A 57,369-nucleotide genomic window follows, 5' to 3' on the forward strand; every position below is an offset into this window, starting at 1 on the left:
CGCCGTTCTTCGCCGCCGCCGCGGCGCTGAGCACCATCGACGAGACCATCCGGACCGCCCGGGCCTCCGGAGCCGGGTCGCGGGGCGAAGAGGCCAGCGCGGCCCAGGCCCTGGCCGCGCTGCTCCTTCTGCGGGAGCTGCGCGATCAGCTCGCACAATGGGAACCGGGCTTCATCGAGGCTGCCCGCGCCGCAGGGGCGAGCTGGGCCGACCTGGCCCACCCCATGGGAGTCGCCAGCCGCCAAGCCGCCGAGCGCCGCTACCTGCGCGTACGTCCGGGAGCACCCGGAGCCACGGGCGAACAACGCGTCCGGGCCACCCGCAGTCGCCGCGCCGCGGACCGCACCGTCATCGCCTGGGCCCGTACCAACGCCGCGGACCTGCGCCAGCTCGCCGGGCAGATCACCGCCCTCACCGACTTGCCCACCGAGGCCGGTGCCTTGCTGGCTCGTCTCGCCGAAGCCCTCGGGGACAGCGACGCCGCCGGCCTCGTGGGCCCACTCGCCGTCGTTCAGCCTTTTCTCCGGGCCGGCCACCCCGACCTCGCCGCCCGCGTCGACACCATGACGAAGAGCGCAGACCAGCTCCGTCAGGTCGTGTAGAGCGGTGCCCACACGCTCGTCGGCTCTCCGCGGGCCGTGACCTCGGTGCTCGGCGTGGTTCGAGCCGGCCGCCGGACCTCAGCGACCGGCCGCGGACGCGTGCCGCCTCGGATCCCACGCCCTCGCCGGGCCCAGCCGTCGCTTGCGACTGAGAACAGGCCGAGAATGTAGGCAGACGCACTGCACGAGGAGCCGCGATGCGTTCTGAACGACGGGTGGGCAGCGAAGAGCCAGGGGCGGTCAAGGGCGTTGGCCGTTCGCAACCCGCCGGGACTGCCGCGCTCCGGGGGAGACGCGGATGTCCTCTGCGATGAGCACGGCCTGCGGCTCGCCCGCGCCGCCGACTTGAGCCGTCCGCGACCCACGCACCTCATTGGGACATCCCGGCATGATCCCGGCACGTCCTGCCACGGGGCCGCGGACTGCGGGCTCGGCACGTCGTTCCGGCGCTGCCGCACCACGCCCACTGCCCCTTGCGGGGCGGAGGGTGGCGGTACCCACCTTGCCGAGGAGGGACGATGCAGAACAACCGACGAAGTTTGACGCTGGACGGGCCCGTGGTCGTGGGGACCGACGGCACACCGGACGCCCGCCGGGCCGTGCGCTGGGCGGCAACCGAGGCCGACTCCAGGGAACAGCCCCTGACCGTCGTGCACGCCACCAGGACCGAATCCAGGCGTCCCCATCTGTCCGTGAAGGGCATCTGGCAGGCGAAGGACCACGCGGGCGACGTGCTGGCCGAGGCGGAGGCGCTGGCGGGAGCGACCGCTCCCGGTGTCACGGTCTCGACGGCCTCGTGCCCGTCCGACACCGCCGCCTGTCTGCTCGGGCAGGCCGGCCAACAGGGCACCGTGGTCGTCGGGACGCGCGGGCACGGAGGGTTCCTGGGGCTGCTCGTGGGCTCCGACGCCCTGCGCGTCGCTGCCCGGGCCACGGTTCCCGCCGTCGTGGTTCCCCCGCGTGAACGCGACCGGCCGGCCGGGGTCGTCATGGTTGCCGCGCGGGATGACCGGGACCGGGAGGCCGTACGTCTCGCTGCGGATCTGGCGCTGCGGCGCGGGGCCGCGTTGCGGGTCGTGAGCGTGTGGATCTTCCTGGAGAACGTCGGCAGCATGGCGACGATGTTCGATGACCCGTCCGGACTCGCGGCCGCCGAGAGCGCCGAAGTCTCACGGCTCGTCGCGCGGTTGCGTGAGGAGCGACCAGGTCTGGACGTCGCCCACGACGTCGTGCGTGCCGCATCCGCGGCCGCCGTGCTGGTCGCGGCCACCGCGGAAGCGGATGCCGTGGTCATCGGCTCCCGCCGCCGGTCGCTCCCTGTCGGTGCGCCCCTGGGCCACGTGACCCACGCCGTGCTGCACCACGCACACTGCCCGGTGCTTCTGACCCCGCCGGCCCAGCCATGACGTCCTCCGCAGGCGTTACGCGTGGTGGCGGGCGGATACGTCCTGCCGTCACCTGAAGGTGTCCGCGGCCCGCGGCTCACCGTCCTGTGCCGCACCCTGTCGCCCCGGGCAAGGGATCAGCCGTGCTCCTCGCCCCGCCATGCGCCGCACCCGGTTCGGCGATCAGCCCGGTCACGCGCGCGTCGGACCGAGCGGACCAGCCCGGCGGGGCGCGCATCGCCGTCGGTCATGTTGTCCCGTTCGCAAGCCACGGCTTCTCCCGCCATCCCCGCCGGCTTCATCGGCTGCTTCCCGGCGACTGCGGGCGGATCAGGTCCCACGCGCCGCCACAGCGGTGTCGGAAGCGGTCGCCGTAGCCACGTCCCGGGGGTAGGTCCGCAGGGCCAGCAGGCCCAGCAGGCCCGCGGCGACGACGGGGGCCAGGCAGACCAGGAACGTCCATTTCAGTCCGTCGGCGTCGAAGACGTCGGCGGACAGATAGCCGAAGACCAGTGGTGCCGCCAGCTCCCCGCATGTGCGCAGGACGGTCCGCGCGGCTTCCGACGTCCCCCACAGGCCGGAGGGAACGACATCGAGGCGCGCGGCGTCCATCGGCGGGTTGGTGGCGGCCACGGCGGCCACGCCGACGACGAGCAGGGGTAGCGCGACCAGCGGCGACGAGGTGAGAATCGCGGGCACGAGCGCGAGTGGCGAGACGAGCAGGGACACCACGGGAACGATGATGCGCCCGTTCGGGTTGCCGCCCCGCAGAAGCCGGTCCGCTACACGGCCGCCGATGTACAGCCCCACGAGGCCTCCCGCTCCGGACCCGATGATCAGGGCGCTGGCCTGTACACGGCTGACGCCGTACTGCTCGCCGGCGAAGAGGACCGCGAACGTGCGGACACCGGCGAAGAAGAAGTAGCCCAGGGACGAGGCCACGATCATGATCACGATGGTGCGGACGCGCAGCACGTACCAAAGGGCCTTGCGCACCGGCAGGTGACGCGGATCGTCCCGCAGAACCGCCTCGCGGCGAGGAGAGACCCGGTGCTGGACGACGACGCGGCGTACCGCGTCATGGGCGCGGTGTGTGCGAGCGGAGACCGTCTCCTCGCCAGATGCGGAGGAAGCCGCGGCCACTTCTCCGCGGGGTGGCCGGCTCGTCCCTGACTGTCCGCCCCGTGTCGGCTCCCGAGTACGCCACACGTACCACGACAGCAGGATCGCCGGGAGGGCGGGCCAGGCGACCGCGAACCGCCAGGACGCGAACGAGGTCACAGCGGTCGTCACCACCAGGCCGATCCCGGTGCCCAGGAACTCGCCCATGAGGACGTAGGCGTACAACTGGGCCCGCCGGCCGGCGGGGAAGTAGTCACCGACCAGAGAGGCGACCGTCGGACCGGCGGTCGCGGTGACCGCACCGAGTGCTGCCCGCGCCACGAGGAACCAGGTGAACGACGGCGCCACGGCGGACATGACGGTCGCGACCGCCCACAGCATCACGCTGCCGCCGAGCAGCCGGACCCGGACCACCCGGTCGGTCAGGACTCCGACGGGGAAGGTGAAGGCGGCGCCCGTCAGCGAGGTGATGGACGCGATCAGGCCCAGGGCCGCATGGCCGATCCCGAAGGCGTCCTCCAGGCTTTGCGCGTTCACCGACAAGGTGCCCTTGTCGGCCCCGTCCAGGCTGACCACGGAGGCGAGCACCAGGACGGGCTGCAGGTAGGCCACTCCTCCCACCCGGCCGGCGGCCCGCTCGTAGATCCGGCGGGCGGCGCCGGCCATGGTGCGGCCGGGCCATCTGCGGGGCATGGCACCACCGTTCGTCAGCGGAAAGGCTCATGGGGTCCGTACATGTGGCGGGGTGTCACTGCCCGCTGATCAGTCCGCCGTGGTGTCGGCGAGGATCAGGTCGGTCACCGCCCTCAGGCCGCCTTCGGCGAGTGCTTTGCGCTGGCGGTCGGCGGGCGTTCCCTGCCGCAGCAGACGGTGGACGAGTGCGGAGAGCTCCCGTGTCTCCCCTGTGGCGTCCAGCACCGGCGTGATGTGCTCCATCAGCCGGGCGACCGCGTCACCGGCGCTGACGCGTGCACCGGTGGCGGTGATCAATTGGCCGGTGAGGCCGTACCGGGCAGCCTGCCATGTGGCCGCCTGGAGCACTTCCATGGGGCTGTGGAGGACGGGCGTTCCCGCTTCGATCGCCCGGATGGCGGTCATCACCAGCGCGCGCACGATGCCGGCGAACATGACGGCCTCGTCCGCCCGCAGCTGGACGTCGCAGCACCGCACCTCGACGGTCGGATAGCGGTCGGAGAGCCGGGCCTGCCAGTACAGCTGTCCTGTGTCACGGATGATCCCGCTCCGCGTGAGCGTCTCGATCCGCCGTGCTTCGTCCGCGGCGTCCTCGAAGGCGGGGGGCGGCCCGCTGACGGGCCAGCGGTCGAAGAGAACCGTGCGCCAACTGGCGAATCCCGTGTCCTGCCCGTCCCAGAACGGCGAGTTCGCGGACATCGCGACGAGGACGGGAAGCCAGGGCCGCAGCCGGTTCAGGACTGCCACGCCCACTTCACGACTGGGCACCGAGGTGTGCACGTGCATTCCGTTGATCAGTTGCTCGGCCACCAACTGAGGAGCCTGTGACCGCAGGGCCCGAAAGCGCGCCAGCTCGGTCACGGGGGCGGAGGAACCCTTGCGGGGCGGCGTGCCGCAGGCGGCGAGCCGGCATCCATGGGCCTCGGCAGCGGCGTTGGCCGCGAGCCGGAGCCGCAGCAGATGACCGCCGAGCTCTTCCAGCCGTTCGCACACGGGCGTGGCCACCTCGATCTGCACCTGAAGGAGCTCGGGCTGTACCTCGTCCTCCCCGACACTCACGGCCATTCCCGCGGCAGCTCTCACCTGCTCTCCCGCGGCGACCGGCAACCCGGTCACCGGGTCGAGCAGCACGTATTCTTCTTCCACTCCGAAGGTGACCCATTCCATCGGGTCAGTCTCACTGGTCGGCCCACGGCATCGACGCAGGACACGACGACCCCGTGCGCGTGCCCCCTGCCCGGTCGTGCGGGTCTTCCGGCGGCCTCGCCGGGGCCCCCGTCCAGCGGTCGCCCCGTCAGGTGGGCGACGACCGTCTCGGACCCTCGCCTCCGCGTCGGCGAGGGGCGGGCGATACGGCGTCATGTCGCGGACGGCCGGGACAGCGGGCCGGACGGGCGAAGTTCTCCGCCTTTCCGTTTCCGTCCGGGGCCATCGGGCAGCGACGACATATGGACCACTCGAAGGCACCCGTTCTGGAAGCACTCGAGGCGTACCACGCCGAGCGACAGACGCCGTTCACCCCGCCCGGCCACAAACAGGGCAGGGGCGCCGACCCCAGAGTCCGCGCCGTTCTCGGGGACGCCGTCTTCTACTCCGACGTACTCGCCATCAGCGGGCTCGACGACCGCACCTCCTCGCACGGCGTCCTCGCCGAGGCCCAGGCGCTGATGGCGGACGCCGTCGATGCCGAGCACACGTTCTTCTCCACGTGCGGGAGCTCTCTCTCCGTCAAGGCCGCCATGCTGTCGGTCGCGGGCCCGCACGAGACACTGCTCGTCGGCCGGGACGCGCACAAGTCCGTGATCTCGGGGCTCATCCTCTCCGGCGTGCGCCCCATCTGGGTCGATCCGCAGTGGGACGGCGACCGGCATCTCACGCACCCGCCCTCCAGCGAGTCCTTTCACGCGGCCTTCCGGGAGCACCCCGAGGCCAAGGGAGCGCTGGTCACCAGCCCGACTCCCTATGGGACCTGTTCCGATCTCTCCGCCATCTCCGCCGTCTGCCACGGGTACGGCAAGCCGCTGATCGCCGACGAGGCGTGGGGCGCGCACCTGCCTTTCCACCCCGACCTGCCCTCGTGGGGCATGGACGCCGGTGTGGACGTATGCGTCACCTCGGTGCACAAGATGGGCTCGGGGCTGGAACAGAGTTCCGTGTTCCACCTGCAGGGCGACCTGGTGGACCGGCACGTGCTCAGCTCGCGTGAGGACCTGCTCGGAACGACGAGTCCGTCCAGTCTCATCTACGCGGCGCTGGACGGCTGGCGGCGGCAGATGGTCGAACACGGGCGCGCCCTCTACGACGATGCCCTGTCCCTGGTCGCGGGCGTGCGGTCCCGTATCGACGAGATCGACGGCATGCGTGTGCACGGCCGCACCGACTTCTGCGGACCGGGACGGGCCGCGGACATGGATCCTCTGCAGGTCATCGTGGACATCACCGGCCTGGCCGTCTCCGGGTACAGCGCGGCGGACTGGATTCGCGAGCACCACCGCGTCAACCTGCACCTCAGCGACCATCGCCGGATCAGCGCGCAGTTCACCCACGCCGACGACGAGGAGTCGGCGGAGCGGCTGCTCACCGCCTTCGAGGACCTCGCCCGGCATGCCGAGGACCTGCGGCCGGCGCCCGAGATGCATGTCCCCGGGCCCGCGGAGCTACGGCTGGAGCAGGTCGTGCTGCCCCGTGACGCCTTCTTCGGTCCCACGGAGCAGGTGTCCTGGCAGAAGGCGGCAGGCCGCATCAGTGCCGAGATGCTCACCCCGTACCCGCCGGGGATCCCCGCCGCGCTGCCCGGCGAGCGGCTGACCCAGGAGGTACTGGCGTACCTGCGCGGCGGGGTCGACGCCGGCATGGTGGTCCCCGACGCGGTGGACGGCGAAGTGCGGAGCGTGCGCGTCGCCGTGGAGAAGTGAGCTGTCGCCATGACCAGCCCGTCGCAACCTGCCGGAAGGCCGGACCGCCCGGTGCCGTCGGCCCTGTCCGCCCTCCACGACCGGATCACGCGGGAAGTCTCCGACCGCGCCGCACGTCTCTGGGACGTCGCGCTCGCCCTGCACCGTGATCCCGAGCTCGCTTTCGAGGAGTACTTCGCGGCGGACCTGCTCTCGGGCGAGCTGGAGCGCGCCGGTTTCGCGGTGACCCGCGGGGTCGCGGACATGGGCACCGCGTTCGTCGCCGAAGCCGGGGACGGGAACCGGCCCCGGGTGGCGCTGCTCCTCGAGTACGACGCACTGCCCGGTCTGGGGCACGCCTGCGGCCACAACCTGATCGCTGCCGCCGGACTCGGCGCCGCACTCGCACTGCACAGCGCACTCCGGTCAGAACCGGGGCCGGGCCCGCCGGGCACAGTGATGGCGGTGGGGACGCCGGCCGAGGAAGGAGGCGGAGGGAAGGCAGTACAGGTGGCAGCCGGTGTCTTCGACGACGTCGATGCCGCCCTGATGTTTCACCCCGGCGTCAACGACTGGGTCCGGGCGCCACTGACGGCCCAGATCCAGCTTCGAACGGTCTTCCACGGACGCGCCGCCCACCCCACCGGGAACCCCACCGACGGCGTCGACGCGCTTGCCGCCCTCGTCCAGATGTTCGGGGCGCTCAACGTGCTGCAGCGGCGCCTGCCTCCAGGGAGCCATGTCCAGGGCATCGTCACGGACGGCGGTCGGGCGACGAACATCGTCCCGGCGCGCGCGGAAGGCCTCTTCGGCCTCCGCGCGGCGACCACGGATGCGCTGGAGGCGTTGGTCGCGCAGGTCACGCGGTGCGCGCAAGGCACCGCCGACGCCACGGGCACCACGGCGGAGACGTCGCGAGCCACCACGGGATACCACCATTTCCGCGACAACGACGTGCTCTCCGACCGGTTCGCGCGGCATCTCCGCGCGGCCGGAATCACCCTGGGCCCGCCGACGCCCGGAGTGTTCCTGGGCTCGTCCGACATCGGCAACGTGAGCACGGCAGTCCCGTCCATCCATCCTTTCGTGGCCATCCTCGGACCCGGACATTCGGATCACACACCGGAGTTCGCCGAGGCCGCGGCGGGGGAGAGCGCGCGTCGCGTGATGCTCGCCTCGGCACTTGCCCTGGCCCGCACCGCTGCGGACCTGCTCGTCGAACCGGGGTTCAGCGAGATGGCGTGGAAGCGGCAGCGGGAGAAGCCCGCGGCGGGCACCTGACCGGCCCGGCGGAACGGGGCGTGGCGCGGCAGGCGGATGGCCGGACGTTACGAGAAGGCCGTTGCGGGTACCGATGTGCGGTCGGTGCAACGGGCGCCGCGGGTCCTGACCGGGAGGTACGTATGGAGTCTTCGGTTGACCGGATCGCACAGCCGTGGGGCAGCCGTACTCCGTACGCCCGGGGTGACGCGTGGCCCTGCCGGACGGACGCCCGTCTGACGGCGGGTGTGGAGCCCGACGAGGTGGAGCGGTGGGTGCAGGCTGCTTCGATTCTTCATTCCGACGGCGACGCCATGGACATCGCCGTCAAGGACGGCCGGATGGTGGGTGTGCGCGGCCGGGCGGTGGACCGTGTCAACCGTGGCCGGCTGGGGCCGAAGGACGTGTTCGGCTGGCAGGCCAACGCCTCCGCGGACCGGCTGACCAGGCCGCTGGTCCGTCGCGACGGAAAGCTCGTGGAAACGGACTGGCACACCGCCATGTCGCTCGTGGCCGGTCGTTCGCGTGACCTGCTCCAGGAGCGGGGCCCCGGTTCGATCGGCTTCTACACGTCAGGCCAGTTGTACCTGGAGGAGTACTACACGCTGGCGGTCGCAGCCCGGGCCGGCATCGGCACCAACCATCTGGACGGCAACACCCGCCTGTGTACGTCGACGGCGGCCGAGGCGCTCAAGGAGTCCTTCGGCTGCGACGGTCAGCCCGGTACGTACGACGACATCGACCACGCCGACGTCATCGCGCTGTTCGGTCACAACCTGGCCGAGACGCAGCCCGTTCAGTGGATGCGTATCCTCGACCGGCTCGAGGGAGGCGATCCGCCGCGTCTGGTGTGTGTGGATCCGCGGCCCACGCGGGTCGCCCGCGCGGCCACCGTGCACCTGGCTCCGCGCGTGGGAACCAATGTGGCGCTGCTCAACGCGCTCCTGCACGAGATCATCCGCACCGGCCGCGTCGATCACGACTATCTCGCGGCCCACACCGTCGGCTTCGAGGAGCTGGCGAAGATGGTCGAGGACCGTACTCCCGAGTGGGCGTCGGGTATCTGCGACGTTCCCGCGGCGCGGATCGTGGAGGCAGCGGAGGTACTCGGCACGGCCGACAGCCTGTTGTCCACCGTCCTGCAGGGTGTCTACCAGTCCCACCAGGCCACGGCCGCCGCGGTGCAGATCAACAATCTGCATCTGCTGCGCGGCATGCTGGGGCGGCCGGGCGCCGGCGTGCTGCAGATGAACGGGCAGCCCACCGCGCAGAACACCCGGGAGTGCGGTGCCGACGGAGACCTGCCCGGGTTCCGGAACTGGCAGAACGACCAGCAGGTGGCGGACCTCGCGAAGGTGTGGAACGTCGAACCCTCGACGATCCCGCATTACGCCCCGCCCACCCATGCCATGCAGATCTTCCGGTACGCGGAGCAGGGCTCGATCCGGATGCTCTGGATCAGCGGCACCAATCCGGCCGTGTCCCTGCCCGAGCTGTCCCGGATCCGTTCGATCCTGTCCCAGGAACGGCTGTTCGTCGTCGTCCAGGACCTGTTCCTCACGGAGACGGCTCAACTGGCGGACGTGGTTCTGCCGGCGGCTACATGGGGCGAGAAGACCGGCACCTTCACCAACGCGGACCGCACCGTGCATCTGTCCGACAAGGCCGTGGAGCCGCCGGGCGAGGCGAGGCCGGACCTCGACATCTTCCTCGACTACGCGCAGCGCATGGACTTCCGGGACAAGGACGGCGCACCGCTGATTTCCTGGCACGATCCGGAGTCCGCGTTCGAGGCGTGGAAGCGCTGCAGCGCCGGGCGGCCCTGCGACTACACCGGCCTCACCTACGGGCTGCTCCGCGGCGGCAGCGGCATCCAGTGGCCTTGCAACGAGCAGGCGCCGGAGGGAACCAACCGCCTGTACACCGACGGCATCACCTGGGCGCACGCCGACGTGTGCGAGTCCTACGGCAAGGACCTCGTCACCGGGGCGTCCGTCACAGCGGTCGAGTACCGCTCCCTCAACCCGGACGGCAAGGCGGTGATCAAGGCCGCCGAGTACCTCCCGCCGCACGAGTGGCCGAGTGACGACTATCCCTTCCAGTTGACGACCGGACGCACCCTCTACCACTTCCACACCCGCACCAAGACGGGCCGCGTGCCCCAACTGAACGCCGCGGCCCCCGACGTGTGGGTCGAGATCTCCGCCTCCGACGCGGAAGCCCGGGAGCTCGGCGAGGGCGACCTCGTCGAGGTCACCAGTCCGCGTGGCGCCCTGCGAGGGCGGTTGAGGATCACCGACATCCGGGCCGGCCTGCTGTTCGTCCCCTTCCACTACGGCTACTGGGACACGGACTCCGGCTCGGGACCGGACGACTCGACCCCGCCGCGCGCGGCGAACGAGACCACCGTCACCGACTGGGACCCGGTGTCCAAACAGCCGCTGTTCAAGACGGCCGCGGCCGCCGTCACCCTGCTGGAGAGGAGCTCCGGCCGTCCGGCGCCGGCGCCCACGACCACAGCGTCCGCGCCCTCCCGTGCGGCCGGCGTCCGCCCCACCCGAGGCGGCGCCACAGCCCGCGTCACCGAGACAACCGGCACGTACCGGCACGAGACCGCCGGAGGCGCACAGTGAACGGCATCAACCTCACCCTGCGCGCGCTGCACCACGGAGAGCGGCACCTGGCCAAGGAACTGGCCGTCGTCGCCGAACGCCACATCACCGAGCACGAGATCCACCACCTCGCCATGGACCTGGTTACTTGGTCGAACGAGGCCTGCGTCCGCCTCGCGGAGACAGCCGGCCACTACGGCCTGGCTCTCGACGGTCCCGCGCACGCGTCCACATCCGGCCTGATGCCGGCGATTCGTGAGAAGACCGCCGAAGCCATGGATGCCCGGCCGGAGCCAGGTCTCCTCCTGCTGAAGGATCTGCGCGGTATCCACCTCGCCGCAGTGGGTAACTCCCTGTACTGGGAGATGCTCGCCCAGGCGGGGCAGGCAACGAAGGACACGCGCCTGCTGGACCTGGCATCGTCCTGCCACCCCCGGACCCTGCGGCAGATGCGCTGGTCCAACACCATGATCAAGAATCTCTCACCCCAAGTCCTCACCAGTCTCTGACCTGCCCGGCCGCACACCTCGGTGTCGCCGGCCGGGCCGGTCTTCCGGCGAAGCGATCGTTGCCGCGGCGATGTCCGGCCGGCGCTCATCGAACGCCTCGTCGTGATCGCGGGGGCAGCGGGAATACCTTGCCCCGCAGGTGTGGGGCCGCGGATCACGGATACCCGGAGGAAGGACGCACGGGTGTGAAGGAGGAGGCGGTGGAGTGAGTCCAGACGTCGAGCTACGGATCGGGCGACGCAAGGTCAACGTCAAGCGGGCCGACAAGGTGTTGTTCCCGAGGGACGGCATCACGAAGGCCGATCTCGCCGAGCACTACCGGCGTGTGGCGCCGCGGATGCTGCCCGAGCTGCGCGGCAGGCCCCTGATGCTCGAGCGGATGCCGGACGGCATCGACGGAGACCGCTTCTATCAGAAGGAGGTCTCCGGCTACTTTCCCGAGTGGATCCATCGTGCCACGGTCGCCAAGGAAGACGGCGAGGTCACGCATGTGGTCTGCGACGACACCGCGACCTTGGTCTATCTCGCGGGCCAGGCGTGCATCACCCCGCACCGCTGGCTGAGCCGCGCCGACGAACCGCGCCGGCCCGACCGCATGGTCTTCGACCTGGACCCGCCCGCCGACGACTTCGCGCCCGTACGCCGAGCGGCGCACCGCCTGCACGAACTGCTCGAGGAGCTGGACCTCCCCTCGGGCCTGATGACCACAGGCTCACGGGGGCTGCACGTCGTCGTACCGCTGAACCGGCGCGATGACGCCGACGACGTGCTGGCGCTCGCCCGCGCCATGGCCGGGACGCTTGCCTCGCGGTACGAGCAGGAGCTGACGACCGAGCCCCGCAAGGACGCCCGCAAGGGACGCCTGTACCTGGACGTCGCACGCAACGGCTACGCCCAGACCGTGGTCGCGCCGTTCGCCGTCCGGTCCAGGCCGGGCGCGCCCGTGGCGGTCCCGCTGGACTGGGACGAACTGGACGACCCCGAAGTGACCGCACGCCGCTGGACGGTGACCGACCTCGGTGACCGCTTGGAGAAGGACCCGTGGGAGGGGCTCGGGCGCCGCGGCCGCGGCGTGACCGCGGCGAACCGGCGCCTGCGAGGGCCGGCACGGAGCGCGGGTGCCGCGCGCCGGGACTGACCTCCCTCATGGAGAGAGCCCGTACACGAGCGGCAGCCTCTGCAGCCGGGCAGAGGCCCGGCCCGTCCCGAACGGCTACACCGGGGGCATGGGCGTCATGACGAAGCCGCTTCGTGGTGCCGTGGGCATGCGATGCAGCGGAATGCCCAGGTTCTGGGCGGGCACGTCGTAGCGCAGTCCGGCCAGCAGAGGGACCAGGGTTTCGAGGACCGTCAGCGTGACGTCCTCCCCGGGGCAGCGGTGGTTGGTGGCGGGGTCGCCTCCGCCCTGGGGCACCAGTTCGTCGCGGTCGGGCTCGTGACCCACGAAACGGCCCGGGTCGAACGTGTACGGCTCCGGCCAGAGGCCCGGGTCGTGGTTCTGCCCGTACAGGTCGAGCAGGACCATGCTGCCGACCGGAATGTCCTGCCCATCCCAGCGTAGATCGGCTGCGGCGAGCCCGCCGACGAAGGGCGCGAAGGGATAGAACCGTCGGACCTCGTGGGCGAAGGCGCGGGCGTAGGCCGCGTCGCCGGCGGCGAGGCGCTCGCGGTGTCCCGGCCAGCGGTGCAGGGCATGCGCGGCGAAGGTCAGGAACCAGGTGACAGCGACCGTCGGGCGGAGCACGTTCAGGACCTCGACCGCCGCGGTATCCGGGTCCAACGGTTGGCCCTCGGCGTCACGGTGGGCGGCCACGGCCGCAAGCACCGAACCCGCGGGAGCCGGTTGCGTCCCGTCGCGGGCCGCCTCGACAAGCCGGCCCAGACGTTCTTCCTGACGGCTGCGGGCACGGCGGGCCCGTAGGTGACGGGGCCCCGGCGTGGCGAAGCCGTCGACCATGGCGACCAGATCGCGGGCCATCTCCTCAGTGCCGGCATCGTCGAGGGGCACGCCGGACCAGCCGCAGACTGAGCGCGTGAGCAGCAGGCTCGACTCGTCGAAGAGCACGACCTGGTCGCGGCCCGCCCACCGCTGCCGGGCGAGGTCCCACTCGGCCCTGAGCTGCTCCGCCAGGGAGCCGAGTCCGCCGCGGTCTTTGAGCAGGGACATGAACAGGGATTTGCGTACCCGGTGTTGGCGGCCGTCGAGCGTGTGCACGGCCCCGCGTCCGAAGAGAGTGTCGAGGACGGGGCCCGGCAGTGCGCCATGGCGCTCGATGTGGCTCTCGTCGTAGAAGAAGCGCACCGCTTCGGGGCCGTGGAGGGCCACAGCGTTCTTTCCCAAGAGACGGCAGTGCACCGGCTTGCCGCCGCTGCGGCGACGACGGTCGGGCAACCACGCGTATCCCTGGGCCATCAAGGCCAAGGTGCTGTCGAGCACGTAGAGCCTCCCTCTGCTGTGAACGTGCCGGGTACGGGGCGGTGAGAGGTACACGGGCATACGGGTACGTACGCACGGGGGTTGCGAACGGAGCCGGCCGGGGCAGCGGTCAGGCGCCGCGTTGGCGGACGTCTTCTTGCGCGTCCTCGTTGGGGGACAGCGCGTCAGAAGCCTCGCCGTCCTGGCCACCCCGCTCCCCGTCGTCGTCCACGAGGTTCGTCTCGGTCTGTTCCGCCTCGTGCAGAACCTCGCCGGCGGCCGTGGCGGGATGCTCCTCGTCCCGTGCGGGTTCGTGCTTGGGGTGGTGCGTGCTCATGGGTCTCCTTGATCACATGGCTCCCACTGACCGGGCCCCGCGGGCCCGGGGGCGCTGCGGTTGTCGGTCAGCGGCCGAGGGCCTTGGCCAGCTGCTGTTTGTTCATGGACGACCGGCCGTCGATGTTGCGCTTCTTGGCCTCCGCGTACAGCTGATCCTTTGTCTGCCCCTCAGAGCCACTGTGCGAGCGCTCGCCGCCGCGCTGGGAGGCGGACTTCTTGTCCCGCGTGGACGTCCTTCCGGCCGTTTTCGACTCGCCGGAACGGGCGCGTTCCTTGTTCACGGTGCGCGCCGCGATCTCCTTCGCACGTCCTTCGGAGGCGCCGCGCTTCTCCGCGCCTTCCTTGATGTGCTCGTACTGACGCTCTCGCTTCTTGCTGGAACCCTGCGGCATGACGTACCCCTTCCCAACCGGATACGGTCCGCCGGGCGGGCTGCCCGACGGTTTTCCGCGTACCCTCCGGCGGGCCTCTCATCCATGACCCGGACGGATCCCATCTGACCTGAAGTCCTGGCAGGTGTGCGAGCAGGCGGCGACCGAACGGATGATGAGGAACCCCGCGCATCGAGCACGACTACCGCGAACAGAGGACCAGCCCTGGAGCCGATGAGGTCCGCCCGCCTCGTCGCCACGCTGCCGACGCTCCCAGAGCTTGACGTACAGCTCGGTGAAGGAGCAGCCCGGCTGGACGCCGGACGCCCCGCGGCGCAAGGCGTCCGGCAGTTGCCGACCTGCGTAGCCGCGATCGTCGACTGCGCCCACGTGAGGTGGAACACCTGTTGGCCCACCCGGCTGGAGGTGCCACGGAACAGGATCCGGGACGGCGGGCCCAGGGCCCGGGGCGGGGGCATCCGGTGTGATGCGGTCCGGCCCCGGGCGAGAAGACCTCCTGGCTTGACGAGGCCTGTCGGAACCGCGTCAGCGGGCCGGGCGCGAGGAGGCCTGTCCGGACGGCGTCACCCGGCCGGGCGCGAGGAGGCCTGTCCGGACCGCGTCGCCCGGCCGGGCCGCCCGGTCCTGCCTCTCAGTGACCGGCCGCGTCGGGACTGCGCCGTACACCGACCACGGCGAGCAGGGCGCCCAGCAGGCACAGCAGGCCCGAGACGAGCACGGCGGTGTGCACGCCGTTCATGAACGCCTGGTGGCTGCCCTCGACGACCGCGGACCTGAGCTGCGCCGGCATCCCGTCGGAGACCGGCGCGACGCCCATCGCCACGGCGTCCTTCGCCTCGCTCAGCCCATGGGCCGCATCGGCGGGAACCCCGGACGAGGTCAGCTCGCCGGTCAGGGTGGAGCCGACGCGGCTGCTGATCAGGGAGACCAGGACGGACGTGCCCAGCGCGCCGCCGATCTGCAGCGCCGTCGCCTGGAGGCCGCCGGCGACTCCGCCGTCCTTGACCGGCGCGTTCCCGACGATCGCGTCGGAGGACGACGCCATCACCATGCCGACGCCCAGTCCGAGTGCGATGAACGGGGGCCACATGGCGGTGTAGGACGAGTCGGCACCCCACCCGAGCATCGCGAAGCAGGCCGCCGCCTGGAGGGCCATACCCAGCGGCATCGTGAGCCGGGGGCCGAACTTCTGGGTCAGCGCGGCGCCCAGGGGCGATGCCACGACCGAAGCGAGGCTCAGCGGCAGCGTGCGGACACCGGCCTGGACAGGAGTGAAGCCCCGCACGTTCTGCAGGTACAGCATCACGAAGAAGATCATGCCGAGCAGGACGAAGAAGTTCAGCGCGGTGATGACGGTGCCGATGGTCAGCGCCGGGTTACGGAACAGACGCATGGGCAACAGGGGGTGCGCGACCCGTGTCTCGTAGCGGCCGAACAGCAGCAGGATCAGCACGCCGCCGATGATGGTCCCCAGCGTGCCGGCCGAAGTCCAGCCCCAGGTCTCGCCCTTGACGACGCCGAAGACGACCGCGAGAAGGCCGAGCGCCAGCAGGACGACGCCCGGGATGTCGAACTTCTCGCCTGCGGCGCTGGTGTTCCTGCTCTGCGGCAGCACGACGATGCTGAAGACGAGCGCGATGACGCCGATGGGCGCGTTGATGTAGAAGACCGACTCCCAGTTGACGTGCTCGACGAGCAGGCCGCCCACGATCGGACCGAGCGCGGTGGAGACGGAGGACACCATGGCCCAGATGCCGACCGCCATGCCGAACTTCTTCGGCGGGAAGACGGCGCGCAGCATGCCCAGGGTGTTGGGCATCAGCAGTGCGCCGAAGAAGCCCTGGAGCGCGCGGAACGCGATGACGCCTTCGATGGATCCCGAGAGGCCGATGGCCACGGAGGCGACCGTGAATCCCGCGACTCCTACGAGATAGAAGGTGCGGCGGCCGAAACGGTCGCCGAGCTTGCCGCCGAGGATCAGCGCGGCGGCGAGGGCGAGCAGGTAGCTGTTGGTGACCCACTGGAGGTCGGCCGTGGAGGCGTTGAGGTCCCGGCCGATCTCCGGGTTGGCGATCGAGACGACCGAGCCGTCGAGGCCGACCATGAAGAGGCCGAAGGCGACGGCGACGAGTGTCAGCCACGGGTTCGCGCGGCGGCCGCGCGGCTTCTCCTCAGGGACCGCACGCGCGGGCGGAGCCGGGGAGTTCAGGACGTCGGAGGGCATGAAGGTGTCTGTCCTTCGTGAGATGTCGGGTGTGTGTCGGGTGTCATGCGCGGACGGGGCCGGCCGTCCGCGCATGGCGAAGCGGCATCCGGGGCCTGGGAAAGGCCGGACGCGGTGGGGGAGCGGTTTCATCCCGTCGGCACGCGGAAGCGGCCCGTGCGACTCGTACGACTACGGGCGCGACAGCCCGGGGAGTCCGGGGCGGCCGGCTGTGCGAGTCAGTGACTGAGGGGATGCAGGCGGTCGTTGAGCGCGTGCAGCGCACCCAACGCCGATCCGAGAGCGTCCAGTTCGCCTTCGGTCATGGTCTGGAGCGCCCCGGCGACCAGGCCGCTCATCAGGTTCTGGACCTCGGTGAGCTGCTGCCGCGAGGTCGAGGTGAGGTGCAGGTGCGCGATGCGCTTGTCGGCAGGGTCCGGCCGGCGCTCCAGCAGGCCCTGCTCGGTCAGCTGGGTCACCAGCGCGCTCACGTTGTTCGGCTTCATCAGCAGCGCTTCGGCCGCCCTGCGCACCGTCACGCCGTCGTTGGCCTCGACGTGACGGAGCAGGGCGATCTGCGCCTCGGACGGCTTGGGGTGCTCGACGTGGGGACCGATCTGCCGCTCCACGGCCCGGGCCAGCGCAGGCAGGCACGACACGAGCTCGGCGGCTACGTGGTCGACGTCCTGTACGAACCTGCTGGGGCGGGGCATGACCACGACTCTAGGTATCCAGAGATAGCTATGTCAAAATATCTAACTCTCGGTCACGGTCGACTGTCACCGCAGGCGAGGCCGATGCCCGGTGCGAGGCTGATGCCCGATGCGTGACCGCGGGCCGGTGTGTGACCGCGGGCCGGTGCGGGACTGCGGGCCGGTGCGGGACCGCGGGCCGGTGGCCGCCGGGCGATGTCAGGCCGGCATTCCTGAGCCGTCGACGGTGATCGAGCGCAGCAGCCGGTCGGCGTAGAGGCGCAGCCGGCCCGTCATGTCGTACGTCTCCGGTGCGAGTGCCCACTGGAGTTGCAGCCCGTCCATGACGGCGACGAGTTCGGTGGCGGCGGCCTCGCAGTCGGTGCCGGGTGCCACTGTGCCGTCGGCCATGTCGCGCTGGAGGACTGCGGTGATCTTGTCGATGACCGTGCGGTAGCGGCGCTCGAAGTAGCCGTGGGCGGGGTGGGCCGGTTCCCCCGCCTCGCCGGCGAGCACATTGAACATCTTGGTGCGGCCGGGCCGCCCGGCGTTGTACTCGGCCAGGTCCAGGATCGCCGCGAAGGCCTCTGTCGCGTTGCCGGGATTCCGGGAGAAGAAGCGTGCGACGTCCTGTTCGTCGCTGTGTTCCAGGACAGAGACGAGCAGGTCCTCCTTGGACCGGAAATGGTGCAGCAGTCCGCCTTGGGTGATGCCGACGTCCTTGGCGATGCGGGCCATCGAGGAGGCGTGGAAGCCCCAGCGGGCGAAGTGGGTGACGGCGGCGTCCAGGATCCTCGCGCGCCGTTCGTCGCCGACCGCGTAGCTCCCTCTCGTTCCGTTCGTACGGGGGTTCCGGCCCTGGTTCCGATCCATGCGGATCACTGTAATCGGCGCAGGTCGGGGGCTCGGTGAGGTGTGACCCAGGCCACTCGGTGAAAACCTATGACCTACTCGCTTTTCGCGCTTAGGCTGCTCGGGCCAGGTCGGCAAGGAAGCCGTCCCCATATCTTCAGGAGAGCCGCCATGGCAGTCCTTTCCGACGCCGCTCCGGGCCCCGGGAGCCCCGAGCTCTCACCGCCGGCGTCCATGCCGCACGCCTCCGGCAAGCTGGTCCTCGGTCTCGCGTTCGCGCAGTTCGGCGTGATGGCTGCCCTGCTCACGCCGGTGATGGTGACCCTCGCCCTGCGGGTGGCGCAGATCGTGCCCGAGGCCGACCGGGGCGCCGCTCTCGGACAGGTCCTCGCGCTCGGCGCGGTCCTTGCGATGATCGCGAACCCCGTCATCGGGGGTCTGTCCGACCGCACCACGTCCAGGTTCGGCCGGCGCCGGCCCTGGCTGCTCGGCGGCGCCCTCGCCGCCTTGGCAGGCCTGCTGGGTGTCGCGCTCGGCGGCAGCGTGCCGACGCTGATGATCGGCTGGGCCGTCGCGCAGGTCGGCGGCAACGCGGCACTGACCGCCGTCACCGCGAGCATCCCGGACTTCGTCCCCGAGCGTCAGCGCGCCCGCGTCTCCGGAACGGTCGGCATGATGACGTCGCTGTCGATGATCGCGGGCAGCGGTCTGGCGAACGCCTTCAGCACCCACCTCGCCCTCGCCTTCCTCATCCCCGGCCTGCTCGGCGTCGCCGGCGTGGTCACACTCTGCGCGGTGATGAAGGACCGCCCGGCCCGCCCGGGCGCCTTCGCCCCGTATAGCGTCAAGGAGTTCCTGCGCAGCTTCTGGGTGAGCCCTCGCAAGCATCCCGACTTCGCGTGGAACTTCGCCGGCCGCTTCCTCGTGTTCGTCGGCATCTCCTGTGTGACCTCGTACCAGACGTACTTCCTCATGGACCGGCTCGGCTACGCCGAGTCGGAGGTCGCGAACAAGGTCTTCGTCGGCACCCTGGCCATGGTGGTCACGGTCGTCGCCGGATCGGTCATCGGAGGCCAGCTCTCCGACCGCTCCGGGCGGCGCAAGCCCTACGTGCTGGGAGCCGCACTGATCCTCGCGGTCGGGCTGGCCCTCATCTCCGCGGCCCACTCCTTCCCCGTGTTCCTGGCCGCGCTGGCGGTCTTCGGCTTCGGCCAGGGCCTGTATCTCTCCGTCGACGTCGCACTCGCCGCATCGGTACTGCCCGACCCCGAGCAGGCCGCCCGCGACCTGGGCGTGCTCAACATCGGGAACGCGCTCCCCCAGTCCCTCGTCCCGATCATCGCCCCGGCGCTCCTCGCCCTCGGCTCCGGTGGCAACTACGGAGCCCTCTTCCTCTTCGGCGGCATCGCCTGCGTCCTCGGCGCCTTCGCCGTCCAGTTCATCCGCACCGTCAAGTAAGGCCCCCTCATGAAGTTCACCGTCCGCAACGAAGGCCACCCGTACCAGAACCCCGCACTCCCCGTGGAGCAGCGGGTCGAGGACCTGATCGCCCGCATGACGCTCCCCGAGAAGGCGGGCCAGCTCTTCCACACCATGCTCGTCATGAACCCGGACGGAAGCACGGTCGAGAAGGGCGACCCGGGAATCATCGCGCTGGACACCACGGCCACGCTCCAGGCCAAGTACCTGACGCACTTCAACCTCATGGGCACGTACGAGCCCGGCGCCATGGCGCGCTGGCACAACAGCCTGCAGGCCATGGCTGCGCAGACGCGCCTGGGCATCCCGGTCACGCTCTCCACCGACCCCCGTCACGCGTTCACCGAGAACGTCGGCGCGTCGTTCAACTCGGGCGCGTTCTCCGCCTGGCCCGAGCCTCTGGGCCTGGCGGCCGTACGCGATCCGAAGCTCGTGTACGAGTTCGCGGACACGGTTCGCCGCGAGTACCTGGCGGTCGGCTTCCGCGTGGCCCTGCACCCCCAGGTCGACCTGGCCACGGAGCCGCGCTGGTCCCGGCAGAACGGCACCTTCGGTTCGGACGCGGCGCTCACCTCCGAACTCGTACGCGCCTATGTGCGCGGCCTTCAGGGAGACCGGCTCGGCAAGCACTCCGTATCCGCCATGGTCAAGCACTTCCCCGGCGGAGGCCCGCAGAAGGACGGCGAGGACCCGCACTTCCCCTGGGGCAAGGAACAGGTCTACCCCGGTGGCATGCGCGATCTGCACCTGGAGCCGTTCAAGGCGGCCATCTCCGCCGGGTGCGCGCAGATGATGCCCTACTACGGCCAGCCCATCGGCACCGACTGGGAAGAGGTCGGATTCGGTGTCAACAAGGGCGTCGTACAAGGCCTGCTGCGGGACCGGCTCGGCTTCGACGGCATCGTCTGCACGGACTGGGGCCTGATCAGCGACGCCGAGATCTTCGGCGAGACGCACCAGGCGCGGGCCTGGGGCCTGGAATCGATGACCGAGCTCCAGCGCGCGGCGCGCGTCCTGGACGCGGGCTGCGACCAGTTCGGCGGCGAGGACCGTACGGACCTGATCATCGAGCTGGTCGAGTCGGGCCTCGTTCCCGAGACCCGGCTCGACCAGTCGCTGCGCCGCCTCCTGCGCGAGAAGTTCGTCCTCGGCCTCTTCGACGCCCCGTACGTCGACGCGGAGCTGGCCGACGAGACGGTCGGTCGTGCCGACTTCGTCGAGGCCGGCGCCCGCGCGCAGCGCCGCTCACTGACGGTCCTGACCAACTCCGGCGGGAGACTGCCGGTGGCGGGCCGCCCCAAGCTGTACGTGGAGAACGTGACGGCGGACGTGGCCGTGGAATACGGCGAAGTGGTGGCCGATCCCGGCCAGGCGGATCTCGCTGTGCTGCGCCTCAGCACCCCGTACGAGCCGCGGACCAACAGGTTCGAGTCGTTCTTCCACTCGGGCACGCTGGAGTTCACGCCCGAGGAACTCAAGCCGGTCCTCGATCTGCTGGACAAGGTACCGACCGTCGTCTGCGTCAACCTGGAGCGGGCCGCGGTCATCCCGGAGATCGCGGAGCGGGCGGCCGCCCTGGTCGCCGACTACGGCGCCGACGACGCCGCGTTGCTGGACGTGGTGTTCGGCCGGTCGAGGCCTGAGGGGCGGCTGCCCTTCGAGCTTCCCCGCTCGATGGAGGCCGTCAGGGCTTCCCGTCCCGACGTCCCCGACGACACGGAGAACCCGCTGTTCCCGCACGGGGCGGGGCTGACTCTGTAGCCGTCGGGCGGCAGGCGGGACCGAGCGGTGCCGGACCGACACCGGCAGCGCTCGATCCCGCGCTCACCGACCCGGCCCACGCGGCGCCGGCCCTTCCGCGCGGGGCGACCCACGGCTCAGGTCACCGGCCGCTGTCGCCTCGGAGATCGAGCCGCCGGGGGAGAGGCCAACGCGTGGAAAACCCGGCCGGACGCGGTCCCTGCCGGGGACGGACTCAACGCCGCACTTCGCCGGCCGGCAGGGGCCCGGCCGGCTGCCACTCCCGCCTGAGCAAGCCGAACACCCACGAGTCGGACACCTCGCCGTTCACCACGCAGTCTTCCCGCAACGTTCCCTCCCGCACGAACCCGGTCTTCTCCAGCACCCGGGCGGAAGCCACGTTGCGGGTATCCGTCTCGGACTGAACCCGGTTCAGATCCAGTGTGTCGAAGGCCCACCGCAGCAAGGCGTGCGCGGCTTCCGTCGCATAGCCGTGGCCCCACATCGGCTCGTCGAGGACATAGCCCAACGACGCGCTGCGGAAGTCCGCGTTCCATCCGGTCAGGCCGCACCAGCCGACGAAGGCCCCGTCGGAAGCACGGTCGATGGCGACCCGTGCCCCGGTGCCTTCGTCCGCCATCTTCCGGCACATCGTGATGAAGCGCTGGGCACGGGCACGTTCGGTCCATGGCGGGGAGTCCCAGTAGCGCATCACGTAGGTGTTGCTGTGCAGCGCGAACAGGGCGTCCGCGTCGGCGTCGGTGCAGGGCCGCAGTCGCAGGCGAGAGGTGTGCAGCACGGGCGTGGCCAAAGTCATGCCCACCATCTTGTGGCCTCACGGGGCGGACGGAAACCGAATATCCGACCCCGGTCCGGACGCCGTGGCCGAGGCACCGCCGAACAGCAGATCCTGTGTGCACCCGCGCACGCGCCTGCGGAACCCCACCACCCGTGAGCACGAACCGGGCCTCGGGAGCGAGTGTCAGACACCCTTCAGCACACGAGCGAGCGCGGCCCGGCCCGCCGGTCCCCAATGCGGTTTGCCGCCGGGCAGGCCCCGGTCCCCGTTCTGCCCCATGAGCATCAGGAACAGGCTCTTCATGGCAGCCAGACCGCGGGCGCGCCGGATCGCCGCCTCGTCCGCGCGTGCGTACACGTCGAAGAACCGTGCGGCCGTGCCCGCCGGCAGCAGCACCCATGCGGCGGCGAGGTCCCACGCCGGATCGCCGGCGACCATGGAACCGAAATCGACGATGCCCGAGAGCGTTCCGTCCGCGACCACGACATTGGCGGGATGCAGGTCGCCGTGCACCCAGACCGGCGGGCCCTCCCACGCCCGGGCCGCGACGGCGTCGTCCCAGACGGCCCGGATCTCGGCAGCGATGTCGTGGGGGCCGACAGCCTGGAAGAAGTGCTCGAAGCCGTCCGCGCAGTTCCCGGGACGGGCACCGACGTCCGTGGAGACCGGTGCATCCGCGGGAGCCTCCACGTGGAGCGCCCGGAGGAATCCCGCCAGCGTGTCGGCCGCGTGATCGCCGCGGCTGATCGAGCCGTGGTCCAGCGGCTCGCCGGGAACCCACGTCATCACGGTCCAGTGCTTCGGGAAACGCTCCGACGGTTCGCCGAACCGCACCGGGAGCGGCACCGGGACCGGCAGGCGCGGGGCCAGCACCGGTAGCCACCGCCGCTCCTTCAGCTGGAGCTCGGGAGTGGGGTCCATACGCTGCATGCGCACGGCCAACTCGTCCCCGAGCCGCCACATCTGGTTGCCCCAGCCACCCTCCACCTCCCGGACGGCCAGCCCCGCGAGGTCCGGGTGCTGCTCCCGCAGCAGGTCGCGGACCAGTTCTGCGGTGATCTCGATCTCGGTCATGCGACGTCACACTACTGAGGCGGCAGGCGGAGCACGTGACCCGCTCTGCGAAATGAGGCGGTGCGCGCGAGCCGCACTGCGCCGGTGCCAGGGAAGAAGGGTGGGCGGGCGCGGCCACGTCGGCCCGGGCGTCGGGTTGTTGACACCACTCCGGTCGCACTGTCAGGAGGCGCCCGTGTCCGGCGATACACGCAGCCAGGATCCCGCGGAGCTGAGAAACAAGAGTTGACGTCCGTGCTGCCGGGGCTCGTGAGATTCGACCGGAGCCCCACCCGGGCGCCCTCCGGCTCGCCCGGTCCCTCACGGAAGGCCGGCCGGGGCGTTCTGGTGGAGTTCAGGTACTGATCCCGGGTTCCTGGTTCCGGGCGAGTTCGCGCAGGCGTGGACCGAATTCGGGGTGCTTCAGGGCGGTCGCGAACTGGGCTTCGAGGTATGCGGAAGGGTTCCCTGTGTCGAACCAGCGGCCCTGGATAACCTGCCCGTACGCCGCGCGAGTTGCCGCGTAGGCGTTGATGGCGTCGGTGAGGTACACCTCCGCGGCCGGGTCCCCCGCGGCGTGCCAGCGGCGGGTCTGCTCGCGCAGTTCGTCGATGATGCCGGCGGTGACGACGTATCCGCCGATGGCGGCGTAATCGGAGGGTGCGTCCGCCGGCTTGGGCTTCTCCACCAGCCCGGTGATCCGCAGGGTTCCTTCCCCCAGGTCCTCCTTGACGACGGGGACGCCGTAGCGGTGCGCGTCGGCGCGGTCCATGGGCATGAGTGCCAGTACGGGGCAGCTCATCGCCTCGTAGGCGCGGATCAGCTGCTGGGCACGGGGAACCTCGGAAACGAACACATCGTCCGGCCACAACACGAGCATGGCTTCGTCGCCGTAGTGGTGGGCGGCGTTGAGGACGGGTGTTCCGTTGCCGTACGGGCCGTGCTGGTCGAGATAGGTGATGTGACCGCGGCGGGACAGAGCGCCGACCTCCTCCACAGCATCGGCGAATTGGGTCTTCCCGTCGGCGCGGAGCTGCTCGACCAGTGCCGGCGCCGGCCGGAAATGGTCCTGGATTATCCCCTTCCCCTGAGATACGACGATCGTGATGTCAGTGATTCCGGAGGCGACGAGTTCACACACCGTGTGCTCGATGACCGGCTTTTCTCCGATCGGCAGCATCTCTTTGGGGATGGCCTTGGTCAGGGGCAGCAGCCGGGAGCCGATACCCGCGGCAGGGATGACGGCCCGATGGATCCTTTGGGGCATGGTGGCCTTCTCTGTGGGGCGATCGCCACGCCGGCAGCACGGCAAAAGACGCTGCCGACTGCGGCAGCTCAGATGCCGGATCCGGCGAGGGAAAGCGGTGGGCCCTGGCCCGCCGGGCGACTTCTTTCTTGGTGATCGAGCAGGGAGACTCGATCGCATCCTGCGCTCGATCGCGTCCTGTGTCGGAGCGACGCTGCTCCTGCCCGCGAGCGTGGGCACCTACTGCGGCCCGGCCCGCTCCAGGAAATACCCCTTCAGTTTAGTTGCACCCCTGCGCCACGTCTCGGGGTCACGGGAGCGCCACGGCAGCCCCTTTTGTGCGTCAGCTGAGAAAGGAATGTGGCGTACGCTGGAGGCAGCGGCTTGTGTACCACGGCGTAGTGCGATCATGAGCAACGCAATCGAGAACTACGCCATCATCAGTGACCTTGAGACTGCCGCCATGCTCGGAAACGACGGCTCGGTCGACTGGTTCTGCGTTCCACGGTTCGATTCACCGGCGTGTTTCGCCGCCCTGCTCGGCAATGGGAGTAACGGTTTCTGGCGGATCGCGCCCCTAGGCGCACAGGCATGTTCCCGCAGGGGATACCGCGACGACACACTGATCCTCGACTCCTGGTGGGAGACCGAAACCGGAGCCGTGCGTGTCACGGATTTCATGCCGCCACGCAGCAACTCGCCCTGGCTGGTGCGCACGGTCGAGGGAATTGCGGGCTGTGTCACCATGCGCAGCGAACTGAGACCACGCTTCCATCAGGGGCGCGTGGTCCCCTGGGTGAGACCGGCAGGCGCTTGCACCGTGGCCGTCGCCGGCCCGGATGCCCTGTGGCAGAGTGCCGACGCCCCCGTGGATTTCCTCGACTCAGACGGCTCCACCGTTGCGGAGTTCGCCGTATCGGCAGGTCAGCGTCTGACGCTGATGGTGGCATGGGCTCCGTCGCACCTGAACGACCCGCCCGTCGAACTGTGTGTGCCGGCGGAGACAGCCTTGAAGGAGACGGGGGACTTCTGGCGTGAATGGACATCCAAGTGCCGCTACGAGGGACCCTGGCGCGAGGCGGTGGTGCGGTCCTTGATCACCGTGAAGGCGCTCACCTACGCACCCACGGGCGGCATCATCGCGGCGCCCACCACCTCACTCCCCGGATGCATCGGGGGAGAGCGGAACTGGGACTACCGCCTCTGCTGGTTGCGTGACTCATCGCTTGCCCTGTCCTGCCTGCTGCGCAGCGGCTACCGGGAAGAGGCGACGGCGTGGCTGGACTGGCTGCTGCGCACCATCGCAGGTGAACCGGCGGACCTGCAGGCGGTGTACGGGCTCGAAGGGCAACGAAGGCTGCCGGAGACCGAAGCCCTCTGGCTGCCCGGATACGAAGGGGCGCGCCCGGTACGTTTCGGGAACGCTGCCGCGGGCCAGCTCCAGCTCGATGTGTACGGCGAGGTCATCGATGCCCTCTACCGGTCCCTCCGCGCGGGCATACCCGTGCAGGGCCACATGTGGAGCCTCGTGAACGCGATGATGCGCTACCTCCAGAAGCACTGGCGTGATCCGGACCGAGGCCTGTGGGAGGTGCGGGGCCCTCAACGGCAGTTCGTCCATTCCAAGATCATGTCCTGGGTCGCCGCAGACCGTGCCCTGCGCATGGGGGCTCTCCTCGGCAGAAACGGGTCGTCGGGGGAGTGGCGGGCGATGCGCGCCGCCGTGCGCGAGGAAGTGTGCCGCGAGGGCTGGGACGCGGAGCGGTGCTCGTTCGTCCAGTCCTACGGGTCCGGCTCGCTCGACGCGTCAGCTCTGCTGATCCCGCGGCTCGGCTTTCTTCCGCCGGACGACGAACGGGTACGGGGCACCGTCGCGGCGATGCGAGGCCTCGATCACCAGGGCTTCCTGCGGCGTTACGCATCGAACGGCAGTGGCGTACACGGCATCGACGGCATGCGTGGGTCCGAGGGCACGTTCGTGGCGTGCTCCCTCTGGTATGCCGAGGCCCTCGCCGGGGTCGGCCAGTTGGACGAGGCGCGCGACACGTTCGAGCGGGTCCTCGCTGTCCGTAACGATGTGGGTCTCCTGTCGGAGCAGTGGGACCCCCAGGCGGGCCGCCAGCTGGGGAACGCTCCGAAGTCGTTCAGCCACATCGCTCTTGTGGAGACGGCGTTCGCCCTCCAGCGCGCCGGAGTCACACCGGCCTGACCGCCGTCAGGAGCACCATTCCGGAATCCCCGTAATCCGGAAGGCTGGAGTCCGAGTCGATCCGGGTGACGGCGAGCTGCCGGGTCAGGGGGGCGAAGGCCTCGGTGACGAGGCGACGGTTCACCGGGCAGCCCGGCCATTGCGATGCCGGACCGATGCGGTACGTGGGCATGTTCTCCATGAAGGCGGCGACCACCCGCCCGCCGGGGCGCACGCAGCGTACGAATCGCCCGCAGAACTGTTTGAATTCGTCGTAGTCCTCGGTGACTCCCTCAGCAACGAAGTTCATCGATGCGAAGTCGTAGGTGCCGGGGGGCAGTCCGCGTGCGTCGGCGTGCACGACGTGCACCACCGAGAGGGCTTGTGACAGCGTCGGCGGCAGCTGCGGATTGAGTTCCCGGCACAGCGCGTAGAAGGGATCCCAGCTGGGGTCGGCGCCCAGGTTCAGCTGCCGGTTCAGATAGGCGACCCCCGCAGCGCCTGCCTCGATCGCGTCCACATGCCGGCTGGCGGAGGCGGCCAGCATGAGCGGATACAGGTTGGGTCCGGCCCCGAACTCGGCCGAGCGCGCGGCGCTGCCCGGTGCCAGCCGCCGATAGAAGGCGCTGTGGTGTGCGATGACGGCCGCGTCGGACGGGTGGAGTTCCCGGTAGTTCTCCGCGAGATAGTCCTGAACGGGCCAGCTGTCCCAGTCCACATCGTCGTTGTACGTCGGTGTCCTGTGCATGGCGGCCTCAGTCTTCCCGCTGCCGCAGTGCGAACTGCTTGCTGAGCCGCGTCAGTGCCTCGCACAGGGTTGCGATGTCGTCGTCGGAGTTCAGTGCCGTGATCTGGGCGCGGAAACCGACGCGGTCGCGCGGCACGAGGGGATAGGCGGCCAGCGTCACGTAGATGCCGCTGTCCCACAGGGAGAGGGCGACAGCATCCAGGTCCGCGGGGTCGTCGAGCGGAATCTCCACGATCGGCAGCCCGTCCGTATTGGGTGTGTCCAGGCCCAGGCCGTGGACGTGGTCGAGCACCGTGGCGGTCTTGCGGTGGATGTCGGCGCGGATGGCATCGCCACGGCGGTCGTTGACTTCCAGACCCGCGAGCGTGGTGGCCAGGGAAGCGGTCGGCGAGGGACCGGAGTAGAGGTAAGGGGCGGCGGCGACCTTGAGCAGCGACTTGAGCGAGGTGGGAAGGGCGAGAAAGGCCAGCAGCGACGAGTACGCCTTGGAGAAACCGCCGACGAGCACGATCTCGTCGTACGACTCGCCCGTGTGCCGGACGACGCTGTTTCCCCGTGCTCCGTAGGGGCTGAGCTCATCCGGCCGCCGTTCGCCGATGACCCCGAAGCCGTGGGTGTCGTCGATGTAGAGGGTGGCACCGTTTCGCCGGCATACAGCGGCCAGCTCACGTATGTCGGGGATGTTGCCGCTCATGCTGTTCACGCCGTCCAGACAGACGAGCCGCGCGGCGCGTGACGGCACGGCCCTCAGCATGGTGTCGAGTTGGCCGGGGTCATCGCCCTGAAACCGGTGGAGCGTGGCGCCCTGGCCCCGCGCCCCCGCACACCCGTCGTACACGGTCCGGTGCGCAGTGGCCTCGACGAAGACATCTCCACCGTCCGCCAGGATCGGGATCACCGAGGCGTGGATCAGCGTGGCCGTCGGGAGCAGCAGTGTGTCCGGCGCTTCCAGCAGAGCTGTGAGCCGTTCCTCGATCTCGGGGTAGATTCGGGGGCTGCCCAGCAGCCGTGACCAGCTGGGGTGTGTTCCCCAGCGTCGTACGGCCGGCTCGATCGCGGCGATGATGTCGGGGTCGTAGTCGAAGCCCAGATAGTTGCAGGACGCGAAATCGATCAGCCAGTGGTTCCCGCAGCGGATGTGTCTGCCCCGTACCTCGTCGAGCACCGCGTCGGTCATCGGGCTCGTCTGCCTGAGATGTTCGAGATCACCCCAGCGCGGGTCGGGCCGGACGCCGGTCGTTCCCACAGTTGTGTGCGGCATCAGCTTTCCCTCTCGGTAGCGGGCCCACGGGTCCTGACGGGTTCCACGCGCCTTTGCCGGTGCCCGTTGCCCGGCAGATGCCAGTCCCCTGCGGGATGGCGCAGGAGGAAATCACCCTGTTGGAGGGTCATCGGACGGGCGTAGAGGAAGCCCTGACCGAACCGGCAGCCCGTCCGGGCGAGCAGATCGCGTTGCCCACGGTCCTCGATGCCCTCGGCGATGACCTGAAGACCGAGTGTGTCGGAGATGGTGACGATCCCCTCGACGAGGGCCATCTGCTGAGGGTCGGAGGTGATTTCGTCGATGAAAGACTTGTCGATCTTCAGTACATCGACCGGGAAGTCCCGGAGATAGCGCAGCGAGGAGTATCCCGTGCCGAAATCGTCGACCGCGATGCGAACGCCCAGATCCTTGAGGCTCCGCATCACGGCCTCGATCTGACGGTCCGGCCGCACAGGTACCGTTTCGGTGAGTTCCAGCTGCAGCGACCCCGGAGCCAGGCCGGGAGTGGCCAGGGCCCGGCGCACCTTGTCCAGAAAGTCCGCGTCCCGCAACTGCCGGGCCGACACATTGACGCTGATATAGAGCGGATTGCCGGGTGCGGCCCTTTGCAGGACCGCCATGTCCGAGGTGGCGTTCCCCAGGACCCAGGCCCCCAACGAAGTGATGTGCCCGGTCTCCTCGGCGAGTGCGATGAACTGCTGCGGCGGCACCGGACCGGACCGGGGGTTCGGCCATCGGGCCAACGCCTCGAATCCGACGACCTCGCCCCCGGCGATATCCACCACGGGCTGGTAGCGCAGCGCGAACTCCTCCTGGCTGAGCGCCGTGTCCAGGTTCGTCCGCAGTTCGTGCTGCTCCAGCATGCGGTCCCGGAGACGGTTCTGGAAGTGGCGCCACTGGCACTTGCCGGCGATCTTGGCCGAGTACAGGGCCAGGTCGGCATGGCTGAGCAACTCGCTTGTGTCGGCGCTGTCGACGGTCGTGGCGACCCCGATACTGGCGGAGACGCTGACGGAACCCCCCGGCAGACGGAACGGGCGGCTCAGCGTCTGGATGACCTGAGCGGCGAGGAGTTCGGCGTCGACGGGTGTCTTCGCGTTCTCCATCAGCACGGCGAACTCGTCTCCGCCCAGCCGCGCCGCAGTGTCCGTGCGCCTCACGGTTTCCGACAGGCGGCCGCCCACGGCGGTCAGAAGCTGATCCCCGGCCAGGTGGCCCATGCTGTCGTTGACGATCTTGAAGTCGTCAAGGTCGATGAACAGGATGCCGGTGACGGACGCCTGGCGGCCACCGCGCAACAGCGCACGTTCGAGCCGCTCCAGCAAAAGCGTCCGGTTGGGCAGTCCTGTCAGCGAATCGTGGTAGGCCCGCTGGGTGAGTTCCTCTTCCAGGTGGAGTTGTTCTGTCACATCGCGCAGGGTGACGACGAGCCCACGAACGGTACGGTCGCTCCGCAGGTCGCGGAAGTGCACTTGTGCTTCGATGTGGTCGCTGCCGTTCTGTATGCCCCAGTGGCCTTGAGGTTCGCTTCGGTCTCCGTCGCGCATGGCGGCCAGCGCCCAGCCGGCTCTGCGCCTGTCCTGCTCCGTGACGAGTTCGGGCAGCGATACGCCGACGAGTGGGACGGCGCCGAACATCTGACGCGCCGACGGGCTCGCGTAGCGAATGGTGTCGTCGGAGCCGACGATGAGGATGACGTCCGCGGCGTTGTGCACCAGTGTGCGGAAGTAAGCCTCGTTCTCACGACGGCTGATCTCCTTGCGGAGCGACATGCGTTGCATCGCCAGGCCCGCGTGCGAGGCCAGGATCTCCAGCGAGCTGCGCATTTCGCTCAGCCGCTTCTCGGATCCGGCGGCCAGCAGGACGCCCGGCAGTTCGGCCCCGGCCGGCCGGTCGGGTTCGGTCACGGGGCACAGAAGGGCGGTCCGAAGGTGCCCCAGCCGGGGGGCGAGCCCCGGCCCGAGACGGTCGACCGGCGTCAGGCAGGTCTTGTCGATGGAGAGCACGGCAGACGATCCGGGAGGCGCCTCGCCCGTACGGGCATCCGCCCCGGCGGAGCTCTCGATGCCCGGCGCCCAGAGAAGCATGCTCGCGTGCGGTACCGCCGGCCCGAACAGCTCCGCCACCGCCAGGTCGCAGGCGCGGGCGATGTCCCGCGGTGTGATGGCTGCGACGAGGGCGGTGACGGCTGAACGCAGAGCGTTCTCCCTGGCCATCGCCTTGCGGTGCACGACGACCATGTCCGACAGCCGCAGAATGACGAGCATGATGAGCACACCGGAGAAGGCGGCGATGACGGCTACGCCCCGCGCGGCATCGTGCGACCCCTCGTACAGCAGGATCGCGGGGGCGATCAGGGCTGCGCCGGACAGCAGCAACAGCCGCCGGGGCGGCGGCAGCAACGACTGCGGCTGGTTCGCGCCCGCCGTCAGTTCGGTCATGGACGGATGCAGGGCTGCCAGACCCCAGGCCGTGTAGAAGACGATCCAGCCGCTGTCCAGGGCGGAGCCCGCCTGCCACGTTCCGTTGAGCTGCAGAATCCCGTACGCGATGTCGAAGCAGAGCAGGGTCAGAGTGCCGAGGACGAGGAACTGTACCGCCCGGTTGCGGCTCCGGTGAGGCCCCAGCGTGAGCAACCGGACCAGCAGCGCCAAGACCAGTACGTCGCCGAGCGGATAGGCGATGCTGGTGGCCCGTTGTACCCACGTCAGGTCCGCGACGTGGGCCAGCGGTTGCACCAGGAAGACCCAGACCGGCAGCGCGAGGCCCGTGGTGAGGATCAGGGCGTCCAGCAGGCCCGACAGGTTACGCTCCGTCACGCGGTGACGGACCAGGCCCAGTAGCCCCACGGTGAAGAGCGGGTAGGTCGCGAGATAGCAGGCGTCCGCAGGGGACGGGAAGGGGTTGGCCGCCGAGAAATAGGCTTCGAGGCTGTTGTAGTAGGTGTCGCCCGCGGTGAAGGCGAGCAACGCCGCCGCGAGGGTCCACCAGGGCCAGGGGTGCGCGGGCCGATTGACCCGGATGCCCACCGACACAGCGGCCACGCTCGACAGGCCGATCAGCGCCCACGTGGGAGCGAGAGCGTCCGGCACGGTCAGATAGACGCTGGTGAGGCCGGCAACGAGGACCACGTAGGCGGTCATCAGTCCTCGTGTCCGGGTCACTTTCATGCGCCTCCCATCCGATAGTAGGTATCGCCGGAGGGCCCTGCATCTTGTCGCGTCGCGCACGAGTCGTGCCTGACAGCTCAGTCCTTGACCGACGGGACCGCCGCGCCGACGGGGGGCGGCGTTCCGGAAGCCTTGCCGAAATAGTCGACGGTGCCGGGGTCCGTTCCGAAGAGGGCGTGCAGATCGAGTCCCGCGCCCACGGGGGCGGCGCAGTCGGGGATGATCAGTGGCGCATCCTCGGCGGAACGGATCCGTGGCAGTGCGCCGCCGGCGAAGCAGGGGTCCGTGGCCGTACCGGAGGGCGTTCCGCCCGTGCGCTCCTGGCCTGTCGCCGTGCGCCAGGCGGCCAGGCTTCCGTACGTTCGGCCTGCCCAGTCCACGCTCCAGGAGCCGGAGCCCGGGGAGTAGTTGTTGCCCTGCAGAATTGCGTGACGCGGGGTGAGACCCTTCGCTGCGACGATCAGCGGGGCACCGTCGGCTACGAGGATGTTGTTGCGCACGGTGACGTGCGACAGGCCGGCGCGAAGCAGGACCGCCGGTCCCGGGCCGTTGGGCGAGCGTGGCACGACCAAGGTGTTCTGATAGATGTCCAGGCTCCGCACGTCCTTGCCGTAGACGGCCAGCGCGCCCTTGGCGGGCAGCTTGCGTCCGTTGTCGGCCGAGATGTTGTAGCGGATGGTGTTGTCCCTGTGCGCGCCGTTCCTCTTGCTGGTGTACGCGTAGTACCCCGGGCCGTCGTTCTGGAAGGCCAGGTTGTACTGCACGGTCGAGTCCGAGACGTTGGAGTCGAGACCGAAGCCCGCGCCGTCGACGCGGGAGCCGGTGTGGTTGCGGTAGGAGGTGTTGTGCTCCAGGAGGATGCCCGTGGCGTCGTAGGCCCAGATGCCCACCGGGCCGGCCGGCGCCTCGGCGGCGGCGCGGCTCCCGTTGTCATGGGCGTGCGAATCGCGGACCGTCGCGTTGCGGACGCTGCCGAGGACGATGCCGTTGCCTGAATGGGTCGTGGTCGAGGCGGGGTCACCGGTGTTGTGGTAGGCCGCCACGTCCACGATGCGGATGCGGCTGTGGGCGTACGTGGGATGGGCGGCGTCGAAGGCAGGACCGTAGGTGAGCAGTCCGACGTCTCGGTTGTCGTGCAGCTCGGAACGGCTGACGGTCACGTTCTCGAACCCCGACCCTCCGCCCGTACCTCCGATCGCGATGCCCGCGCGGAACCCGGAGACCTCTACGCCGGACACGGAAACGTGGTCCAGCTTCTTGCCGTCCGGCAGGTCGCTGTAGAGATTGATGCCGCCGTCGCGGACGTAGGAGCCGTCCTTCCCGGACACCGCGAGGTTCCGGATCTCGACGCCTGCTGTGTCGTGCACGGAGATGCCGGGGCCGTCCGTCGCCGCTACCGTCGCCCGCCCCGTGCCGTACGACCCGATGACCACGGGCCGGTCCGCGTCGCCCGCTTCCCCCTTCCCCACGGTCAGCGTCCCGGTGAACCGGGCGCCCCCCTGCAGCATCAGTTTGTTGCCGGGTTCGAGGGCCGTGCCTTCGGCGCGCCGCAGGGTCCGCCACGCCTCGCCCGGCGACGTACCGGAGTTCCGGTCGTTCCCGCCGGGGCTGACGTAGTAGGTGGCGGGCGGCGGGGCGTAGTGGGGGGTGTCGTTGCATCCGCTCCCGGCGGCCACGATGATCGCGGCGGCCAGAGTGGTCATCGCGGCTGTCCGGTGCATGGAGATCAGGCCTTCAGGGACTCGACGCGGGAGGGGCCCGGCCCTTGGACCGGCTGGAGCGGCTCGTTCGGCAGCGCTGCACGAGCGCTGTCGGTGAACCAGGCAGCCGTGTGCCGCAGACCGTCCTCGACCGGGACCACAGGTGCCCAGTCGAGCTCCTGGCGGGCCCGCTCGATGACGGGACGACGGCGGCAGGGATCGTCGACCGGCAGCGGGAGGTACTCGATCGGTGACCGCGACCCGGTGACACCCAGGACGAGGTCCGCGAGCTCCCGTACGGTGTGCTCGACGGGATTGCCCAGATTGATCGGTCCGCTCAGGCCGCGCCGGTCGATCATGGCCAGGATTCCGCGCACGAGATCGGACACGTAGCAGAAGCTGCGGGTCTGGCTTCCGTCGCCGTAGATGCTCAGCGGTCCGCCCGACAACGCCTGGCGTATGAAGGTCGACACCACGCGGCCGTCGTACGGACGCATCCGGGGACCGTAGGTGTTGAAGATCCGCATGACGCCCACGTCGACGCCCTGACTGCGCCGGTAGGCCGTGGACAGCGCCTCCGCGTACCGCTTGGCCTCGTCGTAGACACTGCGGGGGCCGACCGGATTGACATGGCCCCAGTACTCCTCGGGCTGCGGGTGGATCTCGGGGTCGCCGTACACCTCGCTGGTCGAGGCGAGGACGAACCGGGCCTCATGCCGCAGGGCGAGGCGCAGGGCGTTCTCCGTACCGCGGCTGCCGACCGAGAGTGTTTCCAGCGGCAGCCGGTGATAGTCGGGCGGAGACGCCGGGCTGGCAAGGTGGGCGACGGCGTGCACGGAACCCGGGATCTCCATGGCCGCGGTGACATCACCGGGCAGGAGCCGGAACCGGGGGTTCGCGCACAGGTGGGCGACGTTCTCCGGTTCGCCCGTGGAGAAGTTGTCCAGACACCACACGGTGTCACCTCTGCGCAGCAGTGCCTCGCAGACATGGGATCCCAGAAATCCGCCACCCCCTGTGACGACGACCTTCATGATGTGCCTCCCGTGGGGCGGCCCAGTGCGTGCAGCGACCAGCCGGCCGCGCGCCAGGGCTGGGCGTCGAGACTGTTGCGTGCGTCCAGCAGGACCGGGGAGTGGACCACGGAGGCGAGGGCCAGCGGGTCGATCCGCCGGTAGTCCGGCCAGGATGTGAGGTGCAGGACCGCGTCCGCGTCCTCGCACACTTTGGGGATGTCCAGCGAGTATGTCAGGTCGGGCAGGGCCGTGCGCGCGTTGTCCAGCGCCTCCGGGTCGTGTACACGCACGCTCGCACCCTCCTTGTGCAGGGCGGAGGCGACGGCCAGGGCGGGCGAGTCACGAACGTCGTCGCTGCCCGGCTTGAAGGAGGCGCCGAGCACGGCGACCCGGCGGCCGGCGAAGGAACCGCCGACGAGCTGCCTGGTGCGCATGACGGTGCGTTGCCGCTGGCGGAGGTTGATGCGGTCGACCTCATGCAGGAACGACACCGCCTCACCGGCGCCGATCTCCTCGGCGCGGGCCGCGAAGGCCCGGATGTCCTTCGGGAAGCAGCTCCCGCCGAAGCCGAGCCCCGGATCCAGGAAGCGGTGGCCGATCCGCGAGTCCGCACCGATGGCGCGGGCCAGGACGGTCACGTCGGCGCCGGCCGCCTCGCACACCTCGGCCATCGCGTTGATGAAGGAGATCTTGGTCGCGAGGAAGGAATTCGCGGCCACCTTCACCAGCTCCGCCGTGGCCGTGTCCGTACTGAAGAACTCCGCACCCGCGCGCACCAGCGGCTCGTAGAGCGCCCGCAGGGCCGCCTCGGCGTGCGGAGATCCGACACCCACCACGATCCGTTCGGGCCGCATGGTGTCCTGCACCGCGGAGCCTTCACGCAGGAACTCGGGGTTCCATGCGACTTCACAGTCCCGGGTGGACGCCGCGATCCGTCCGCCGAGGGCGGCGGCCGTGCCGACGGGCACGGTGGACTTGCCCACCACCAGACTTCCCGGCCGCAGATGCTGTGCCAGTTCGTCCACCACGGCGTCCACGTACCGCAGGTCCGCGGCCTCGCTGTCGGGGCGCTGCGGAGTGCCGACGCAGACGAAGTGCGTCCGCGCGAACTCCGCGCCCTCGGCGAGCGACGTGGAGAAGCGCAGCCTTCCCGAAGCGACGGTACGGGCGAGGAGCTCGTCCAGTCCGGGTTCGTGCATGGGTGCGCGGCCTGCCGCCAGCGACGCGATCCGTGCCTCGTCGATGTCGATTCCGAGGACCTGGTGGCCTATGTCGGCCATGCACGCGGCGTGCACCGTGCCCACGTATCCGGTTCCGATCACGGTCATTCGCATGACATCACTCCTTTGGGGCTGCACTGCCGGAAGGACCGGCATAGCCGGATGGGTTGAGCTTTTGGAACCGCCACGCGTCCCGGCACATGGCCGCCAGGTCCCGTGCGGGCTTCCACCCCCAGGCGCGGGCCACCGCGGCCGCGTCGGCGACCAGTTCGGTCACGTCTCCGGGGCGGCGCGGCTCGATGTCGTACGGGATGGACCTGCCGCACGCCTCACGGAAGGCCGCGACGACGTCGAGGACCGACCAGCCCCGGCCGGAGCCGAGGTTGAACACATGCATCCCCGGGCCGTCGGCGAAGTGGTCCAGCGCGACACGGTGTGCCTCCACCGTGTCCATGACGTGCAGGTAGTCGCGGACGGGTGTTCCATCGGGAGTCGCGTAGTCGTCCCCGAAGACGGGCAGGCGCGCGCGGCGGCCGACGGCCACCTGCGCCAGGTATGGCATCAGGTTGTCCGGCGTCCCGGTAGGGTCCTCCCCGATCAGTCCGCTGGGATGGGCGCCGACCGGGTTGAAGTACCGCAGGGAGAGCGCGGTGAACTCCGGTATCCGTCGGCACACGTCGGTGAGGATCTGCTCGCAGGCCCACTTCGAGGCGGCGTACGGGTTGGTGGGGCGGGCCGGGGACGTCTCGCTGAGCCGTCCGCCTCCCGCATCGCCGTACAGGGAGCAGGACGAGGAGAACACCAGCCGGTTCACCCCGTGTTCGTGCATCGCCCGCAGCAGCGACGTCGTCCCGCCGACGTTGACGTCGTAGTACTCGACGGGCATCCGTGTCGACTCACCGACGGCCTTCAGAGCGGCGAAGTGTACGACGGCGTCCACGGAGTGGCGGTCGAAGACTGCCGAAAGGGCGCGCCGATCACGGATGTCCAGCTCGTACACGGCGCCGACGAAACGGCCGGCGATCCGCTGCACACGGGCGAAGACCTGTGGGCTGCTGTTGGAGTAGTTGTCGACCACGATCAGCTCGTAGCCATGGTCGAGCAGCTCGACGCAGGCGTGTGAGCCGATGAAGCCCGCTCCGCCGGTGACGAGAATCGTGGCGGGCGAACGCGTGCGGCCGTCCCTGTTGTGCGCGTGTGAGCGTGCGTTCATGGTCACTGCACTCACCAGCCCAGGACGGCGGCCGCGTAGGCCGGATAGAAGACGATTGCCGCGATGACGGGCAGCGACGAGAGGAGACCGATGCCCAGGGACAGGCGTGCGGTGCGCAGCGCGGCGAAGAAGCGCGTCCCGGAGGCCCTGGCCGCTTCCCGTACATGAAGAAGGGGAACGGCGAGCGCTACCGTCGCGTAGACGATCGCTCCGAGAAGACAGAGGAAGACGTATCCCGCTGACGGACCCGTCAGCTCCCCGTACAGGGCGGCCGAGGAGAGCAGCACGGCGATGGTCGCGAACGGTGAGGTCAGCCGCGCCGGCAGTGTCCCGGGCTCACTCGTGTCCTTGGGAGTGACCTTGAAAGTCAGCTGTGTGTGCCAGAACTTCTGACGTGCCGCGCCGAACAGACCCCAGACGACGTAGGGCCATCGGGCGACCGTGAAAAGCCAGGTCTCCCAGCTCATCAGGGGAGCGGTACGCGGACGCATCAGCTGTCGGCGCCGCAGCAGGCCGAGCGTCAGCAGCAGCCATACGGGCATGAGCCAGAAGTGCAGCAGGAAGTCGAAGTAGTTGACGTTCATCCACGGCAGCCCCGTGATCACCGCCACCGGGGGAAGGATCAGGCCGGACACGATCATCAGGCCGAGGAGCGGGTAGTAGGCCAGCGCGTAGCCGAACCGTAGACGAAGAATCACGGGCAGCCGCCTCAGGTGGCGGGGCAGCAGGCCCAGCAGCATCGTGGTGAGACTCCGGGACCACTGGTATTCCTGGGTGACCATGTCGGCGAAGTTCAGCGGCCCGTCGCCGTGCGCCTCGGCGTCGACGGCGAAGGCGCCGTGCCAGCCTGCCGAGTTGAGCAGGAAGGTGGTGGAGAAGTCCTCGGCCAGCTCGGGCCCAAGACCGCCGATGTCGCGCAGGGCCCGGGTACGTACCGCGTAGTGGGATCCGATGCACATCGGGGCCAGCCCGTCGCTGTGGCCCAGTTGCACGGCGCCGTGCCAGATGGCCTCGCGATGGAGCCGGCCACGTGCCGACCAGGACGCGGCGTCGGTGGCGTCGCACATGCTGGGCGCGGCGACGTAACCGATCGCGGGGTCACCGAACGGGCGGACCATCTCGGCGAGATACGTTGGGGCGGGCACGTGGTCGCAGTCCAGCTGGGCGACCACCGCGTAGCGCCGGTAGCCCCAGTGATCGTAGAAGTAGGCGAGGTTGCCTTCCTTGCACCGGGTCCGGCGGGGCCATCCCGCCCGGTGGTAAGGGAGGACACCGCGTCGGCACGACATGGTGACGCGGTTCTCGCGGCACCACTGTTCGATCTCCTCGGTGGGGTCCTCGTCGCACAGCCAGACGTCGTAGGCATGGGGATAGTCCTGGGCCAGCATGGCTAGCAGGGTCTGGCGGACGGTGGGCCACGGTTCGGAAGGGGCGCGGGTCACCACGAAGGCGACCGCCAGTGACGGAATGGGCATCCGTGGGTCGACCCGCCGCAACCGCAGCGCGGCGATGAAGAAGTAGCAGGGGATGGCGGTGAGGTAGAGCAGAAGAAGGCTGTTGATGATGAGTCCGGCCCAGCCCGCCCTGTGCTCCGGCTGCAGCCACCACGACCAGAACCACAGGAAGGACACCAGCCAGCAGGCGGCGATCGACCACAGTACCGCCCGGTCCCGGGAGGGGAGGACCGGAGTGAAGGTCGTCCGCCGAACGGTCCGGGCCCGGTAGGGGTGCGCGAAAGTGGGGCCATCGTCGGAGATCCGTACGACGTTGCCTTCCGAGATCCGCGCCAGGTGGTGCTCCATCTGGACGAGATCCTGCGGCTTCAGATCACTGTGCGTCATGACAGGACGCTCCTGGTGTCTACGTCGTACGTTGACGCTGTATGTTTACGTCATATACGTACGACTTTGGGCGTATTGTTCCCATATGTCAACCGGAGGCGGTCATCGTGAACGAAGCCGAGCGTGGGCCGGGGCGAAGAGCGGGCGACGGGGGGCGCTACGGCCGGCTCAGCAGGGAACGGGTGCTGGATTCCGCCCTCGACGTGGTCGACCGCGACGGGCTCTCCGGCCTCAGCATGCGCAAGCTCGGCGCGGAACTGGGCGTGGAGGCGATGGCTCTCTACCGCTACGCCCCCAGCAAGGACGCGCTGCTGGACGGGCTGGTGGAGGTGTTCTGTCAAGAACTGGACCGGAATCTGGAGCGAACCCCCCCGCCGGAGCAGGACCTCCGGGATTCCCTCACGCCCGACTGGCTGGCCCAGCTGCACCACATTGCGCTGACCGCCTACGGCGTGGCCCTCCTGCACCCCAACGTGGTGCCGCTGCTGGCCACACGTCTGCTGTCCACCCCCATGGCCCAGCGGCCGCTGTCGGTGCTGCGGAGCGACGAACGCGTTCTGGCACTGCTCCACGATGCAGGTTTCGACGACGGCGAGGTCGTGCGCATCCATCGGGCCTTCACCGCTTGGCTGCTCGGATTCCTGCTCGTGGAGCTGAGGGCGATGGACGATCAGGCGGACGAACCCGACCCCACATTCCGGCTGGGTCTGCACCGGCTGCCCGTGCGCGAGCTGCCTCGCTTGCGAGTGACGGCCGTCGGGATGGCTGAGCGGGGTGGCCCGGCGGAGCTTGCGGCCGGCCTCGAGGCCCTGCTGAGGGGGGTGGGGGCACCGTGACCCTCTCGCGCCCGCTACGTCCGGCGGCCGGAGACGTAGTCGCCCTGTTCGGCCGGACGGCGAAGACGGTCGCCCGAACGCCGGGGTGACCGTCTTCGCCGTGGGGTCCACGGGGCTACGGTTACGCGCATGACAATTCTGGTCGTTGGGGGTTCCGGCTTTCTGGGGACCGAGTTGGTCCGGCAGACGAGAGCGGCAGGGCACACGACAGTGGCGAGCCGCGGCGGAGACCGGGGTCCTGGCCGTGCATCCCGCGGCTGCCGTCGCCCGCACGTCGCTGATCATCGGCCACGGGCGTTCCGTGCACGAGCGCCTGGTGCACCGGCTGGCCGAAGGCACTGTCGACGGCGCCCTGTTCACCGACGACATCCGCTGTCCGGTTTATGTCTCGGACCTGGCGGCCGCCGTACTGGAGCTGGCGTCGGGCGGCGCGAGAGGCATGCACCATCTTGCGGGGGCCGACGCCCTGAGCCGCCACGACCTCGGCGTCCTCATCGCCGAGCGCGACGGTCTCGATGCCGCCCGTCTGCCCATGGCGCTGCGGGCCGACAGCGCTGGTCCCGGCGCCCTCGACGTCCGCCTCGACAGCCGGCGGACCCAGGGGCAGCTGCGTACCGCACTGCGCGGTGCCAGGCAGTTCTTGAAGCCTGCCGGCCCGGTGTCCTCGGGCGCCCCGGCCTGAGGGTGCCCGGTGGCCGCAGCACAGTGGCGGCAGGCGACAAGTGGGCGGTGGCCAGGGGTACTTCACCCGGTCCGGGTGGTCCCATCCGTGGTATCACGGACGGGGTTGGTCGGGTCGAGTGCCGAACGGGGTGTTGTGGTGGCTGTGGGCTATCTGGTGACCGTGGTGTTGGCCGTACTCATCGTGGTGTTCTGCCTGGTTCGCATACGCGGGCCGAAGCCGCTCTTCTACTTCAGCTACCGGCTCGGCCTGGTCTTCAACGAGATCCCGCACGTCGTTGTCTACGCGCTGGTGGCGTCGACGGCGCTGGCCTACTCGGAGGGCGATATCGCCACGACCCCCGACCGGGTGAACGTGGCCGTGGCCGTGGTCGCGGCTGCCGGGCTTGTGGTGGTCGCCCTGCGCGGGGCGCGGGCGGCGTCCGTGGTGCGGGTCGCCCTGGACGACGCGCTCGGCTCCGGCACGGGGACGCACCGCCGGCCACCGCTGGCACGCATCCTGCTCAGGCCCGTCTTCCGCCGCCGCCGGGACGTCAGGCGGGTGGGCAACCTCAGCTACGGGGACGGAGGGCGCCGCAACCTCCTGGACGTCTACCACCACCGCTCGCGCCCCGAGGGCGGCTCCGTGCTGATCCACTTCCATGGCGGCCACTACGACCAGGGCCGGAAGGACACTCAGTCGCTGCCTCTGCTCTACCGGCTCGCCGGTCAGGGCTGGGTCTGCATCAGCGCCAACTACCGGCTGCGGCCCGACTTCCCGCATCCCGCCCATCTGATCGACGCGAAGAAGGTCATCGTCTGGGCGCGCGAACACGCGACGGAGTACGGCGCGGCGCCCGGGGCGGCGGTGTTCGTGGCGGGAAGCTCCGCAGGTGGGCACATGGCGGCTCAGGCCGCACTCACCCCCAATGAACCTGCCTATCAGCCCGGGTTCGAGGAGGCGGACACCTCGGTGACCGCCGCCGTCGTGCTCAACGGCTTTCTCGCGGAGTACTTCGACGGAGACCCGGCGACCTCGCCGGTGAACCTCGTCCGGGCGGACGCGCCGCCGTTCCTCATCGCCCACGGGGACCTGGACGAGTTGGTGGACACCGAGAATCCCAAGGCCCTCGTCACCGCTCTGCGCTCCGTCTCCACCTCGCCGGTCGCGTACGTCGAACTGCCGGGCGCCCACCATGCTTTCGACCTCTTCCACTCCTTCCGGTTCGAGGCGCTCATCGACGGAATCGAGGACTTCGCCGCGTGGGTGACGCTCCGGAAGCAGTCGAGCTAGGACCGCTTCCCGCACGGTGAGTCGACGGATACGTGTCCGGACACGGCCCGCTCCGGTCCTGCTGTCGCGGGCCGAAGCACGCGGGCTGCCCGGATGGTGGGGGATCCCGCCGGAAGCAGCCCTGGCTCAGCGTCGTACGCACCCGAGGGCGGGGAGAAGGAGGGCGGGGCCGTCATGCATCGTCCCCGTAACGAAATGATCCGTTTCCTTGTGCGGGCCGCCTCCACGCCCCTGAAGTGGGCTGATGCACCTTTTGACAGCAGGCGGTCCGTTCTTCCGCCCCTTGCGCGTGTGGCACGCCGTGGCGGCCTGCCTCGTCGTGGGGGCGGTGGTGGCGTTCCTCGTCCTCCGGCCGTCCGGCGGCGTGCGTGCGGTCCCCAACAGCCCCTGCCGGGCGGTCGATTCCGCACGTGAGGCCGCGCCCGCGACTCCGGACCTCGACGGGGACGGCTTCGTCGATCTGGTGCACGAGGTCTCCGAGACGGAGAACTTCGACCTGTTCGTCGTCCCCGGCTCCGAGCACGGTCCCGACCCCGACCGCACGACCGTCTTCGCCCACGACGACCTCGGTGTGCCGCACGACGTCCAGACGGGCGACGATCCGTTGCGGCCCACGGTCGCCGACCTGGACGAGGACGGCCACGCCGACCTCGTCGTGAGCGGCGCCGCCCAGGTCCTGTGGGGCGGCCCCCAGGGCCCGCGGGTCGGCGGAGCACACGGGCGTCTGCCACTGCCGGGCAGCGGATATCACACCGCGCCCGTCGCCGGCGATTTCGACGGGGACGGCCACACCGACCTCGCGGTGTTCAGGGATTCGAGCGAGGCCCGGGAACTGGTCGTCCTCACGGGACCGTTCAAGCGCTCCGGCGCCCCGGTCAGGACCGTGGAGCTCCCCAGCCCGGTCCACGAGGGCGCCTCACCCGTACTGGTCGCCGGGGACGCTAACGACGACCGGGCCACCGATCTCGCGCTCTACGACTCCCCGTGGGATCCGCCCCTGCTGTTCACCGGCGGCGGCCCTGCTGCCGGCGGTCTGAGCAAGGAACCCGAGCGGCTGCCGGAGGGCGAGAACGTCGTCTTCGGCGACTTCGACGGCGACGGGCGCCAGGACATCGCCATCGGCCGGAGCTTCGTCGACAGCTACGACGAGGTCGACACACCCCACCGGCGCGGCCAGGTCGGCGTCCGCTACGGGAAGGAGCCGGGGAAGTGGGTCACCATGGACGGCGGCGACTTCGAGGAGGGCTTCGGCACCGGGCTTGCCGTGGGGGACTTCGACGGCGATGGCTGCGACGACCTGGCCGTACAGCTCACCCGGAAGAAGGAGGCGGGGGACGCGCGGATCGAGGTGCTGCGGGGCGGCTCCGAGTACGGGCTCGGATCGCAGCCCTGGCACGCCATCGAGCGGTCCGCGCGGGGTGACGACGGCCCCGCCGACGGCACGCTCTTCGCCGTGCACGACTGGGACGGGGACGGCCGTGCAGAACTGACCCTTCTCGGCGACGACCGATGGTGGATCACCGACGGCACGGGCCGCGACGAGGCATCCTTCCCGGTCACCCCGGGCAACGACCAACGTGCGTAGGTAGGTGAGTGCTGTCACGGGCACGTAGTCCCCCCCCGTTACCTTTTTCGTGGCTCCGCAATGGGGCTACCGGCCTTCGGGTCCGGCATGACTTCCCCCCCTTGTTGTTGATGATCCGGGGGGTGGTGTCACCGGGCCCGAAGGCATCGACGGACCGCTGATGAGGGGCTTGAGCACCGGCTTCACCCGAGCCGGAAGAGCTCTCCGTAACGTGGGTGTGGCAGCTCGGTGCCGAGGCAAGGCCGGACGAAAACGTGATGGAGGGGCCTGCACGTGATCGACACCGGCGACATCGATGTCTTCCTCGGCCTGGACGTCGGCAAGGGCGAACACCACGCCACCGCCGTCACCCCGGCCGGCAAGAAGACCTTCGACAAGCGGCTACCCAACACCGAACCCAAGCTCCGCGAACTGTTCGCCAAGCTGCGGGCCAAGCACGGAACGGTGCTGGTCGTGGTCGACCAGCCGGCCTCGATCGGGGCCCTGCCGCTGGCCGTTGCGAGGGATATGGGCTGCCCCGTGGCCTACCTTCCGGGGCTGACGATGCGGCGGATCGCCGACCTCTACCCGGGCGAGGCGAAGACCGACGCAAAGGACGCGTTCATCATCGCGGACGCGGCCCGCGCGATGCCGCACACGCTGCGGGCCATCGACGGCCAGGACGACACGATCGCCGAGCTGGAGATGATTGTTGGCTTCGACGACGACCTGGCCGGCGAAGCGACCCGGGTCGCCAACCGGCTCCACGGCCTGCTGACCCAGATCCATCCGTCGCTGGAGCGGGTGCTGGGGCCGCGGTTGCAGCACCCAGCCGTCCTCACGCTGCTGGAGCGCTTCGGGTCGCCGGCCCAGATCCGCAAGGCCGGCCGACGCCGCCTGGTCACCCTGTTACGGCCGAAGGCCCCGAGGATGGCCGAGCGACTCGTCGACGAGATTTTCACCGCCCTGGACGAACAGACCGTCACCGTCCCTGGCACGGATGCGGCCGCGCTGATCGTCCCGAGCCTGGCCGGGTCCCTGGCTGCTGTCCTCAATCAGCGCAAGCTACTGGCTGGGCGGATCGAGGAACTCCTGGGGGACCACCCTCTTTCGAAGGTCCTGACGTCCATGCCCGGCATCGGCGTCAGGACCGGAGCCCGCATCCTTATCGAGGTCGGCGACGGCAGCACCTTCCCGACCGCCGGCCACCTCGCCGCCTACGCCGGCCTCGCCCCGGCAACCCGGAGCTCAGGCTCCTCGATCCGCGGCGAGCAGCCTTCCCGGAGAGGGAACAAACAGCTCAAGCGGGCCTTCTTCCTATCGGCGTTCGCGGCGCTCGGTGACCCCGCGTCCCGGGCCTACTACGACAAGAAGATTGCCCAGGGCAAACACCACACCCAGGCCCTGCTCTGCCTTGCCCGACGCCGCGCTGACGTCCTCTTCGCCATGCTCCGCGACGGAACCTTCTACGAACCCCGGACATCCGGTGCGACGTGAAGGCAGCCACCCCGTCAGCAAACCCCCTACATCTGGTGGACCTCCACGGAGAACCCTTCTGCCAGGACGGAGTTCAGGTGCTCCGCATGCGCACCCAGCCATTGGCGAGCGCCAGAGAACTGTGCCGTCAGTTCGACGAGCACGTAGTCCTCAGAACCATCAGTCGACCCACCACAGACACAACAACGCAAGCGCTGGCTCAGACCGCCCGTCCGCTCTGGTCCGTTCCCGCCCCCTGCCACCACCTGATCATCAACATCCACGGCCACATCGTTCCAGAGCCCTGAACCAGCACCCAACCCCCTTGATCAAAGAGATAGGGGCACCCCCCCCAACGGTGACCGCCCAGTCACCGCCGGCAGAGCGGCATGGCCGGCCACATCCCGACGAAGCTCACGGTTTCCGTCTTGTCCGCCCGCCCGGTACGCAGCCGTGGCACGCCTTCCTTCTCGAGTCCCACCGCAACACCGCAGAACAGTGGGAGACCGTCGCCGGCTCCGACGATCTGGCTCACCGTCGTGCGATACATCGTCCACGTCACCTGCGGGCAGCTGTGCAGCCCTTCCGCCCTCAGCAGCAGCATGACCGTCTGCACCTGCATCCCCGCGTCCGCCCACTGCGTGGCCCTGTTCCGGTCCGGCCGGTGGGGATACGGCTGCCCCGAGAGGGCCGGCCGAGGCCAATGTCAGGCCCGCGGCCGGCCGTCCGCCGCCGGTCGCAGGGCGTCCACCACGAGGTCCAGCAGTCGCCCCGTCAGCTCCGGGCTGTTGCCGGCCGTCGTGGACAGGAACACCCCGAGGAGCATCATCGTCACCTCGTCCGGTTCGACGTCCGCCCGCAGCGAGCCGGCCCGCGCCCCGGCGTCGAGGATCACCGCGATCGCCGCAGTGAGCCGTTCCCGAGTGGCCGGTGTCGCGATGGTGCCCGAGGCCCAGCCGGCGCGGAGGGTGTCGGAAAGACCGCGTTTGGCCGCGAAGAACGCCGCATAGCGGTCCATCCACGCTCGCAGCGCCGCTTCGGGCGGCAGTGTGGAGAGGAGCGCCGGGGCGCTGGTGACGACGGCGTCGAGTTCGGCGGCGTAGATGGCCTCGACGAGCGCCTCGCGGGTGGGGAAGTGGCGATAGAGCGTCCCGATCCCGACGCCTGCCTCGCGGGCGATGGCGTCGAGGGGGGCTTGGCCGTCGGTCGCGGTGAAGGCGTCGCGGGCGACTTCGAGCAGCCGCTCGCGATTGCGCCGGGCATCCGCGCGAGCCGGACGCCCGGTCGCCTTCGCCGGGCCGTCGGGGGTTGGCGAGTCGGACGCAGTCAAAGCGGAGGCCCTCCGTTTAGTGCTACGGTCGTTGGTAACGGAGTCTCTCCGTTTCATTCCATCGTCTCATGAGAGCGAGACCGCCATGACGTTCACCGCTCGAACTCCCCAGCTCACGGCGACCGGAGCGGCACGCGCCGGCGGGCCCGGTACGCTCGCCGGCCGTACCGTCTCCCGCGTCGGCTACGGGGCCATGCAGCTGCGACGGCCGGATCGAGAAGCCGCGATCGCGCTGCTGCGCCGCGCCGTCGAACTCGGCATCGATCACGTCGACACCGCGCAGTTCTACGGCGACGGCTTCGTCAACGAGGTGATCGCCGCAGCGCTCCGCCCCGAGGACGACGTCCTGGTCGTCAGCAAGGTGGGCGCCGAAGCCGCTCACGGCGGTCCCATTCCCTTGCGCCTCGCCCAGCGGCCCGAACAGCTGCGGGCGGGAGTGGAGGACAACCTCAAGAGCCTCGGACTCGAACAGGTGCCCCTCGTCAACCTGCGCCGCGCCGACCACGGTCCCGGGCTGCGACCCGAAGGCGATCAGATCGTGGACCTCGATGACCAGCTCGCCGTCATGACCGACCTGCGGGACGAGGGAAAGATCGGCGCCATCGGTCTCAGCAGTGTGACCCTCGACGGACTGCGCCGAGCCCTGCCCGTGGGCATCGCCTGTGTGCAGAACGCCTACAGCCTGGTGTCGCGCGACGACGAGGACATGCTGCGGCTCTGCCTCGCCGAGGACATCGCCTGGGTGCCGTACTTCCCGCTCGGCGGCGCCTACGCGGGCCTGCCGAAGGTCACCGAGGAGCCCGCCGTCGCGACCGCCGCGCAGGCATTGGGCGTCGCCCCCGCCCAGATCGGCCTGGCCTGGCTGCTCCAGCACGCTCCGAACACCCTCCTCATCCCCGGCACCGCCGACCTTGAGCACCTGCGGGCGAACACCGACGCAGGCGCGATCACCCTCGACGAGGCCACGCTCGCGGCCCTCGACGCCGTCCCGACGCGCTCCGGCGACATCGAGGTCCCCTAGCCCGTTCGCCCGGTCCACCCCACAGAAGGTCATCCGCGCGCCCCGCGCTCGCGCCGGCGTGCGCCAGTTCAGGAGCGCCCAGCGCTGTGAGCACCGGCGTGCCGGTCACACGGGCAACGGCCGCTACCGACGAGCCGAGGAAGCGGCTGCCGCGTCGGTCCACCGGCCGGGTACCGCCGGCTGTTCCCTTTCCCGCGCCTGACGTACGGACGCCGGATCCCTGCCTCGGCCAGGCCCGTCCGTCCCGGGCACCGCCGGACTGCCGTCAGCGGGGAGCGCCCCGGGGTGCCCGCAGCACGGACGCGCCCGCCGGGGTCAGTGTGTGCAGCACGGCCGGCCCGTTGCGGACGGTCGTGATCAGCCCCGCGTCGCGGAGCACCGTGGCGTGCCGGCTCGCGGCGGAGGCCGAGACCCCGGCGGCCCGCGCGATCTCACCCGTCGTCGCACCCCCGGCCGCGGCCCGCAGCGCGACGGCTCGGGCGCGCCCCAGGAGGCTGGTCAGCGGCCGCTCCGGGTCGCTCTCGTCAAGGGCCCGGGGCGGGGGTTCGTGCAGCAGCGAGTACCAGATCACCGGTGGCAGCCCCGGGTCGGCGAAGGCGACCGGCTCGCCCCAGTTGAAGTGTGACGGTACGAGCGTGAGCCCGCGGCCGTTGAGATACAGGTCCCGGTCCGCCGTCTGGCGCGGATAGGTGACCTCCAGAACGGGCGGGCGCCAGCGCAGCATCGGCCCGAGCCCGGCGAGCACGCCTTCCACTCCGCCATCCAGGAAACCTCGGGAGCGCAGCGCACGGTCGGCGTCGATTCTCGCCCGTACCTGCTCCTGATGGGGGACGACGACGGCGTCGAAGTACGCCCGCAGCATGCCCACGAACTCCATGCGCCCCTTGCGTCCGGCCAGTTGTCCGGACCACCTGGGAGCTCCGGCGACCCGGTCGAGCAGGTCCAGCTCCGCCACCACCCGGCGCGGCGGCGTGGCGAGGACCGACTCCAAGCCCGCCTCCAGCCCTTCGACGGCGGTGGCCGGCGTGAGGAAGTCCGGGAAGTAGGCCGCCCTCGGGTACAGCGGCATCAGCACGCTCTGCAACGCCCGCTCCAGCCCTGCCTCCCGCAGCTGCAACCGCGCCGCCCGGTACCACCCGGCGTACGCCCACCGTCCTCTGCGGGACTGCAGCCGATGGAGCGTGGCGGCGATCTCGAACAGCGGATCCGGCGCCGGCGCGAGTCTGGTTCTGGCCAGATCCGCGTCGGTGAAATGAACACGCAGCATGTCGGACCCCCGTTGTTCCGCGACGCGCGCCCTTCCTCGGTGCGGGCCCGCCACCCGGGAGCGTAGGAAACGCCGATAAACAGGAGATCGACGGGCGGCTCGGCCCGAGGACACAGCGGTGCCCCGGACCAACCGCTGTTGGTCCGGGGCGGGTGCTCGGGAGGTTCCCTGCGCCTCGACGCGCGCGACGACGGTGAGCTGTCGAACAGTCCCCCGGCTCACCCCGGGACGCTCCGGAGCGGGCCGGTCAGTGCAGGCAGTCCCAGGTCTTCGGCCCGATGATCCCGTCCTGGGTGATGCCGCAGACGCCCTGAGCCTTGACCACGTACTTCCGCGTCGTGGGGCCGAACTGCCCGTCGACGTCCACGTCCTTGTAGCCCCAGACGTTCCGCAGCAGGCACTGGGCGTGGGCCACGGCCGCGCCGGAGGCGCCCGAGCTGATCTCCGGGTGAGAGCCCGTGTAGTTGCAGACACCCAGCACGGAGACGCCTCCGGCGGTCACGGCCGCGGGCGCCGGCGCGGCGGCCGTCGCGGATCCGGGCAGGTCGAGCGTGGCGGCTGCGGCTGCGGCGACGGCGAGCGTCGCGAAGACCGTACGAGTCCGGCGCATGTGGTTTCCCCTCGTTTCGAGGACGTCGGGTGACGTCCGGGCAGCACCAAAGCTGGCAGCGAACTCGGCGGCGGAACAAGGTTTTTGGGACGGCTGGGACGGTGGGACGCGGGCGGCGGGGCTGACGACGTGTTTCCGCTGCGGGCCGGGACGGGAACGGGACGAGCCCGCCGCCTACCGGTCCGGCGCAGGCCCCGTAGCGAAGGCGGTCGGGCACTCGGTCGTGTGGCGGTCGCGGAAGCCGGGCGGGTGGACGAGGGGTGATCTGCGCCTGATCCGTGCCCGCGAGGGCGCGCCTGATCTGGACCTTTGCGTTCAGCGGAAAGGGTGTTGTCGCCTCCGACGGCGGACTGGAACGGTGGAATGGCTCAGCCATCGGCCGGAGGAGGGCGCCGAGCGAGCCGCAAGCGCGTCAGGCCGAGCGGGGGCGAGACGGGGGAGTGTCATGGGGAGACATACGAAGGAGTCCGAGCGGTTGGCGGCCATGCTCAGGGCACTCAAGTGCCGTGCGGGTGTCAGCTACGAGGCACTGGCGAGGAGCACAGGAGTCAGCAGGTCCACCCTCCATCGCTACGGCACGGGCCGGCTGCCTGCTTCGTTCGGGCATGTCCTCGCGTTCGGCAGAGCGTGTGGAGCGACGCGGGAGGAACTGCGCGAGCTGCACACGCTGTGGGCGCTGGCCACCGCGGGAGCGGACGCGACGCACCGCGACCGGCAGGCTGGAGGAGGGCCGGGCAGCGGAGCGGACGGTGCGGGCGTGACGGATTCGACGGGCCGGCCGGCTACTCGTGAGGCGCCGATCGAGGTCCTGGCAGTGGCGCAGGAGACGCGGACGGGCGCGGACCCGACGGCGGAGCCGTGCACGGGTGCGAAACCGACGGCGGAGCCCCGGATCGCGGGGCGTACGCGGAAACGGACACGTCTGCTGCTCGCGATCGCCGCGCTGCTGCTGGGCGGCTTCGCCTGGATCATCGGATGGGCCGGAGGAGGATGCCCGCGCTGTGGAGTCCGGCCAGGCGCGTGGCGGTCGGCGCCCAGCCGGTGGCGATGCTTCGCCACCGCCTCGGGTGGCTGACGTGCCGACCGACGCGTGGTCGTCCTCGCCGTCCGGTCACGCACGGGCCCGCGCTCCCCGGCTTCTCCTCTCAGGCGTCGCCGCGCGGCGCCTCGTCGTTCAGCGAGGCCAGTGTGGTGAGGATGTCCACGGCCCGTGCCCGTTCACCTTCCGGAAGTGATCCCAGAAGCAGCGCGTTGACGCGTTCCGCCGGGGCGATGAGGGAGTCGAGCAGCTCGGCTCCCTCATCGGTGAGACTCAGCAGCGTTCGCCGGCGGTCGTCGTCATCGCGCTCCTGGCTCACGAGGTTCTGGTCGACGAGGCGGCGGACCATCTGGTTCACGGTAGAACGGTCAAGTGAGGTCCGGCGCCCGACCGTCCGCTGATCGATGCCGGGGTCCCTGCTCAGGGCGTTGAGAACGGCGAACTTCTGAGAGGTGATCTCACGGGACACATGCTCGCTCCAGAGCGCCGTGTGCACCTGCTCGGCCCGCCTGATCAGATGGCCGATGTAGTGGGGCAGCTCCAGTGCGCGCGCCACAGCGCTCCGTCCATCGTTGTCGAGGGGGTACCGGCGAAGAAACAAACCACCGCTTACCTTAAGGAGTCCGGAGAGGCCCGGCTGCGCCGCCTCGCGCATGGCCCTCCTCAGCGGCCCCGGCGCCCGGGGCGCCGCGCGTAGGGCACCGCCTTCGAGCCGTCGACGCCCACCTCCAGGCGGCCGATTCGCTCGATCTCCAGGACCACGCGGTCGCCGTGGCCGATCGGTCCCACCCCTGCCGGGGTTCCGGTCGCGATCACGTCGCCCGGATGCAGGGTCATGACGGACGAGGTGTAGGCGATCAGTTCGCGGACGCCGAAGATCAAGTCAGCCGTGTTCGTGCGTTGCCGGGTCGTGCCGCCGACGTCGCACCGCAGGCCCAGCGAGTCCGGGTCGGGGATCTCGTCCGCGGTGACGATCCAGGGCCCGATGGGTGTGAACGTGTCGAACGACTTGCGCGTGGAGCGGTCCTCGCCGGACCGGACGGTGATGTCCAGTACGCAGGTGTAGCCGAAGACGTAGTCCAGTGCCTCGTCCGCGGCGACGTGGTGGGCGGTACGCCCGATGACGACGCCCAGTTCGCCCTCCTGGTCGGTGCGCTTGTCGGTGTAGGGCAGCACGATGTCCTGGCCCGGGCCGATGACGGAGGAGTTGGCCTTGAGGAACACTCCGAGGTCGGCGACCGAGGTGGTGTACTCCATCTCGGCCTTGTGGTCGAGGTAGTTGACCGGCGCACCGATGATCTTGCCCGGTCGGGGCAGCGGGGCCTCCAGGACGGCGTCGCCGAGTGGGACGCGTGGGAGGCCCGTGAGACCGGCGGGTCCGGTCTGCGCCGCGCCGCTGCGGGCGACGTTCTCGATGTACTGGTGCAGCGCACCGGCCGCGCCGGGGTCACCGGTGGTGAGGTGCTGGGTCACGTCGATCAGTGCGTCGCCGTCGACGATCGCGAGGCGTCCGTCATTGAACAGGGCCAGCCGCATGGTGGGCTCCTTGGGAAGTTCCGGGAAGGGGATTGCCGGGAAGTGAGGCGCCCGGGAAGCGAAGTACCCGGGTCGGTGGGTTCAGGCGCCGGGGTCCGCGGGTTCCGCGCGGTAGAGGCCGAGCGAGCGCATGACGGGCTCGTCGCTGTACGAGAAGAGGACGGCATCCTGTGAGGACGAGCCGTTCAGATGGCGGTAGGAGGCCCAGCCCGGCACGGCGAAGGTGTCGTGCTCGGACCAGTCCAGCCGTACGCCGTCCACGATCGTGGCGCCCTCGCCGCGGACCACGTTGAAGACGGTGGACGCCGTGTGCCGGCGGCCGGCTCCCCGGAAGCCGGGACGCAGCCGCTGAACACGGCAGCCGAGGGTCGGCATGACCGGGCCGCCGGTCCACGGGTTGGTGTACTCCAGCACGATGCCGTCGACGTCGCTGCCGTGTGCGGTGTCGGCGATGGACGCCAGCGACCGCTCGGTCTCCTGCCAGGTGTAGCGGGTGACGGGGGAGCTGGGACCGTCCGGGGCGAGCCACACGGGGTTGAGCCGGCCGTGGAGGAACTGCCTGCTGCCCGCGTCGTCGGCGCGGGTGACGGGCTGGAGGCGCTGGTGGTACTTCTCGTAGAAGCCGGCTTCCAGGGCATTGACCAGCGGGTAGTCCAGAGCGTCGAGCCAGATCATCGGCGCGTCGCCCTCGTGGGTGTGGTCGTGCCAGTGCCAGCCGGGCGTCAGCAGCAGATCCCCCGGAGCCATGAACACACGTTCGCCGTTCACCGTCGTCCACGCACCGCTGCCCTCCAGGACGAACCGGAAGGCGTTGGACGTGTGCCGGTGTGCCTGGGCCGTCTCGCCGGGCAGGATGATCTGGAGCCCCGCGTACAGCGTGTTGACGGTGGCCGGGGGATCGGTCAGGCCGGGGTTGACGAGCATGAGGACCCGCCGCTCGGCTTCTTCCAGGGAGAGGGTCTCGGAGAAGTGCAGCAGATGGGGCCGCAGTTGCCGCCAGCTCCACCGGTAGGGCACGGCGCGGCTCCGGGGTTCGGCGGGGAACAGGTTGCCGTAGAAGCGCCATAGCGGAGCGGCCCCGAGCGCGGGCAGGGCCTCGTAGGCGAGATCGTCCGTCGTCATGTCGTCCTCCTGCTGGTTCGGGATCACGGGGCGGTGACGGGCGCCGGGGCCGGCGTCCACACCCAGGACACGTCGTCGAAGTCGTCGGGCCCCCGTGAGGCGAAGAGCGCGTTGCGCAGCGTGGCTCCCATGCCTTCCAGGTGACAGATCTCGCCGAAGCGGCGGGCGCCGGTCTGGATGCGGGCCGCTCGCTCCCGGCGCTGACCGGCGTACGCGGCGAAGGCGTCGGCCGGATCGGCGAACCGGCCGAGTGCCCGGCCGAGTGCGACGGCGTCCTCCAGTGCCTGGCAGGCGCCCTGGGCCAGGTACTGCAGCATCGGATGCGCGGCGTCGCCCAGCAGAGCGATCCGGCCGTGCACCCACTGGTCGGTGGGAAGGCGGTCGAACAGCGGCCAGCGCCGGTCCCGCGCAATGAGCGGCAGGGCGTCACGCACGGTGCGGCAGGCCCCGGAGAAGCGTTCCTCCAGCTCGGCCTCGGTGCCCCAGGCGTCCGAGTCCGGCGTGTAGTGGTCGCTCTCGAAGACGGCCACCTGGTTGTAGAGCTCGCCGCGCCGGACCGGGTACTGCACCAGGTGCATCCGCGGCCCGGCCCAGACCATCACGGCCTCGGAGGCGGCGTGCTGCGACATCCGGCCCGTCATCTGGTCCGTGGGAAGGGCGCCGCGGAACGCCACGTATCGCGAGCAGACCGGCTCACCGTCGCCGACGAGGGCCCGGCGCAGTCGCGAGTGCAGTCCGTCCGCGGCCACGACGGCGTCGGCGGTCAGTTCCGGGGGGCTCCCGGCGAAGTGCAGACGTACCCCCGACCCGTCCTGTTCGGCGTGCGTGACCGTGTGCCCGGTGCGCAAGGTGACGGAAGGGTGTTCCTGGCAGGCCGAAAGGAGCGCCGCGTGCAGATCCGTGCGGTGGGTGACCAGGTAGGGATGCGTGAAACGCCCGGTGTACGCCGCGCTCCGCAGATCGAGCGAGGTGATCTGGTCTCCGCTCAGGGCGTCCATCATCACGAGCCGGGGCGGTGCGACCGCGGTGCGCCGGACGGCGCCCAGCACACCCAGCTCGTCGAGAGCGTGGGAGGCGTTGGGAGCGAGCTGGAGTCCGGCGCCGATCTCCGTGAACCGGGCGGCTTGTTCCACCAGGGTCACGTGATGACCGGCGCGTGCGATTGACAGCGCGGCGGCCAGGCCTCCGATACCGCCGCCGACCACGGCGACGCGATGGGGAACAGGGGTCAGGGACATAGGGCCTCCTTGGTCAGGGGTGCGGGGCACCGCATGCAGGCGGGGCGAGAACATCGCAGTGATCCGTGGAGCAATCATTGGTGTACTGATCATGTGGGTAAGGTGCTGCCCCGGTCTCAGCGACGGGGCGGAGGAGATGTGGTGTGGCCGGCCGGCAGCCGTGCGGCTCCGCCGGTGCGCGAGGGGGGGCGGCGACCACCTCGCGGCGTGATCGTCTACCCGGGATCGGCGGGGCGCAGGGCGTCGGATACGGACTTGACGCCGCCGTGCGCCGTGAGGCCGCCGTCGACGGGGATCTCGGCACCGGTGATGAACGACGACCGGTCGGACAGCAGGAAGACCACGAGAGGCGCGACCTCCTCGACGGTTCCGGTCCGCCCCAGCGGGGTCTCGCGGATGTTCGCCTCCCGGAAGGCCGGGGAGGCGGAGGCGGTCATCTCGGTCTCGATGTAGCCCGGGTGGATCGTGTTGACGCGGATCCCGCGGGGCCCGAGCTCCAGTGCCGCCGTCTTCGAGAGGCCCCGCAGGGCCCACTTGCTGGTCGTGTAGGCGACCGGGTAGTGGGCGGTGAGGGCCGCGGTGGAGCCCACGTTCACGATGGAGGAACCCGGCGGCATCAGGGGTGTCAGATGCTGCATACCGAGAAGCGGGCCGGTGACGTTGACCGCGTGAACGCGCGCCATGTCCTCGGGGCGTACGTCACCGACGCGGGCGCGCCACGTGATGCCGGCGTTGTTGACCAGCCCGTGCACGTGCCCGTACGTCTGCCGCAACTCGGCGGCGAGCGCGGTCCAGTCCTTCTCGCTGGTGACGTCCAGACGCCGGCAGCCGCCCACGGGTTCCAGGTCGGTCGCGATGACCTGGGCGCCTTCGCGGGCCAGGGCGGCGGCCTCGGCCGCACCCTGGCCGCGGGCCGCTCCGGTGACGACGACGACCTTGCCGTCCAGGGCCATGGGGTGCGGTACGGGTTTCACGGACATGTCCTCCTGATTGCGATGGGACTAATCTGGACCCCGCACCGATAATCAGGGAAATTGATTCTGTGGATGGCCGCCATCCGCGCCTTGTATACCTGCCGGTCGGTGACCTACCGCAGAGGGAAATCCGTGAATCTGGCCCGTCTCGATCTGAACCTCGTCGTCGCCCTTCGCGCTCTCCTCGAAGAGCGCAACGTCACCCGCGCCGGGGAGCGCGTCGGGCTGAGCCAGCCCGCGATGAGCGCTGCCCTGGCCCGGCTGCGCCGGCACTTCGACGACGACCTGCTGGCCCGTGTGGGCGGCCACTACGAGCTCACCGCACTCGGCCAGGTCCTGCTGGCCCGCACCGCCACCGCCTACGAGGTGATGGAACGGCTCTTCGCCAGCCAGGCCGCGTTCGATCCGGTGAGCGAGACGCGCGAGTTCAAGATCGTGGCGTCCGACTACGCGGTCGCCGTGTTCGGCGCGGAACTCGCCCGGGTCGTGCACGAGGAGGCTCCGGGGATCCGGCTGCGTTTCACCCAGACCCCGACCACCGTGGTCGACGAGACGGCCACCCTGCTCAGCACCACCGACGGACTTCTCATGCCGCACGGTGTCATCAGCGACTTTCCCGCCACCGACCTCTACGAGGACCGCTGGGTCTTCCTCGTCGCCGACGGCCACCCGAGCGTCGGCGACCGGCTCACCCGGGAGGATCTCGGGCGGCTGCCGTGGGTGACCTACCAACGGACCTACGACGCGCCGGCCGTTCGCCAGTTGGGCATGCTCGGCATCGAGCCGCGCGTGGAAGTCTCCGTCGACAACTTCCAGCTGCTGCCCATGCTGGTGGAGCGGACTCAGCGCATCACCCTGATCCAGGCGCGCCTCGCCCGCCTCCTCGCCCCGCTTGCCGCGGTCCACGTCGTCGAGCCGCCGTACGAGGCGGTCCCGCTGCGGGAGGCGCTCTGGTGGCACCCCGTGCACACGCACGACGCCGCCCACATCTGGCTCCGTGAGACGACCGCCCGGGTGGGCCGCGGCATGGCCGACGCACCCGCGGCCCACCCGGGCTTGTGACGACGGGGCCCGCCGTGGGCCCGCGGATTCTCCCGCCGGGACGCCATCCACGGCCCGGATCACGGCGATCGGGAACCCGGATGACGTCGGGGCTGGTCAACGCGGCACCACGGAACGCACAGTTGGCGGCATGAGATACCTCCCTTGCCCCGCACCCCCGAGAAGTGATCCCGCACCCCCGAGAAGTGATCCCGCACCCCCGAGAAGTGATTCTGCTGTGCCGCGGCATGCCCTCGCCGGACCGAGTGGCGCACCACGGCGGGAAGGGGGGCGCCTTCGCCCCCGGCCCCCGTCCTCCGCGGAGCGGTAGCGCTGCCCTTGGCTCAAGCCGTCCGTACGGCGGTAGTGCTGCCGCGGACCACCAGCCTCGGCGTCATGGACGTCTGCATGGACCTGTCCCGCCGGCCTTCCACGCGCTCGATCAGCATGCGCGCGGCGGACGACCCCATGGTGTGCCCGGCCTGATCGACGCTGGTGAGCTGGACGGGAGCCAGGGCGGCGAGCGCGGTGTTGTTGTAACCGACGAGCGAGAGGTCACCGGGGATGCGGAGGCCGAGTTCGTGGGCCGCGCGGTAGATGCCGAGCGCGGCGACGTCGGCGCCGGTCATGATGGCGGTCGGCGGCCGTTCCGCGGTCAGCAGGGTCATTCCCGCCTTGAAGCCGCCGTCGTCGGAGTACGCGGCGTGATGCACACTCATGTGCCCCGAGAGGCCGTGCCGTTCCATGGCTGCCCGGTATCCGCCGGTCAGGACGGTCTCGGGGGTGAGTTTCCACTGATTGGCCCGGGTGCCCGGGGCGGAGACCAGGGCGATGTCCCGGTGACCGAGCGACACCAGATGGTCCACGACCAGTCCAGCGCCGGTGTCGTCGGCGTCGACCACGGAGTCGTGGGTGTCGGCGCTGTCGTGGTGGCCGATGACCACGGTGGGCGTGGCCGCCGCCGTCGCCAGCACCTCGGAGCGCGAGGTCCCCGGAGCGATGAGGATCAGTCCGTCCATCTGGCGGTCGACCAGGGCCCGGATGGTCTTGGCCTGTTCCCCGGGATCGAAGCCGGCCGCACCGATCAGTACCGTGTACTCGCCGTCACGTAGCTCCTCCTGGATCCCGTCGAGGATGTCCGCGAAGAAGGCGTTCCGGACGTTGTCCAGGAGAACCCCGATGGTGTAAGTCCGCCCCCGCATCCCGCGCGCCGCCGCGTGCGGACGGTAGTCCAGTTCGGCGATGGCCGCCCGGACCTTCTCCTGCATGGCCGGACTCACGCCGTAGGCGTTGCGCATCACCTTGGAAACCGCGGCCACCGACACCCCGGCGTGCCGCGCCACGTCCGTGATGGTCACCCGTTTGTTCTGCTTGCCCGCAGCAGGCCCGCCCATCGTCATTACTCCGCTTCTCGTCGCTGTTGGTGTAACGGTCTACATGATGATGCCTGAGTTTCCTCCAGGATACCGCCGCATTGCCTGTGTTACAGCTCCGTGTCTTGACGGATGAGGAACGGCGGTGCAGGGTGTTGCCCACTTCGTGATGGAGAACGTTATACGCGCTTCTCCGTGCAGCCGGCTCCGCTGTTCCCTCGTGGCCGCTCTCCGTTCCCCGCTCTCTCTCAAAGACCTCCGGGAGTCTTCCGTGTCCCTTCGTATGCCCTGTGCCCGCCGTAAGCGTCCGGCCCTGTTCACGGCGGGCGCCGTCTCTCTC

At 70.1% G+C, this 57,369-nt stretch carries 46 protein-coding genes and 2 pseudogenes (2 of these 48 only partly in view); 19 read left to right on the forward strand and 29 right to left on the reverse strand.

The features are described 5' to 3' along the window. Positions 1-602, forward strand: partial view of a type III effector protein gene (locus EAO72_RS35285; RefSeq protein WP_148021100.1) — the 3' portion only. The gene continues 28 nt to the left of window position 1, outside the view; 602 of the gene's 630 nt are visible here — the last part of the coding sequence; its start codon lies off the left edge, out of view; it ends in the stop codon at positions 600-602. Between the two features lie 518 nt (positions 603-1,120). Then, the gene (locus tag EAO72_RS35290; protein ID WP_148021101.1) at positions 1,121-2,008 is read left to right on the forward strand and encodes a universal stress protein; all 888 of its coding nucleotides are present in this window, start codon (positions 1,121-1,123) and stop codon (positions 2,006-2,008) included. A gap of 309 nt (positions 2,009-2,317) precedes the next feature. Here EAO72_RS35290 and EAO72_RS35295 read toward each other — a convergent pair whose 3' ends face one another. Both EAO72_RS35295 and EAO72_RS35300 read right to left on the reverse strand, forming a co-directional pair. Further along, positions 2,318-3,802 (reverse strand): MFS transporter, encoded by a 1,485-nt coding sequence (locus tag EAO72_RS35295; RefSeq protein WP_148021102.1) that lies wholly within the window; start codon positions 3,800-3,802, stop codon positions 2,318-2,320. A 69-nt stretch (positions 3,803-3,871) separates the two neighbouring features. Next, entirely contained in the window at positions 3,872-4,969 is a 1,098-nt protein-coding gene (locus EAO72_RS35300; protein ID WP_148021103.1) for a carboxylate-amine ligase, read from the reverse strand. Between the two features lie 281 nt (positions 4,970-5,250). Between EAO72_RS35300 and EAO72_RS35305 the strand changes: the two genes are divergently transcribed. The 5 genes from EAO72_RS35305 (at position 5,251) to ligD (ending at position 12,215) form a co-directional block, all read left to right on the forward strand. After that, positions 5,251-6,717 carry an aminotransferase class I/II-fold pyridoxal phosphate-dependent enzyme gene (locus tag EAO72_RS35305; RefSeq protein ID WP_148021104.1) on the forward strand — a complete coding sequence of 489 codons (1,467 nt, stop codon included), beginning with the start codon at positions 5,251-5,253 and terminating at the stop codon, positions 6,715-6,717. Positions 6,718-6,726: 9 nt separating this feature from the next. Beyond that, complete coding sequence (locus EAO72_RS35310) at positions 6,727-7,977, forward strand: amidohydrolase (RefSeq protein ID WP_148021105.1); 1,251 nt, start codon at positions 6,727-6,729, stop codon at positions 7,975-7,977. Positions 7,978-8,099: 122 nt separating this feature from the next. Beyond that, positions 8,100-10,589 carry a molybdopterin oxidoreductase family protein gene (locus EAO72_RS35315; protein ID WP_148021106.1) on the forward strand — a complete coding sequence of 830 codons (2,490 nt, stop codon included), beginning with the start codon at positions 8,100-8,102 and terminating at the stop codon, positions 10,587-10,589. After that, positions 10,586-11,077, forward strand: a complete 492-nt coding sequence (locus EAO72_RS35320; protein ID WP_148021107.1) for a hypothetical protein — start codon at positions 10,586-10,588, stop codon at positions 11,075-11,077. The genes EAO72_RS35315 and EAO72_RS35320 overlap by 4 nt, the downstream gene beginning before the upstream one ends. 205 nt (positions 11,078-11,282) lie before the next feature. After that, entirely contained in the window at positions 11,283-12,215 is a 933-nt protein-coding gene (ligD, locus tag EAO72_RS35325; protein WP_148021108.1) for a non-homologous end-joining DNA ligase, read from the forward strand. Positions 12,216-12,290: 75 nt separating this feature from the next. Here ligD and EAO72_RS35330 read toward each other — a convergent pair whose 3' ends face one another. From EAO72_RS35330 to EAO72_RS35360, 6 genes are all read right to left on the reverse strand, one after another. Continuing rightward, positions 12,291-13,490: a cytochrome P450 gene (locus EAO72_RS35330; RefSeq protein WP_410090557.1), complete on the reverse strand. Its 1,200-nt coding sequence runs from the start codon at positions 13,488-13,490 to the stop codon at positions 12,291-12,293. Between the two features lie 133 nt (positions 13,491-13,623). Continuing rightward, entirely contained in the window at positions 13,624-13,830 is a 207-nt protein-coding gene (locus tag EAO72_RS35335; RefSeq protein WP_148021110.1) for a hypothetical protein, read from the reverse strand. Positions 13,831-13,897: 67 nt separating this feature from the next. Next, positions 13,898-14,224, reverse strand: coding sequence for a plasmid stabilization protein (locus tag EAO72_RS35340; RefSeq protein WP_148021111.1), 327 nt, complete (start codon positions 14,222-14,224; stop codon positions 13,898-13,900). A 631-nt stretch (positions 14,225-14,855) separates the two neighbouring features. Continuing rightward, positions 14,856-16,448 carry an MFS transporter gene (locus tag EAO72_RS35350; protein WP_148021112.1) on the reverse strand — a complete coding sequence of 531 codons (1,593 nt, stop codon included), beginning with the start codon at positions 16,446-16,448 and terminating at the stop codon, positions 14,856-14,858. A 218-nt stretch (positions 16,449-16,666) separates the two neighbouring features. Beyond that, positions 16,667-17,140, reverse strand: coding sequence for a MarR family winged helix-turn-helix transcriptional regulator (locus EAO72_RS35355; RefSeq protein ID WP_148021113.1), 474 nt, complete (start codon positions 17,138-17,140; stop codon positions 16,667-16,669). A 198-nt stretch (positions 17,141-17,338) separates the two neighbouring features. After that, on the reverse strand, positions 17,339-17,992 hold the full coding sequence (locus EAO72_RS35360) for a TetR/AcrR family transcriptional regulator (protein ID WP_148021114.1): 654 nt from the start codon (positions 17,990-17,992) through the stop codon (positions 17,339-17,341). Between the two features lie 150 nt (positions 17,993-18,142). Between EAO72_RS35360 and EAO72_RS35365 the strand changes: the two genes are divergently transcribed. Further along, positions 18,143-19,429 (forward strand): MFS transporter, encoded by a 1,287-nt coding sequence (locus EAO72_RS35365; RefSeq protein WP_148021115.1) that lies wholly within the window; start codon positions 18,143-18,145, stop codon positions 19,427-19,429. Positions 19,430-19,438: 9 nt separating this feature from the next. Further along, positions 19,439-21,211 (forward strand): glycoside hydrolase family 3 protein, encoded by a 1,773-nt coding sequence (locus EAO72_RS35370; RefSeq protein WP_148021116.1) that lies wholly within the window; start codon positions 19,439-19,441, stop codon positions 21,209-21,211. A gap of 214 nt (positions 21,212-21,425) precedes the next feature. Here EAO72_RS35370 and EAO72_RS35375 read toward each other — a convergent pair whose 3' ends face one another. From EAO72_RS35375 to EAO72_RS35385, 3 genes are all read right to left on the reverse strand, one after another. Then, positions 21,426-22,007: a GNAT family N-acetyltransferase gene (locus EAO72_RS35375; protein WP_148021117.1), complete on the reverse strand. Its 582-nt coding sequence runs from the start codon at positions 22,005-22,007 to the stop codon at positions 21,426-21,428. A gap of 165 nt (positions 22,008-22,172) precedes the next feature. Further along, positions 22,173-23,063 (reverse strand): aminoglycoside phosphotransferase family protein, encoded by an 891-nt coding sequence (locus tag EAO72_RS35380; protein WP_148021118.1) that lies wholly within the window; start codon positions 23,061-23,063, stop codon positions 22,173-22,175. Between the two features lie 334 nt (positions 23,064-23,397). Then, a complete protein-coding gene (locus EAO72_RS35385; protein ID WP_148021119.1) occupies positions 23,398-24,309 on the reverse strand; it encodes a UTP--glucose-1-phosphate uridylyltransferase in 912 nt (303 codons plus the stop codon). 388 nt (positions 24,310-24,697) lie between these two features. On the opposite strand from EAO72_RS35385, the gene EAO72_RS35390 reads away from it, so the two are divergent. Further along, positions 24,698-26,497, forward strand: a complete 1,800-nt coding sequence (locus EAO72_RS35390; protein WP_148021120.1) for a glycoside hydrolase family 15 protein — start codon at positions 24,698-24,700, stop codon at positions 26,495-26,497. On the opposite strand, the gene EAO72_RS35395 is transcribed toward EAO72_RS35390, so the two are convergent. Genes EAO72_RS35395 through EAO72_RS35430 form a run of 8 tightly spaced genes read right to left on the reverse strand, consistent with a single transcriptional unit; the run spans position 26,484 to position 38,648 of the window. Continuing rightward, complete coding sequence (locus EAO72_RS35395; RefSeq protein WP_148021121.1) at positions 26,484-27,224, reverse strand: class I SAM-dependent methyltransferase; 741 nt, start codon at positions 27,222-27,224, stop codon at positions 26,484-26,486. The two genes, EAO72_RS35390 and EAO72_RS35395, sit on opposite strands and share 14 nt — an antisense overlap. Before the next feature lie 7 nt (positions 27,225-27,231). Then, positions 27,232-28,485: an aminotransferase class I/II-fold pyridoxal phosphate-dependent enzyme gene (locus EAO72_RS43525; protein ID WP_261991732.1), complete on the reverse strand. Its 1,254-nt coding sequence runs from the start codon at positions 28,483-28,485 to the stop codon at positions 27,232-27,234. Beyond that, a complete protein-coding gene (locus EAO72_RS35405) occupies positions 28,485-31,718 on the reverse strand; it encodes a putative bifunctional diguanylate cyclase/phosphodiesterase (protein ID WP_261991733.1) in 3,234 nt (1,077 codons plus the stop codon). Before EAO72_RS35405 ends, EAO72_RS43525 begins: the two co-directional genes overlap by 1 nt. Positions 31,719-31,735: 17 nt before the next feature. Beyond that, the gene (locus EAO72_RS35410) at positions 31,736-33,379 is read right to left on the reverse strand and encodes a right-handed parallel beta-helix repeat-containing protein (protein ID WP_148021122.1); all 1,644 of its coding nucleotides are present in this window, start codon (positions 33,377-33,379) and stop codon (positions 31,736-31,738) included. 5 nt (positions 33,380-33,384) lie between these two features. Then, a complete protein-coding gene (locus EAO72_RS35415; RefSeq protein ID WP_148021123.1) occupies positions 33,385-34,392 on the reverse strand; it encodes a UDP-glucuronic acid decarboxylase family protein in 1,008 nt (335 codons plus the stop codon). After that, positions 34,389-35,708: a UDP-glucose dehydrogenase family protein gene (locus tag EAO72_RS35420; RefSeq protein ID WP_148021124.1), complete on the reverse strand. Its 1,320-nt coding sequence runs from the start codon at positions 35,706-35,708 to the stop codon at positions 34,389-34,391. The genes EAO72_RS35415 and EAO72_RS35420 overlap by 4 nt, the downstream gene beginning before the upstream one ends. A 4-nt stretch (positions 35,709-35,712) precedes the next feature. Next, entirely contained in the window at positions 35,713-36,807 is a 1,095-nt protein-coding gene (gene galE / locus EAO72_RS35425; protein ID WP_187285319.1) for a UDP-glucose 4-epimerase GalE, read from the reverse strand. Between the two features lie 11 nt (positions 36,808-36,818). Next, positions 36,819-38,648, reverse strand: a complete 1,830-nt coding sequence (locus EAO72_RS35430; protein WP_148021125.1) for a glycosyltransferase — start codon at positions 38,646-38,648, stop codon at positions 36,819-36,821. Between the two features lie 104 nt (positions 38,649-38,752). On the opposite strand from EAO72_RS35430, the gene EAO72_RS35435 reads away from it, so the two are divergent. From EAO72_RS35435 to EAO72_RS35455, 5 genes and pseudogenes are all read left to right on the forward strand, one after another. After that, positions 38,753-39,484, forward strand: a complete 732-nt coding sequence (locus EAO72_RS35435) for a TetR/AcrR family transcriptional regulator (protein ID WP_410090558.1) — start codon at positions 38,753-38,755, stop codon at positions 39,482-39,484. Between the two features lie 214 nt (positions 39,485-39,698). After that, positions 39,699-40,166, forward strand: a pseudogene (locus EAO72_RS35440) (sugar nucleotide-binding protein); the annotation flags it as partial. A 138-nt stretch (positions 40,167-40,304) separates the two neighbouring features. After that, complete coding sequence (locus tag EAO72_RS35445; RefSeq protein WP_148021128.1) at positions 40,305-41,438, forward strand: alpha/beta hydrolase; 1,134 nt, start codon at positions 40,305-40,307, stop codon at positions 41,436-41,438. Between the two features lie 244 nt (positions 41,439-41,682). Continuing rightward, on the forward strand, positions 41,683-43,023 hold the full coding sequence (locus EAO72_RS35450; RefSeq protein ID WP_148021129.1) for an FG-GAP repeat domain-containing protein: 1,341 nt from the start codon (positions 41,683-41,685) through the stop codon (positions 43,021-43,023). A 273-nt stretch (positions 43,024-43,296) separates the two neighbouring features. Next, positions 43,297-44,499 (forward strand): IS110 family RNA-guided transposase, encoded by a 1,203-nt coding sequence (locus EAO72_RS35455; RefSeq protein WP_410090530.1) that lies wholly within the window; start codon positions 43,297-43,299, stop codon positions 44,497-44,499. 349 nt (positions 44,500-44,848) lie between these two features. Here EAO72_RS35455 and EAO72_RS35465 read toward each other — a convergent pair. Further along, positions 44,849-45,136, reverse strand: a pseudogene (locus EAO72_RS35465) (nitroreductase family protein); the annotation flags it as partial. A gap of 48 nt (positions 45,137-45,184) precedes the next feature. Next, complete coding sequence (locus EAO72_RS35470; RefSeq protein WP_148021130.1) at positions 45,185-45,808, reverse strand: TetR/AcrR family transcriptional regulator; 624 nt, start codon at positions 45,806-45,808, stop codon at positions 45,185-45,187. An 85-nt stretch (positions 45,809-45,893) separates the two neighbouring features. On the opposite strand from EAO72_RS35470, the gene EAO72_RS35475 reads away from it, so the two are divergent. After that, positions 45,894-46,829: an aldo/keto reductase gene (locus EAO72_RS35475; protein WP_148021131.1), complete on the forward strand. Its 936-nt coding sequence runs from the start codon at positions 45,894-45,896 to the stop codon at positions 46,827-46,829. Between the two features lie 265 nt (positions 46,830-47,094). Here the strand turns inward: EAO72_RS35475 and EAO72_RS35480 are convergent, their stop codons facing one another. After that, a complete protein-coding gene (locus EAO72_RS35480) occupies positions 47,095-48,096 on the reverse strand; it encodes a helix-turn-helix domain-containing protein (RefSeq protein ID WP_148021132.1) in 1,002 nt (333 codons plus the stop codon). 247 nt (positions 48,097-48,343) lie between these two features. Beyond that, a complete protein-coding gene (locus tag EAO72_RS35485) occupies positions 48,344-48,706 on the reverse strand; it encodes a peptidoglycan-binding domain-containing protein (protein WP_148021133.1) in 363 nt (120 codons plus the stop codon). Positions 48,707-49,151: 445 nt separating this feature from the next. On the opposite strand from EAO72_RS35485, the gene EAO72_RS42590 reads away from it, so the two are divergent. Continuing rightward, entirely contained in the window at positions 49,152-49,781 is a 630-nt protein-coding gene (locus EAO72_RS42590; protein WP_222724136.1) for a helix-turn-helix domain-containing protein, read from the forward strand. A 70-nt stretch (positions 49,782-49,851) separates the two neighbouring features. On the opposite strand, the gene EAO72_RS35495 is transcribed toward EAO72_RS42590, so the two are convergent. From EAO72_RS35495 to EAO72_RS35515, 5 genes are all read right to left on the reverse strand, one after another. After that, positions 49,852-50,400: a MarR family winged helix-turn-helix transcriptional regulator gene (locus EAO72_RS35495; RefSeq protein ID WP_148021134.1), complete on the reverse strand. Its 549-nt coding sequence runs from the start codon at positions 50,398-50,400 to the stop codon at positions 49,852-49,854. Positions 50,401-50,408: 8 nt separating this feature from the next. Next, positions 50,409-51,281, reverse strand: a complete 873-nt coding sequence (locus EAO72_RS35500; RefSeq protein WP_148021135.1) for a fumarylacetoacetate hydrolase family protein — start codon at positions 51,279-51,281, stop codon at positions 50,409-50,411. Positions 51,282-51,362: 81 nt separating this feature from the next. Next, entirely contained in the window at positions 51,363-52,403 is a 1,041-nt protein-coding gene (locus tag EAO72_RS35505) for a cupin domain-containing protein (RefSeq protein WP_148021136.1), read from the reverse strand. Between the two features lie 23 nt (positions 52,404-52,426). Then, a complete protein-coding gene (locus EAO72_RS35510) occupies positions 52,427-53,734 on the reverse strand; it encodes an FAD-dependent monooxygenase (protein ID WP_315986325.1) in 1,308 nt (435 codons plus the stop codon). Between the two features lie 122 nt (positions 53,735-53,856). Further along, positions 53,857-54,621 carry an SDR family NAD(P)-dependent oxidoreductase gene (locus EAO72_RS35515; RefSeq protein ID WP_187285320.1) on the reverse strand — a complete coding sequence of 255 codons (765 nt, stop codon included), beginning with the start codon at positions 54,619-54,621 and terminating at the stop codon, positions 53,857-53,859. A 126-nt stretch (positions 54,622-54,747) separates the two neighbouring features. On the opposite strand from EAO72_RS35515, the gene EAO72_RS35520 reads away from it, so the two are divergent. Continuing rightward, positions 54,748-55,677 (forward strand): LysR family transcriptional regulator, encoded by a 930-nt coding sequence (locus EAO72_RS35520; protein WP_148021137.1) that lies wholly within the window; start codon positions 54,748-54,750, stop codon positions 55,675-55,677. A gap of 323 nt (positions 55,678-56,000) precedes the next feature. On the opposite strand, the gene EAO72_RS35525 is transcribed toward EAO72_RS35520, so the two are convergent. Further along, a complete protein-coding gene (locus EAO72_RS35525; RefSeq protein ID WP_148021138.1) occupies positions 56,001-57,050 on the reverse strand; it encodes a LacI family DNA-binding transcriptional regulator in 1,050 nt (349 codons plus the stop codon). A gap of 250 nt (positions 57,051-57,300) precedes the next feature. Between EAO72_RS35525 and EAO72_RS35530 the strand changes: the two genes are divergently transcribed. Next, positions 57,301-57,369 carry the 5' portion of an ABC transporter substrate-binding protein gene (locus tag EAO72_RS35530; protein ID WP_261991736.1) on the forward strand. It continues 1,245 nt past the right edge of the window, so 69 of the gene's 1,314 nt are visible here — the first part of the coding sequence; the start codon lies at positions 57,301-57,303; the stop codon falls past the right edge of the window.

It is taken from the genome of Streptomyces sp. OR43 (assembly GCF_008042275.1).
In the GTDB taxonomy this organism is placed as follows: domain Bacteria; phylum Actinomycetota; class Actinomycetes; order Streptomycetales; family Streptomycetaceae; genus Streptomyces.

Bases quoted from the DNA above. Each gene is read 5' to 3' on its own strand.
- EAO72_RS35300 (WP_148021103.1), bottom strand. From the start codon at position 4,969: ATGGAATGGGTCACCTTCGGAGTGGAAGAAGAATACGTGCTGCTCGAC.
- EAO72_RS35510 (WP_315986325.1), bottom strand. From the start codon at position 53,734: ATGATCAGTACACCAATGATTGCTCCACGGATCACTGCGATGTTCTCG.
- EAO72_RS35315 (WP_148021106.1), top strand. From the start codon at position 8,100: ATGGAGTCTTCGGTTGACCGGATCGCACAGCCGTGGGGCAGCCGTACT.
- EAO72_RS35390 (WP_148021120.1), top strand. From the start codon at position 24,698: ATGAGCAACGCAATCGAGAACTACGCCATCATCAGTGACCTTGAGACT.
- EAO72_RS35330 (WP_410090557.1), bottom strand. From the start codon at position 13,490: ATGGCCCAGGGATACGCGTGGTTGCCCGACCGTCGTCGCCGCAGCGGC.
- EAO72_RS35370 (WP_148021116.1), top strand. From the start codon at position 19,439: ATGAAGTTCACCGTCCGCAACGAAGGCCACCCGTACCAGAACCCCGCA.
- EAO72_RS35310 (WP_148021105.1), top strand. From the start codon at position 6,727: ATGACCAGCCCGTCGCAACCTGCCGGAAGGCCGGACCGCCCGGTGCCG.
- EAO72_RS35420 (WP_148021124.1), bottom strand. From the start codon at position 35,708: ATGCGAATGACCGTGATCGGAACCGGATACGTGGGCACGGTGCACGCC.
- EAO72_RS35305 (WP_148021104.1), top strand. From the start codon at position 5,251: ATGGACCACTCGAAGGCACCCGTTCTGGAAGCACTCGAGGCGTACCAC.
- EAO72_RS43525 (WP_261991732.1), bottom strand. From the start codon at position 28,485: ATGCCGCACACAACTGTGGGAACGACCGGCGTCCGGCCCGACCCGCGC.
- EAO72_RS35500 (WP_148021135.1), bottom strand. From the start codon at position 51,281: ATGCGGCTGGCCCTGTTCAATGACGGACGCCTCGCGATCGTCGACGGC.
- EAO72_RS35525 (WP_148021138.1), bottom strand. From the start codon at position 57,050: ATGGGCGGGCCTGCTGCGGGCAAGCAGAACAAACGGGTGACCATCACG.
- EAO72_RS35480 (WP_148021132.1), bottom strand. From the start codon at position 48,096: ATGCTGCGTGTTCATTTCACCGACGCGGATCTGGCCAGAACCAGACTC.
- EAO72_RS35380 (WP_148021118.1), bottom strand. From the start codon at position 23,063: ATGACCGAGATCGAGATCACCGCAGAACTGGTCCGCGACCTGCTGCGG.
- EAO72_RS35475 (WP_148021131.1), top strand. From the start codon at position 45,894: ATGACGTTCACCGCTCGAACTCCCCAGCTCACGGCGACCGGAGCGGCA.
- EAO72_RS35415 (WP_148021123.1), bottom strand. From the start codon at position 34,392: ATGAAGGTCGTCGTCACAGGGGGTGGCGGATTTCTGGGATCCCATGTC.
- EAO72_RS35505 (WP_148021136.1), bottom strand. From the start codon at position 52,403: ATGACGACGGACGATCTCGCCTACGAGGCCCTGCCCGCGCTCGGGGCC.
- EAO72_RS35340 (WP_148021111.1), bottom strand. From the start codon at position 14,224: ATGCCGCAGGGTTCCAGCAAGAAGCGAGAGCGTCAGTACGAGCACATC.
- EAO72_RS35495 (WP_148021134.1), bottom strand. From the start codon at position 50,400: ATGCGCGAGGCGGCGCAGCCGGGCCTCTCCGGACTCCTTAAGGTAAGC.
- EAO72_RS35295 (WP_148021102.1), bottom strand. From the start codon at position 3,802: ATGCCCCGCAGATGGCCCGGCCGCACCATGGCCGGCGCCGCCCGCCGG.
- EAO72_RS35360 (WP_148021114.1), bottom strand. From the start codon at position 17,992: ATGGATCGGAACCAGGGCCGGAACCCCCGTACGAACGGAACGAGAGGG.
- EAO72_RS35350 (WP_148021112.1), bottom strand. From the start codon at position 16,448: ATGCCCTCCGACGTCCTGAACTCCCCGGCTCCGCCCGCGCGTGCGGTC.
- galE (WP_187285319.1), bottom strand. From the start codon at position 36,807: ATGAACGCACGCTCACACGCGCACAACAGGGACGGCCGCACGCGTTCG.
- EAO72_RS35515 (WP_187285320.1), bottom strand. From the start codon at position 54,621: ATGTCCGTGAAACCCGTACCGCACCCCATGGCCCTGGACGGCAAGGTC.
- EAO72_RS35485 (WP_148021133.1), bottom strand. From the start codon at position 48,706: ATGCGCCGGACTCGTACGGTCTTCGCGACGCTCGCCGTCGCCGCAGCC.
- EAO72_RS35365 (WP_148021115.1), top strand. From the start codon at position 18,143: ATGGCAGTCCTTTCCGACGCCGCTCCGGGCCCCGGGAGCCCCGAGCTC.
- EAO72_RS35385 (WP_148021119.1), bottom strand. From the start codon at position 24,309: ATGCCCCAAAGGATCCATCGGGCCGTCATCCCTGCCGCGGGTATCGGC.
- EAO72_RS35375 (WP_148021117.1), bottom strand. From the start codon at position 22,007: ATGACTTTGGCCACGCCCGTGCTGCACACCTCTCGCCTGCGACTGCGG.
- EAO72_RS35335 (WP_148021110.1), bottom strand. From the start codon at position 13,830: ATGAGCACGCACCACCCCAAGCACGAACCCGCACGGGACGAGGAGCAT.
- EAO72_RS35290 (WP_148021101.1), top strand. From the start codon at position 1,121: ATGCAGAACAACCGACGAAGTTTGACGCTGGACGGGCCCGTGGTCGTG.
- EAO72_RS35430 (WP_148021125.1), bottom strand. From the start codon at position 38,648: ATGACGCACAGTGATCTGAAGCCGCAGGATCTCGTCCAGATGGAGCAC.
- EAO72_RS35355 (WP_148021113.1), bottom strand. From the start codon at position 17,140: ATGCCCCGCCCCAGCAGGTTCGTACAGGACGTCGACCACGTAGCCGCC.
- EAO72_RS42590 (WP_222724136.1), top strand. From the start codon at position 49,152: ATGGGGAGACATACGAAGGAGTCCGAGCGGTTGGCGGCCATGCTCAGG.
- EAO72_RS35450 (WP_148021129.1), top strand. From the start codon at position 41,683: ATGCACCTTTTGACAGCAGGCGGTCCGTTCTTCCGCCCCTTGCGCGTG.
- EAO72_RS35410 (WP_148021122.1), bottom strand. From the start codon at position 33,379: ATGCACCGGACAGCCGCGATGACCACTCTGGCCGCCGCGATCATCGTG.
- EAO72_RS35395 (WP_148021121.1), bottom strand. From the start codon at position 27,224: ATGCACAGGACACCGACGTACAACGACGATGTGGACTGGGACAGCTGG.